Below are 55901 nucleotides of genomic sequence, written 5' to 3'. Positions count from 1 at the left end.
CCTCGACGAAAAAGCAGCAAGGAACACCGACTGATGAGCGTCGACCCCACGAAGCCCTACGATTCCGAGAATATCTTCGCCAAGATCCTGCGCGGTGAAATTCCGTGCAACAAGGTGTACGAAGACGAATGGTCGCTGGCCTTCCACGACATCAACCCGCAGGCCGATGTGCACATCCTGGTGATACCGAAGGGCGACTATGTCAGCTGGGACGATTTCTCGGCCAAGGCATCGGCAGAGGAAATCGCCGGTTTCGTACGCGCCGTGGGCCATGTTGCGCGTGAGCAGGGCCTGGTGGTGCGCGGTTATCGCCTGCTGGGAAATGTGGGGCGTAACGGCGGACAGGAAGTGCCTCACCTTCACGTCCACCTGTTCGGCGGCGGCCCGCTCGGCCCCATGCTCGCGCGGTAAACCTCCCTCGCCAGGTCGCACGCGCGACTCGTTTCGCCGCCAAGCACTAAATTTTCGGCGGCAGTCAGGCTGTAAGCCGCCGTTCATCGAAGGAGAGACAATTGCAGCCACCCTCCGGCCAAATCGAAGGGGCGACCCACTATTACCCGGTTCGGGTGTTTTTCGAGGATACGGACCTGTCCGGCATCGCCTACCACGCGAATTACCTGAAATGGTGCGAGCGCGCCCGCAGCGACCTGCTGCGCGTACTGGGTATCGACCAGCGCGCGGCGTTCGAGGCGGGCGAGGGTGTCTATGCCGTGTCCGAAGCGCAGATCAAATGGCGCCGCCCGGCCAGGTTCGACGATGAACTGGTGATAGAGACCCGCGCACTGGAACTGCGCGCGGCCAGTGCGCGTATGGAACAGAAGGTGATGCGCGGGGAGGAACTGCTGGCGCAAGTAGACATCGTTGCCGCATTCGTTACTCCCGCAGGCCGACCGCGGCGCCAGCCCGAAGAATGGCGCCGCGCATTCGAGAAATTTGCCACGAAAGATAATCAATGACCGTGCTGGACATGCTTGCCGTTTCCGCTCCCACCCGGCTCGATCCGATCGAACTGTTCCTCGATGCAGACATCGTGGTGCAGCTGGTGATCGTGGGCCTTATCCTCGCCTCGATCTGGACCTGGACCATCATCATCGGGTTTTCGATGCGGATGGGCCGCACCCGCAGGAACTGCGATGCTTTCGAAGAGGATTTCTGGACGCATGAAGATGTGGACAGCGTGCTCGACGCGCGCCGCCGCAAGGACAATCCGTCGGCCCGCGTCGCCGCCGCCGGGATCGCCGAATTTCGCCGCAGCCACAAGGCCGGCCTGAAGGACCCTGTCGCCGCCCGCAGCCGTGTGGCCCAGGCGCTGGAGGGGCAGGTCGCGCACGAGGCGGACCGCCAGGCCGACCGGCTGAACTTTCTCGCCACCACAGGATCTGTCGCGCCGTTCGTGGGCCTGTTCGGCACCGTCTGGGGCATCATGAACAGCTTCTTCCAGATCGGAATGCAGCAAAATTCCTCGCTCGCCGTCGTCGCGCCGGGTATTGCCGAGGCCCTATTTGCTACGGCCATCGGCCTGTTCGCCGCCATCCCGGCGGTGATCGCCTACAACCGTCTGTCGAACACTGTGAATGGGTTCGAGGCGCGCCTGCACCGCTTCGCAGACCGGGTGCACGCGCAGATCAGCCGCGAAATGGAGGTCTAGGCGATGGGCATGGGTGTCATGTCCTCCAGCCGCAGGGGCCGCTCCAGCCGCCGCGCCCCGATGGCGGAGATCAACGTCACGCCGTTCGTGGACGTGATGCTGGTGCTGCTGATCATCTTCATGGTCACCGCCCCGCTGCTGGCCAGCGGTGTGCCGGTGGAGCTGCCGGAAAGCCGCGCCAACCCGATGGACCAGGACCCGGAGCAGGTGACCATCGCGCTCGACCGTGAGGGTTTCATCTACATCGATGATGTCCTGGTGGAGCGCGGCGCGCTGGAGCAGGCGCTGGATGCTATTTCCGGCCCGCAGGGATCGCAGAAGCCGCTTATCGCGCTGCGGGCGGATACGGGCCTTGATTATGGCCGCGTCATGGCGGTGATGGGTGAGCTGAACCGTGCCGGTTTCAACTCGATCTCGCTGGTCACCACCAGTTCAGCCGAAGCGCCATAGCCTGAACGATTGATGGCAATGTTCGCCGACCTTTCCCGCGAAGAACGCATCGGACTTGGTGCCGCAGTCGTCGCGCACGCTGCGCTGGCCGTTGCGCTGGCTGTCCATGCGACCCGCGAGCCCCCGCCATACACGCCGACGGAACGCATTGACGTGAGCCTGGCGACCGAGGTCAGCCTGGAAAGCACGGCACCCGATCCCAGCGCCCAGCCTGCCGCGGCCCTCGCCCCCGAAGTGGCCGACCTGCCGCAAGAGGCGCAGGAAATGGTCGAAGCGCCGGCGCCGCAGCCGGTGGAGCGCCCCGTCACCACCCCGCCGCCGCGCCCCGCCACGCAGCCGCGCACGCCCGCCGCCACCCCTACACCGCAGCCCACGCGCCGCGCAGAGCCGCGCCCGACGCCTGCCCCCACGCCGCGCGCCACGGCGAGCCAGCGCGCGCAGGGTAGCCGATTGAGCGAAGATTTCCTTCAAGGCACCAGCAACGCGACCGGCGATCGCGGATCCCCTGCCGCAACGTTTGGCCCGACCGAGCGCGCCGCTCTCGCCTCTGCCATCACGCGCCAGTTACGCCCGCATTGGAGCGCCCCCTCCGGCGTTGATGTGGACCAGCTCACGACCGTTGTTTCGTGGGAGCTCAACCGCGATGGCAGCCTCAAGGGCCGCCCGCGTTGTACCGACCAGCGCGGCATCAACGATTCCAACCGCCCGCAAGCATCGCTTCACTGCGAACGCGCGATCCGCGCCGTCCAGCTTGCCGCACCTTTCAACTTGCCGGACCAGTTCTATAGTCGCTGGGACGACCTCGAATGGGATTTCGATCGGAGATTGTGATGAAAACCGCCAGCCTGTTCTCCGCCTTTGTGCTGCTGATCGCCGCGCCTGCCGCTGCGCAGAGCGACGATCTGCTGCCCGATCTCGATCCCGGCGCCGTGGGCGCGCAGGATGTCGAGCAAGTGGCCGTGGAAGGCGACGACGATGGCCCGCTGCGCGGCACCGTCACCGACGATTCCGCTTGGCAGGACCTGGGTATCGCCATCGCCAGCTTTGCCACCAACCGTGACCAGACCACGCCCGCCAACGCGCAGGGCACAGCCGCACTTGGCCTCGAACTGGCGCGCGTGGTTTACAGCGATCTGCGCTTCAACGGCCTGTTCCGCCCTGTCGGTCCCGATGCCCTGCCGCGCCCGAGCTATCCCGAAATCACCGATCCCGCATGGAACACTTGGCGCGGACGCAGCGCGGAAATGCTGGTGCACGGCTATGTGCGTGCCAACGACGATGGCCGCCTGACCGTCGGCTGCTACCTCTACGACGTTGCCCTGCAGAGCGAACTGGTGCGCGAGGGCTGGGTGGTGAACCCTAGCGAGTGGCGCCGTGCCGCGCACAAGTGCGCCGACCTCGTCTATTCCCGTCTTTCGGGCGAGGATCCCTTCTTCGACAGCCGCATCGCCTACATCGCGGAAACCGGCCCGAAGGATAACCGTATCAAGCGCCTCGCCATCATGGATAGCGATGGGGCCAACCACCGCTTCATCACCAATGGCCAGTCCACCGCGCTCACGCCGCGCTATTCGCCCGACTATTCGAAGATCGCTTACCTGTCCTATGTCGACGGTAATCCGCGCATCTACGTCTACGATATCGGCAGCGGGCGGCAGACGTTGGTGACGCAGAGCGCCAACCCCACTTTCGCCCCGCGCTGGAGCCCGGATGGCCGGTATATCCTCTATTCGATGGCCGTGGGCGGCAACACGGATATTTACCGCGTTTCCGCGGCGGGCGGAGGCACTCCGCAGCGGCTCACTAGCGGTCCGGCTATCGAAGTCGGCGGTTCGTACTCTCCCGATGGCAGCCAGATCGTGTTCGAAAGCGACCAGTCCGGCGCGCAGCAGTGCTACATCATGAATTCGGATGGCTCGAACCAGCGCCGCATCAGCTTCTTTGGCGGACGCTGCGCCAGCCCCGAATGGAGCCCGCGCGGCGACCAGATCGCTTTCACCCACATCGTGGGGGATTTCCATATCGCAGTGATGAACCCGCAGGGGCGCAATGTGCGCACGCTGACCAACGGCTGGCAGGACGAAGGTCCGACCTGGGCCCCGAACGGCCGCATCATCCAGTTTTTCCGTACCGAACGTAATTCCGGCGACACGTCGATCTGGCAGGTGGACCTGACCGGTGACAACGAACGTCGCCTGCGTACGCCGGTGGGGGCGTCAGACCCGGCATGGGGACCGGTTTTGCCGTAAGTGCGTTAGTTCCCCGCACGGCGCATGAAATTGCGCCGCAAGAAAAGCAAATGTTGTCACCAAGGTTCAAGGAGAGCCAGACATGAATCGCCTGATTATCGCCGTCACCCTTTCCAGCGCGTTGGCACTTGGTGCCTGCAAGAAGGAACCGCCCACGGTTACGCCCGATGCGCCGCAGGATACCGTGCGCGCCACGCCGACGCCCACGCCCACGCCGATGGCCACCGCTCCGCAGCCCGGCTCGCAGTCGCACTTCGCGGGTGCAATGGCCGGTGCGGACACCATCTATTTCGATACGGACCGCTATAACATCGACAGCGAGGACCAGACTGCCCTGCGTCGTCAGGCTCAGTACCTGCTGCAGTACACGGATGCGCGCGCAACGGTCGAAGGCCATGCCGACGAACGTGGCACCCGCGATTACAACCTGGCGCTTGGCGAACGCCGCGCCAATGCCTCGAAGAACTACCTCGTCAGCCTTGGTGTGCCGGAAAGCCGCCTGCGGACGGTCAGCTATGGTGAGGAACGCCCCGTGGCGATGGCTTCGAACGAGCAGGCCTGGGCAAGAAACCGCCGCGCGGTCACGGTGATGATCGAGCGGTAATCAGCCGAAAATAGGAAACAGGGCCGGGACTACCGGCTCAAGCGCGGGCGCGGCAGCATGGGCTGTCGCGCCCGTCTGCATGGAGCCGAAGCCGCCCACGGCATCGGGCGTCGCGAACAGTGCGAAAGCGGCCATCGTGAAAATGGAAAAAGCGGCGGAAATGGCGAGCTGCTTGCTCATGCTGGTCCTGCGGTTGAATCGATTACAAAATCTGTCGGCAGTATGTGGGCTGCACCGGCGATATTGCAACGCAGCAATTGCACCAAATTGTATCGACTGTGTGAAGCGCACTTTCGGCAGTGATGCGCAATACCATCGGTTCACGCGGGGCCATTTCCACCCTATATGCGGTTCCATGCTGTTTACCGTATTGCTTTCCTGATGGCCGGTTCGAGACGTTCGAACGACTGGGGCTTTCCGCGCTGGCGTGGCTACGAGGAGGGCCGCGAGGCCGTTGAAGTTCGCATTTGCGACCGGCACGGCTGCAACGAGCCGGGCAATTGCCCGGCTCCGAAAAGCCCCAACAGCCCCGAACGCTGGTACTTCTGCGAAAAGCACGCAGCCGAATACAACAAGGGCTGGGACTATTTTCAGGGTCTCGACAAGGAAGAAGCCGCGAATCGCGCCAAGGCCGAACAGGCTGAAAGCGCAGGTTACGCCGAGGCGCAGCACTATGGCTGGAGCGGCAGCGGCGATGGCTCACGCAGCGCCGACGAGATGCGCGCGCTGGAGGTGCTTGAACTGGAGGCCGATGCCGATTTCCAGACGATCAAGCGCGAATGGCGTGCGCGGGCGAAGAAGGTCCACCCCGATGTGAAGCCCGGCGACAAGGAAGCGGCCGAGGAATTCCAGAAGTTGCAACTTGCCTACGAGGTGCTGAAAGCCGCCGAGGAACGGCGCGAGTGGAAGGGCTGACCCTGCAGGGGCGGGGCGCGCAGGATCCGGCGGCGCTGGCGAAGCTCTGCGCTTGAGAGCTCCGCCACATCGCCGGTCGGTCTGATCTATCGCTTGCCGATGAAGCTGCCGACGAAGCGGCGATCATCGTCTGCATCCACCCTGTCGTCATTGTCGGCGTCGGTGCTGCCCGAGATCGAGAAGATGATGAAAAGCTCCTCGCGGTTGGGGCCGCTGATAGCCCCTGCAAAATTGCCCACGAAGTTATTGTCGGCATCTGTCAGGATACCCGCGAAGGTCTCCTGATCGTCCAAAACACCTCCGGTAACATTGCCGGCAGAATTGGTGGTGCGCTGGAAAACCAGAGTTGCCACGAGTTCGGGTGAACCGTTCACGTCGCGGAAGATCTCGATCGTGCCGTTTACGCTCCCGTCCGCTTCCTTGATGGTAAAGGTTACGTCGGGTGCGGAAATCACACCTGCCAGCGTGGTGCCCGGATCGCCGCCCACCACTTCGACACTGCCGGTGTAGGCAAGGTCGGATGCGATATCGGTGGTGACCGTGGGACGATTGAAGAAGATCGAGGTGCGTTCTCCGCGCAGCACGCCGTCAGTCGTGTCACGCGTGAAATCGGCCTGCGATTCGTAGCTGACGCGCAGCACATGATCGTATGGCAATTCCAGAACGAGCTTTTCCGAACCGCGCGCATAGCTGCGGACCGTTGCCGACGCTGATACCAGGTCGGTGGCATCGAAAGTCGCCGGATCGTCGAGATCGGGGAAAGCAAAGGTCACGACTTCGGGGCTGAGAGCAAGGCTGATCGAAGCGTTGCCATTCAGACGCGAAGCGCCGCTGAAGGTTTCGTCGCCGCCGGCATCAGGGGTGAAATAGGCGAAGGCGTAGTTCGCATTCGTGCTCTCGGTCGAGAAATCCTGCTGCAGGTCGAAATCGACCTGCCCCTGCGTCGGGGTAGGGGTCGGCGTGGCCGTACCGGTAGACGTGGGCGAAGGGGTGGGCGTGCCGGTGTCGTCGCCTCCGCAGGAGGTGACCAGGGCGCCAAGAGCGGCGACGCCGACGAAAAGGGCATATTTGCGAAGCACGTTGTTCCCGTCCGTTATGAAGATCTATCCCGCCATAGGCGGCTTGACCTTTCCCTTAGCTGTCCAATGCCTTGGGGGGCAAGCCGCCTTTGATCGGATTACACCGCTTCCAGTGCCTGTTCGAAGTCGGCGATCAGGTCGTCGGCGTCCTCGATACCGATGGATATGCGCACGAGGTTGTCGGAAATGCCCAGTTCCGCACGGCGGCCTTCTGCCACGGAAAGGTGCGTCATGCTGGCGGGATGGCTCGCCAGCGTTTCCGTGCCGCCCAGGCTGACGGCCAGCTTGGCGACCTTCAGCGCATCCAGGAACCGGAAGCATTCCGCTTCGCCGCCCTTGATGAAAACCGAGAAGGTGGAGCCGGCACCAAGGCAGTGACGGTCGTAGATGTCCTTCTGCCGTTCGTCCTCGATCATGCCGAGGTAGCCCAGTCCTTCCACCTTGGGATGCTTCTTCAGCATGGCGCAGACCTTGGCCGCGTTCTCGCCCGCGCGCTGCATGCGCAGCTCCACGGTTTCGAGGCTGCGCAGCAACATCCAGGCGGTGTTCGGATCGGCAATGCCGCCCATGGTGTTGCGCAGTGCGCGGATCGCATCGATCCATTTCTTGCCGCCCGCCACGCTACCGGCGACGAGATCGGAATGGCCGCCGACGTACTTGGTAAGCGAGTAGACCACCAGGTCCGCGCCGTGTTCCAGCGGGCGCTGCCAAAGGGGGCCAAGGAAGGTGTTATCGATTGCGATGGGGCACCGCTCCGGATCGAAATGCGCATCGCGCGCTTCCTTCACTGCTTCGATGTCGACCAATGCGTTGGTGGGGTTGCCCGGGCTTTCGAGGTAGATCAGCGGCACTTCGCCGCCCTGTTCCTCGGCCTTGGCCTTCGCCTCACGCATCACCTCGTCCAGCTTCTCGCGGCTCGCACCTGCCGGGAAGGCGATGTAGGTGACGCCGTACTTCGCCATCACCTTGGCCACGAAGCCTTCACTGGCGGCGTATAGCGGGCCGGAATGCACGATCACGTCGCCCGTGTTGCAGGCGGCCAGGATCAGCACGGCAATAGCGGTCATCCCGCTGGAAAAGCACAGCGCGTCCTCCGCATCGTCCCAGATGGCGAGCCGGTCTTCCAGGATTTCCTGGTTCGGCCCGTTGAATCGCGAATAGACGAGGCCTTCCGCCCCGCCTTCGCGCTTTCCGGTGATGCCTTCGAAGTGACGCTTGCCAGCAGAGGCGCTTTCGAACGCAAAGGTGCTGGTAAGGAAAATCGGTGCCTTCAGCGAACCTTCGGAAAGGGCGGGATCGTAGCCGTGGCCCATCATCAGGGTGGAAGGTTTCAGCGCGCGCCCGCCGATGGTCGTGACTTCGGGCTTTGGCTTGCGGCGCGGGGTCGGGGTGTCGACGGCACCAAGCGGATCGTTGCTGTTGTTGTCGTGGGGGTCGGCCATGGGAAAGGCTCCTTCCTGCTCTCACCCCTAGGAAGGCAGGGGCAGGTAAACGGTTCCGGGCAACCCGCTCCTAACCTCCGCAGGAACGCTTCTCCCGATAATCCGGTTTCAAATGCAATTATCTCTGCCGCGCCGGATTCGCAAGGGCTCAGGCGACCAACGGTGCCAGCGCGAACACTACGCCCACGATCAGGAACACCCCCGCCACATCGAGCGCGAACCCGGCTCTTATCAGCCGGGGCAGGGCGATGCGGCCGGTAGCCCAGGCAATGGAGTTCGGACCGGTCCCGGCGGGCAGGATGAACCCCCAACTCGCCGCCAGCGCCACGGGCATGGCGAGCAGCAGCGGGTCGCCGTTTAGCGCGACCGCGAGGGCAGCGACCACGGGCATGATGCCGCTGGCCGTCGCCACGTTGCTGGCGAATTCGGTAATCAGGATCACCATCGCCACCAGCGCCAGTGCGACGACGATCAGTGGCATGTCGGACAGGAAAAGAAGTGCCTCGCCCAGCCAGTCGGCCAGGCCGGTGCGCATCATGCCCCCTGCCAGCGCCAGCCCGCCCCCGAACATCAGCAACACGTCCCATGGTGCGCGGTTGGCCTCATGCCATTCCAGCAGGCGGCGGCCCGTGCCGTCCGGCAGCACGAACAGGGCCAGGCTGGCGGCGATGGCGACGGTGCCGTCGGTCAGCGAGCCTTCGGGGAAATAGGGCGCAACCCAACCTCTCAGCATCCACGCGATGAAGGTGACGGCGATCACAGGGACAAGCCGCCTTTCCGCTTCGGTCCATGGCCCCTGCGGAGCGATGGCATCGCGGGCAGCCTTGAGATCGAAGGGATGGCGGGCAACCTGCTGCACGCGCCCGATGATCCACGCGGCGATGGGAATGCCCAGCACCACCACGGGCACGCCGAAGGCCGCCCACATGGCAAAAGTGATTTCGACGCCTGAGATATCGCGCAGCAGGGCGACGCCGATGGCATTCGTGGGCGACCCGATGATCGTTCCCAGGCCGCCCACGCTGGCGGCAAAGGCGAGGCCCATCGGCAAGGCACCGTAAATGCCGTCCTGCGGAACAAAACCGCCCTTTTCCCGCTCTCCTGCTTCGCTGCCAGAAGTCGAACCTATCGCCAACTTGCCCCCGGCCAGCACCGCCAGAACCATCGGCATCATGATCAGCGTGGTGGACGTGTTGGAGATGATGTTGGAGAGGATCGCGGCGGCAATCATGAAGCCCAGCAGCAGCCCGAAGGTCCCGCCGCGCCCACCGATACGGTCGAGGATGAAGGTCGCCAGCCGCTTGTGCAGGCCGGTGCGCTCGATGGCCAGGGCAATGAAGGCACCGCCCAGCAGCAGGAAAATGATCGGCGAATAATAATCACCCGCCACCTCTCCCGCCGTTCCGCCGCCACTGAACGGCAGCACAACAAAGGGCAGCAGGCCTGTAACGGTCAGCGGCACCGCCTGGGTCATCCACCAGCTGGCCATCCAGCCGACAAGACCCGCCACGCGCCACGCTTCGCCCGCCATACCTTCGGGCGCGGGCAGCAGGACGGTAAGCGCGAACAGCGCCGGGCCAAGCCAGAAGCCGATCCCCTTGGCACTCATGTTGTGATACCCTCCGTACCCACGCGGCAATCGTGGCGCAGCCGCGCCTGCGACACAAGGAGGGACGGGATGGCAGAGGGCAAGGTTCTGGGGATAGGCGGCCTGTTCATCCGCTCCGCCGATCCGGCAAGGCTGGCAGCATGGTATCGCGATAACCTGGGTATCGCGGCCACGCAAAGCGGCCAACCCACACCGGATGGTGAATGGGTGTGGATGCAGGATGCAGGCTCCACGGTCTTTGCTGCGTTCGATGAAGCCAGCGATTACTGGCAGGCGGACCGCCAGATAATGCTGAACCTGCGGGTTGAAGGGCTGGAGGCGCTGCTCGCCAGGCTGGAGGCGGCAGGCGTCGCCATATCCCGCCGCGAGGCAATGGAAGGCGTTGGCGCATTCGCCCGGGTTCATGACTGCGACGGAAATCCGCTGGAACTTTGGGAGCCAGCGTGATCGTTGGCTCTGGCCATTGCGGCCACGTGTTGGCAAAAGCCGGGCCATGTCTGTGAAAACCGTAGCCATTCTGACCGCCGGCGGGCTGGCGCCCTGCCTCTCATCCGCCGTGGGCAGCTTGATAGAACGCTATACCGACATAGCGCCCGATGTGCGCCTGATTGCCTATCGCAACGGCTATGCCGGTTTGCTGCAAGGCGACTTCGCCGAGATCACGCGCGAGGTACGCAGCGGGGCTGACCGGCTGCATGCCTTTGGCGGCAGCCCGATCGGCAACAGCCGGGTCAAGCTGACCAATGTAGCCGACTGCGTAAAGCGCGGCCTGGTGGAGGAGGGGGACGATCCCCTCCGCGTCGCAGCTGAACAACTGAGGCGCGACGGGGTGGATGTGTTGCATACCATCGGGGGGGACGACACCAACACGGCCGCTGCCGATCTTGCCGCCTTCCTGCGCGTCAACGGCTATGACCTGACGGTGGTCGGCCTGCCCAAGACTATCGACAACGACATCGTTCCCATCCGCCAGTCGCTAGGCGCTTACACCGCTGCAGAACAAGGCGCCGTCTTTGCTCGCAATGTGATCGCCGAACACACCGCCAACCCGCGCATGCTGACCGTGCACGAGGTGATGGGGCGCCACTGCGGCTGGCTGACCGCAGCGACGGCCCTCGCCCATCATGATTGGGTGGGCCGCACGCAGTTCGTGGAATGGGAGGAAAATGCTGCCGCCCGCTGGGACGTGCACGGTGTCTACGTGCCCGAACGCGCTTTCGACCTGGCGAAAGAGGCAGATCGGCTGCGTGCAATCATGGACGACCACGATGGCGTGAACCTGTTCGTGTCCGAGGGGGCAGGCATGGATGACATCGTCTCCGCCATGGAAGCGGCGGGCGAGGACGTTCCGCGCGATGCCTTTGGCCATGTGAAACTGGACGCGATCAATCCGGGCGATTGGTTCGCCCGGCGCATTGCCGCCGACATCGGGGCGGAAAAAGTGCTGGTGCAAAAAAGCGGATACTTCTCCCGCTCGGCCCCCGCCAACGATGCCGATCGCGCGCTGATCCGCGCCTGCGCTCACCACGCCGTGGACGCAGGGCTGCGCGGTGAGAGCGGCGTCGTGGGGGAGGACGAGGAGCGCGGCGACGAATTGCGGGTGATCGAGTTCGACCGGATCAAGGGCGGCAAGCACTTCGATATCGGCGCGCAGTGGTTCGTGGAATTGCTGGAAAACCTCGGTCAGTCCTGAACGGCGCATCTCGCCTGAATTCAGCGTGTTGTCAGGTGGCGCAGGTTAAATCCAAGCCATGAAACGCCGCAATTTCCTGCTTTCCGGTCCTGCCTTCGGTGCCATGCTCGCCGTACCTTCCGCGCTGGGCGCGCGGGAACGAGGCTGGGTGCGGGAATGGGAGATCGGACCGCTGATCCGCGGGCGGAATTACTCCGTCAACATGCCCCCGCATCCGCTGGAAAGCGAGGAAGGCTGGTATTTCGATTTTCCCGGCCCGCGCCGCAGTGACGGGCACGTGCATTACGTGACGCGGGCGACCGCGCCGCTGGATCGGGCGCGAGGCATCCGCCTGCACTATCGCATCGATGCGCGGCCCGGCACGCGCTTTGTGTCGCAGGAATATCCGGACCGCGAGCCGCTGCTCTCGCTCTATATCCAGCGCGCGGGCGACGACTGGCGCGCTGCTGGCGCCACGCGTTACCACCGCTGGTATTCGCCTGACAGCCGGGTGGTGCCCCTGCAACCGGGCGAGCACGAAGTGACAATCCTGTTCGACGAGAACTGGATTTCGGTAATGGGGTCGGACCACGAGCGGTCTCCCCGCGAATTCACTGCCGCGCTGGCCGACGCTGCGCGCATCGGCTTCACGCTGGGCACGCAAGGCGGTCGCGGACACGGCGTCTATGCCACGGCCCCGGCGCGGTTCACGGTTCTGGGTTTTTCGGTAATCTAGTGGGTCCAGTCGAGCGATAGCTGCTCGATATGCCAGCGAAGCTGCTCTTCAGAGGCACCCGGCACGTCGTTCACCCGGCGCAGCACCACCTCGCCCTCATAGCGGACGGGGCGCCCGTCTTCGTCGTTCGCGGTAATCGTGACGGGCGCGGTGTAATAGGATGAACCCGCCGCACCCTCCATCCTGCCGTCCGGTGCTGCTACGGTTATATTCTGCAATCCCTCGAACAGCGCGGCAAATTCGGCGCGGCCCCATTTCGCCTGCGCGCTGTCGGGCAGCAGGTCCCAGGCCTGGTCGAATTCTTCGAGTTCAATGGCGCGTGTCCAGGTGAGCAGCATACTGCGGGCGCCGGTTTCACTGCGCTCGGCCTCGGGCGTCAATGTCGGTGGAACCAGTGTCGGGAACCCGTCATTGGGCTCATCGCGCGCGCCATCGGGTCGCGGCGGTGGATCTGGCACCGGATCACTTGGCTGGCCTTCAAGGTCGACGGTAGTCACTTGGCCAGCAGGATCACTGGAGCCAGGTTCATCGGGCGCAGCCTCGCCGCAGCCGGAAAGCAGCAGTGCGATGCAAACAGTGGAAAGGATCGGGCGGATCATGCCGGTCAAACGCCGCATGATCCGCACCCGTTCCCGCATTACTTGGGTGCGAGCACCATCAGCATCTGGCGCCCTTCGAGGCGCGGATAGGCTTCGACCTTGGCATCTTCCTGCATGTCGTCCTGCACGCGCTTGAGCAGGTCCATGCCCAGGTGCTGGTGCGCCATTTCGCGGCCACGGAAACGCAGGGTGACCTTCACCTTGTCGCCATTGTCGATGAACTTGTGCATCGCCTTCATCTTCACGTCGTAATCGTGATCGTCGATGTTGGGACGCATCTTGATTTCCTTGATGTCCTGCGTCTTCTGCGTCTTGCGCGCCGCATTGGCCTTTTTCTGGGCTTCGTAGCGGTACTTGCCGACATCGAGGAACTTGCACACCGGCGGGTTCGCATTGGGCGAAACCTCGACGAGATTGAGACCCGCGTCCTGGGCCTGCTCGATCGCTTCGTTGGTGTACATCACGCCAAGGTTTTCGCCCTCGCCATCGATGACGCGGACCTTCTCGGCCTGGATAAACTGGTCGTATTTCGGGCCGGACTTGACCGGCGGTGCCATGTTGCGGCGGGGTGGACGAGGTATGTTGTGCTCCTGATTCTGCTTTGGTTGGGCGCTCTATGTAATAACGAACGGCAAGAAACGCTAGGGGATTGCGCGGGCAGCCGCGCTATCCCCGCCAGAGCGGAAACCGGGCCAGCCGCTTGCCCGCTGGCACCACGGCATCAATGGCGCTTGCGGGTTGCAATGCCTTCAGGATGGCAGGGTCGGCCGCGTTCATGCCGCCAGTCAGCGCTCCGAATGCCGGCAGGATCATCCGCCCGCAGCTTTCGTCGCCGTTGTGGCTCACGACAGCGCAGGGGCGGCGGATGTGGCGATGGTGTATCTTCACCTGCACGCGCGGGTGGAAGTGGCCGGAAAGCTCGGGACGGGTTTCCCCTTTTTTAGCCATGTGGCGCAGCACCATGCCTGCAACTTCCAACTCCTCTGCGATGGTACCGCCCGATTTCGCTTCCATCGCAGGATCGTGGTTGCCGGTGATCCACACCCAGTCCGTGGCGCGGGTGAGGGCGGCCAGCATCCCCTCGGCATAGGGCTCCAACCGCCGCGAGCCATCCGAATCGTGGAAATTATCGCCCAGCGTATAGACGCGCCGCGCACCTGTCTCGCGCAGCGCGGTGGCCAGCCGCTCCAGCGTTTCACGGCTGTCGTAGGGCGGCAGCAACTGGCCGTGCCTGGCGAAGAAGCTTGCCTTCTCGAGGTGCAGGTCTGCCACCAGCAGCGCATTCTCGCGCGGCCAGAACAGCGCGCGGCTCTTCGTAAGGACGAATTCGTCCCCGCAGAAAGGGAATGCGAACGAAACGGGAACCATGGATGCCACTTGCCGCCTGCCGCGCGCTTTGGCAAGACCTGACCTTATGGAGTGGACACAACAGACCCAACAAGCCCGCGAGTGGTTCGAATCCTTGCGCGACCGTATCTGCGCGGAGTTCGAGGCGATCGAGCGCGAGGCCGGCTCCGATGCCAGCTTCGACTACCAGGCGTGGGACCGCGAAACGGATGACGGGTCCGATGGCGGCGGCGGCGTACGCGGACAGATGAAGGGCAAGGTGTTCGAGAAGGTGGGGGTGAACGTCTCCACCGTGTCGGGCGAATTCTCTCCCCAGTTCGCGGGGCAGGTGAACGGCGCGAGTGAGGAGCATCCCGAGTTCACTGCCACCGGCATCAGCCTGGTCGCCCACATGGCCAACCCGCATGTGCCTGCGGTGCACATGAACACCCGCTTCCTCACCACACAGGCCGCCTGGTTCGGGGGCGGTGCGGATCTGAATCCGCCCATCGAATATGCCGAGGATACCGACGCATTCCACGCTCGCCTGCGTGCAGCCTGCGCGGCGCACAATCCCACGTATTACGATCGCTTCAAGAAGTGGGCGGACGATTATTTCTTCATCCCCCACCGCAACAAGCACCGCGGGGTGGGCGGCATTTTCTACGATCATCTGGAATGTCCGGACGTGGCGGCGTTCGAGCGCAATTTCGCCTTCACCAGAGATGTGGGTGAGGCCTTTTTCGATTCCTTTCCTGCCATCGTGCGCAAACGCATGGGACAGGAGTGGAGCGAGGAAGACAAGGCTGCCCAGAAGGAGTGGCGGGGCCTCTATGTCGAATTCAATCTCGTCTACGATCGCGGCACGCTGTTCGGTCTGAAGACCGGCGGCAACATCGACGCCATCCTGATGAGCCTGCCGCCAGAGGTGACCTGGAGCTGACAGCCAGCGCGCCGAACGCGCTTCCTGAACCAGCGATTGTCCGGCTGGCGCCTACGTGCTAGCCTCGCGGGCGGTTTAGGGGGTTTGCATGCTGAATGTATCCGAAGGCCTCATGTCCGGTATGGAAGACAGGCTGGGCGCAACCTTTCCCGCGCGGTTTCACCGCTGGTGGAACGTGCACGTCTCGCGCGACACCCCCGCTGAAGTTACCGAGCGACTTATCTTCGCCCACCGTGACGAATTTCAGATGGCTGGCGTGCGCGAGGAGGAGGACCGGTTCCTATTCCTCTATGCCCGCGCGCTGATGCCGGAAATGGGTGATGCGGACTATCTGCAAACCATGGACGCGATCATGACCCGCGCTCCTCTGCCACAGCGGATGGAGCAACTGCGCAGGATCGCCTCCGAGTTCGGTCACCGTGGGTAGCCCGCTCGTCCAGCCGTGCCCGGCGGTCTGCGCGGAAATCTGCGCGGAAAAGGCGAAGGTGGAAATGTTCCAGGAGGAGCACGCCTTGGCCAAGGCGGCTTACGATGATTTTGATAGTGGCCCCGTGCGTGAAGGAGGAAAGCCCGACGGGAGAATCCTGTTCGAGGAAGTGACATCGGAAAAGGATTTAAAAGATCTCGGCATTTTGCCATCGCAGTTGAAGCCGACGGACAGCGACTTCCGGGCACGCGTCATGAAGCGCCCGGGTAGCGATGAGTATTTCGTCACTTTCAAGGGTACGACGTCGTGGTTCGGGCAGGATACTGTCGCCAATGTTGGCCAGGCTATAACTGGCGATGCTTCGTACTATACCAACGCGAAGAACATCGCGATTGGTATCAACGACAAGCTGAGGCTCAGCGGCGGAGGATCAGTCAAGTTCGTAGGGCATTCACTTGGTGGAGGATTGGCAAGCGCTGCAGCGCACGCCACCGGCGCCCCCGCGACAACTTTCAATGCCGCTGGTTTACATGACAAGAACCTGAGGCCGGAAGACGCGCTTTACAATATTCCCCCGATCGATGCGGTGCGCGTCGATGGGGAGATACTGACTTCGGCCCAAAATCTGCTCGGGTCGGCGAAGCTGATACCGGAAGCAGCCGGGACGCCCTTCCGCTTAAAGCCACCAGGCGGTGTCGGCGGTCTGTTCGACTACGCGAAGATCGCGGCGATGGCTCCATTCGTGCCTCCGGGTCTGCGGGTCGGTTTCGCTGCTGCTGCGTTGGCCAGGTCAGGCTATCTGCATACCGGCGATGCAATCGACGGTGCACTGGACGGGAAGTTCGGTGAGGTCGAGGATCGCCGCCTGAGGGGCGGCTGTGAGTGTTAGCGCGGGTCCCACTATGTCTCACGGCGGCTATCAGTATTCTAGGAAGTTGTACTGTGGAACATGATGATATGAGCTTGATCAAGGCTGTGGAAATGCAGGATCGCGAGCAGGTTGCCACTCTTGCTAGCACCGGGGCGGATCTGGAACAGCGCAATGATGTTGGGCAGACCCCGCTCGTCCTTGCTTCCAAGACAGATCAGTTCGTAATTGCGGAAATTCTGCTAGACGCCGGTGCGGATCCATTTGCAGCCGACATGTTCGGCTGGACCGCTGGCTACGCCGTACAAACTACAAGGCTGACTGGGGGAAAAGAATTCGAAGCAAGAGAGCGAGTGCGCGAGAAACTTAAGGCGCACGGCTACCGAATTCCTGGACCCAACAGCAATGAAATCATGGAATTGGTCGACATGGGAAATTGGCCACCGGCTAGGTGGAATGTGCCTTCACAAGCGGGAATGGGCGAGTAACCAAGCACATCCTCACTCCTCCGCCGCGTAAACCCGCACCCAGTCCACTTCCATCGCCAGTTCACCCGCCGCGATGCGATCTGCGGTTTCCTGGGGCATGCCGGTGTAAGGCTCGTCGATACCGTTGATCTTCTTGGGATAGATTCCGCCCACGGCGAAATTCAGCACCACGAACTGCGGGTTGTCGAAGACCCATTCGCCGAAAAATTCCACGTTGGTTTTGGGGATGCGGAAGGTCAGACGGTCGTCCACGAAGAATTCGATCGCGTCAGGCTGCCATTCGACGGCGTAGACATGCCAGTCTGTCACATCGGTGCCCGGCGCAAAGTATTGCCGGTCTGCGATGCCCATGTCGCCGGAATAGCCGGGGCCGTGCACGGCAACGCCGGTCCAGTCGGCCTGGCCGACGTATTCCATGATGTCGATCTCGCCCTCGCTCGGCCAAGGGGCATCGGCCAGCAGCCAGAAGGCGGGCCACACGCCCACCGCATCGGGCATGCGGATACGCGCTTCGGCGCGGCCATAGGTAAATTCGAAATTGCCCTTCGTATTCACGCGGCCCGAGAGGAAATCGGCATCGCGTTCTTCATTGGTATCCTGTCCCGGGCGATAGACCGGGCGCAGTACCAGCGCGCCGCCATCCGCGCCTTCCAGCCCTTGCACGAACTGGATGGTATCGGGAGAGTCGAGGTAGGCCTGTTCCTCTTCGTTTACCCAGAAATCCATGCCCACCACGTTCCACTTGGTGGGATCGAGGCTGTCGCTGGAAAACTCGTCGGAAAAGATCAGCTGGCGCGCCGCGGCCTCTCCGCCAGAGCCGTCGGCCTGGGCCTGTGCGGCATCGACATCGGCCTCTGTCGGCGGCCCGGTTTCAGCGGACTGGCCACATGCGGCAAGCGCAAGCAAAAACGGAAGAGCGACAGTTCGGGTGTATGACATGCGGCAGGACTAGCGGCCTGCCGCCCGGCTGTCACCTGCGCTCTATTGCTCCGCCTCGATCTCCATCTGGAGTTCGCGCTCCATGTTGCGGCGTACGTTGCGCAGCGCCAGGCGATAGGGCCGCGTTGCGGTGCTGTCGTACACCGCGCGAAGGTAGCCGCGGTCGAAAGCGGTAAGCCGGTCGGGCTGGCCAGGTTCGGCGTCGGGAGAGAAAAGCGTGAGCACCGTGTCCGAAACGTTTTCACGCTCGGGTGGCTCGGTATGGGCAAGCAGCCGCATGGTCGCGTAATCGGCCAATGCAAAGGCATCCACCTCGCCAATGGCGCTGCGCTGAATCAGCATGACGGACATCTCGAGGTCCAGGCGCACGGCGCTGTGCAAGCGCGACATTTGGGAGACAGGGTTGTTCGGCTCACCGACACTACCGCTGCGGGAAAGCGCCATCGTTGCCGCTACATCGGCACCCGATGCAATTGCCTGCCCCTCCCGGTTGCGGGTGGATGTGATGTTCCAGGCGCGAACCGGTCCTTCCTGTCGCTCCACCAGACGCTTGTCGAGATCGCTGAGGTCCTGCACCAGGAACTCGTTTTCCTCGCGAAGCTGGGCGTAGGTCGCCGCGGGATCATCCACCACGATCACCCAGATGTTGGCTCCGCAACCTTCCTCTTCATTGATGGCAATGCCGGCGCGTTCGGCATTGTCGTAGATTCTGTCGATCACCAGCTGGGCGTTGTCGGGCGCCAGTCCCCATACCCCCGGGCAGATCTCGCGCTGGAAACGCGGAACGGGTTCACTGTCGGAGCCAGGGCGCTGGGTGATGTCGCGGGTCGTGCGCAGCACTTCGCGCCGGTCGGTCCGCTCGCCTTCAACAACGATGTCGTTGCCCGGGTCGGTCTGTTGCGCGAGAACCGGAGCGGCCAAGCTGAGGCCGACAGCACCCAGCAGCGGGGCGGCGAACGAACGATAGGTGCGATAGGTCATTTTCAAGCTCCTCCGGCTCTTGCTTTCCAGCCCGCTTCTTACACTTCGAACGTGCTGGCCGGCATGAGCCCACCATGAGTATTTGCTGATATAACACATTTTTCGCCCATTAGACGACGAAATGCTGACTCCGCCCGACGATGTGGTATGGTTGCTTCAGAAACAACCGCCGGAACCATCCCGCTCCCCCGAAACTTCCTTGTGAAAACCGGAGATTTCATGCGCCTTCTTGCTGTCGCCCTGCCTTTCCTCATTGCCGCCTGCACGGCGGACGACCTGCCGGAGGAGGAGCGTACCGTGGCCCCGATCCTGACCAGCGCGGAAGCGCAGGACGAGTTCACCTATGCCCGCCCGCTGGAAGCGCGCGTTACCCACGTGGCTCTCGACCTCGATCTGGATTTCGAAGGCAAGCGCGTGGAAGGCACCGCCACGCTTGACGTGGACGCAGCCGATAACGCGACCGAGATCGTGCTCGATTCCAACGGACTGGTTATCGGTGGCATCACCGATGGCAACGGCAACGCGCTGGATTTCGAGATTGGCGAGGCCGACCCCGACAATGCCGACAAGGGTGAGCCGATCACCGTGCAACTGGGCGAACTGACCGGTCCGGACCTGCAACAGATCGTTATCAATTATGCCAGCGGCCCTGAGGCAGCAGCCCTGCAATGGCTGGATCCGGAGCAGACCGCAGGGGGCGAATATCCCTTCGTGTTCAGCCAGGGCCAGGCCATTCTCAACCGCACCTGGATCCCCACGCAGGACAGCCCCGGCATCCGCCAGACCTGGGAAGCGCGCATTACCGCGCCCAAGCCGCTGAACGTGGTGATGAGCGGCATCAGCCGCGGGGATCCCGAAGACGTGGGCGAAAACCGCCGCGCCTTCGAGTTCGTTATGGAAAACTCGATCCCGCCTTACCTTATCGCGATTGCCGCCGGAAACCTCGAATTCGCCGAACTGGGCCCGCGCTCGGGTGTCTGGGCAGAGCCGGAGATTATCGAGGAAGCCGCAGCGGAACTGACCGATACCGAGGCCATGATCGACGCGGCGGAAGATATCTACGGCGACTATCGCTGGGGCCGCTACGACATGATCGTGCTGCCGCCGTCCTTCCCCTACGGCGGTATGGAAAACCCGGTGCTGACCTTCCTTACGCCCACCTTCATCGCCGGTGACCGGTCGAACACCGGCCTGATCGCGCACGAGCTGGCGCACAGCTGGTCGGGCAACCTCGTCACCTATTCCAGCTGGCGCGACGGCTGGCTGAACGAAGGCGTGACCTCCTATTTCGAAAGCCGCATTTCCGAGGCCGTGTTCGGCGAAAAGCGCGCCAACCAGGAATATGCACTCAGCTACAACTCGCTGGTGGAAGCTATCGAAGAGAATGGCGCGGACAATCCCAACACCGCCATGCGCACGCCCGCCGGCATCAGCCCCTTCGACACCGTGGGAGAGGCGATCTACGACAAGGGCACCGTGTTCCTGCGCAGCATGGAAAACATCATCGGTCGCGAGCGCTTCGACGAATTCATGCGCGGCTGGTTCGACCGCCACGCTTTCCAGCCCGCAACCAGCGAGATGTTCCTTGCCGAACTGCGCGAATACGTGGTGCAGGACGATGCCGACCTGGAAGACGAGCTGATGCTGGACGAATGGGTCTATGGCACCGGTCTGCCGGACAACGCCGCGGCACCCGATCCGGCGGCCTTCGCTGACGTTGACAATGCTGCACAGGCCTATGGCACCAACGGGACCCTGCCGACGACACAGACCTGGACTGGCTGGACCGGCGCGGAACAGCAGCGTTTCCTGCAAGAATTGCCGGAAGAAATGTCCGCCAGCCAGCTGGGGGCGCTCAACGAACGGTTGGGCCTGTCCGAAACCGGCAACAACGAGGTGCTGTTCCTGTGGCTGGAAGCTGCCCTGCGCAACGAATATCAGCCTGCCGTGAGCCAGGCCGAGACCTTCCTTGCCGAGGTGGGCCGCAACAAGTTCGTCGAGCCGCTGTTCAAGGCGCTGTGGGAGACCGGCAGCTGGGGACAGCCGATTGCAACGCGTATCTACAACGAAACGCGCGGCGGCTATCACAGCTACACGCGCAACCAGGTCGATCCGATCGTTGGATGGGAAGGCTAGGCAGACAAGGTTTGTTAAGCGGGTAAGAGCGGCCCGGCGTTGCAATACCGGGCCGCTCCTTTAGCCTTGATCAGCGGCGCTCGAATTCCTCGATAAGCGCCAGCAGGTGCATCCGGTGCGCCTGCGTCTCGGTATCGGTTCCGGGGAGTTCAGCCACGGTCCTGATGCGGTTGATGCCCGCCAACGCTGCCGACCGGGACACGTGATCGTAGTTCGGCAACTGCTGCGGCCCGCCGGGAGTGATCTGCATTCCGCCACCCTGGCCCGAAGCGATGCCGATCAGTTGGCGCAGGTATTCGACCTGCAGGTTCTGCCGGTAGGTGTTCACCGGCCCAGTCTGGTCGGCATCGAACATCACGCCGGTCAGCTCTGCCAGATAGGTGCTGACCGGATAGTCGCCGCCATAGCGCCGCGTATCGGTAAGCCGGGTGAGCACGTTAGGGTGCAGCAGGTGTGCCAGCAGCGAGCGCTGGACGTTCAGTGCGCGGGCATGCGGCTGGGGATCAACATTGGTGCCGAACGAATTGAAACCGCGCCGTTCGACCTGCAGTCTGCTCAGCAGGTTTTCGCCCGCGCTGAACGCCTCGGGTCCGAAGGCGATCTTGTCGAGCACGCCCAGCGCCCGGCGCTGCATGGCTGCGGGCACCGGCACGAACGGCAGTTGGGCGCCCGGCTGGCCCACCGCCGCGCGGTTGTTGTAGACACCGGCAATCCACCGCGATGCGACGTTGGCGGCTACCGCGCGCCTGCCGGTCAGGATCATGTAGCTGTTGTATAGCGACTGGTAGCTATCGCCGCTCTCCAGCACCCTGTCCGGCAGCACGGTCAGGGTCTGGTCGATCAGCGCAGCCTGCGCCTCTGCCCAGCCGATGGGATCGTCGGAAAGGTCGTCGATCATCACGCGCGGATCGATGTGCGTGCCGGGCGAGCGCATGTCGTCGGCATCGTTGCCGAAGGCCAGCGCGGGTTCGGTCGATCGGGCGAGGATGGCATCCAGCGCATCGTCATCGGTGGTATATCCGAATTCGATAGCCCACAGGTCATAGGCGCCCGGACGGGTAATGGCGAACTGGCCCTGCGTCTCCCCCGGACGGGCGATGTTGATCGCCGGGTATTCCATCACCGAATTGGTCGGTGGGGTGGAACGCGAGGCTAGGGTCGATAGCGGCACCGAGTTGGACGAACGCATGTTGTGGTTGAGGCCCAGCGTGTGACCGACCTCGTGCAGGACGAGGTAGAACAGCTCTTCCTCGACCAGTCGACCATATTCCGCCTCACCGGCCCCTTGCGCCATCAGCATGGCGCGCGCGCTCATCATGTTGGCTTGCAGATGGCTGCCGAGCGTGCAGGTTGCATGGCTGCCACCCTGTCGCCATGGCAATGCAGCGGCACCGTCGTTGCCCTGCCAGCCAATCGGCAGGCCGGCAGTGTCGAAGATCTCTTCGGTGCGCAGGCGATTGGTCAGGTAGACGTATTCCAGCATGATATCCGCGCCGATGATCTCGCCGGTGCGCGGGTTGGTAAAGCTGGGACCGTAGCCGCCGAACGGCGGGTTGGGAGACGATGTCCAGCGCAGCACGTTGTAGCGCACGTCCCCTGCATCCCAATCCGCATCGTCAGGTTGCTGACGCACCACGATGGCGTTGGAGAAGCCCGCCTTCTCGAACGCCTCGTTCCACGCCAGCGTTGCGTTGCGGATGATGGGGCGAAGCTCCTCGGGGGTGGTGTTCTCTATCCAGAAGGTAATCGGTTCCACAGGATCGGAAATGCGCGCGCGCGGGTTCTTCTTCTCCAGCCGCCAGCGATTGATAACGTCGCGGTAGGGGGTGAACGAATGCGATGTCAGGTCGGTGGTCTGGTTGGTGAAGAAGCCAACCCGGTAATCGTCGAAGCGCGGCTCGAACCCGTCTTCCGGCATCTCCAGGAAGGAATGCTGCATGAGGATCGCGACCGAGCGCGGGTCGGTAATGTCGGCATCGCCATAGTTCACCGGGCTCGGATTATCGAACACGTATTCCACGCGAATGTCGGTGTTTTCCGGGAAAGTCCGGATATCGGTGATCTGAGTCTTGCTGCTGGAAAGCTCTCCCAGCGTGAATGCCGCGCCCGGCGGGGTATCGGGCGCGCGCCAAGGGCTTAGGCGGTGCAGCGCCTGGCTTTCGAGCACGGCGTCGGCAGAGATCAGGATACGCCGTTCATCCGCGCTCTTGGCCGCGATCTCCACGTTGGCGATGGGCGCGCGGGCGATATTGGCATCTGCGGCGCGTGACAGGGCGTTGTCGGGGTCGAAATAATACTGGGTGTTGACCGCCGCGATTTCCACGCGGTCGAACCGGCGATTGAAGGTGACGATCCTGTTATCGCGATAGTTGCCGCGGAAATGCCCTGCCTCGACCGGGCCGTTTTCGGTGTAGGCGAAATAAATAAATTCCCGGCCCAGCTGGTCGGCGGAAAGTTCCATGAACACTTCGCCGGTATCGGGCTTCCGGTACAGCGGGAAGAGGCCGTCCGAACGCTCCATGTCCTTGACGAATTCCTCGAGGCTCTCGGTTTCCTCTTCATCTTCGTCCTCTGCCTCGTCGCTGTCTTCCTCCGAGGCGGCGGTCGGCGTTTCTTCCTCTGCCGCGTCACTGTCCTGCGCCATGGCAGGCGACGTCGCGACCAGCGCCGCACCAAGATAAAGAACCCATTTCTTCATGAGATAACCCCCAAGTCTGTAATGTCCCGCAAGATCGGCAGTCTTGCTATCTGGAAACATTTTGCAAGCGGCATTTGCCAGCGGTCGCCTATCGCCTGTCGGATGGGTGCGTCCGCAATTTAACGCAGCAACGATAAGCCCTTGCCGAAAGCCGCGGTGCAACGCACATTCAGTGGTGATGCTGCGCCAGTACGAACTTGTAGAACGGGTCAAGGAATACGATCCCGACGCCGACGAGGCGCTGCTCAACCGCGCCTATGTCTACACCGTGCAGAAGCACGGCAGCCAGAAACGCGCGAGCGGTGATCCCTACTTCAGCCACCCGGTCGAGGTGGCCGGACTGATGACCGATCTTAAGCTCGACCAGCAGACCATCATCACTGCGCTGTTGCACGATACGGTGGAAGATACGCTCGCCACGATCGAGGATATCGAGGAACGCTTCGGTCCCGATGTTGCGCGGCTGGTGGATGGCGTCACCAAGTTATCCAAGATCGAGCAGATGCCCGAGGACGAGCGCGCGGCCGAAAACCTGCGCAAGTTCCTGCTGGCGATGAGCGAAGACCTGCGCGTGCTGCTGGTGAAGCTGGCGGACCGATTGCACAACATGCGCACGTTGCACCACATCAAGAACCCGGACAAACGCCGCCGGATTGCGCGTGAAACGATGGATATCTACGCCCCGCTGGCAGAGCGGGTGGGCATGTACGAATACATGCGCGAGATGCAGTTGCTGGCGTTCGAGCAACTTGAGCCCGAAGCCTACACCACTATCACCCGCAGATTGGACCAGTTGCGCCAGTCAGACGCCGGGCAGGTCGATCGCATAGCGCTCGATTTCAAGCAGGCGCTCGCTGCCGCGGGTCTGGAAGTGGAAGTCTGGGGGCGCGAGAAACATCCCTATTCGATCTGGCGCAAGATGGCAGAGCGCCACCTGCCGTTCGAGCAGGTTAGCGACATCATGGCCTTCCGCGTGCTGACCGAAAACGTGGCGGATTGCTATGCGGCGCTGGGCATCCTGCACCAGACCTTCCAGTTCGTTCCGGGGCGTTTCAAGGACTACATCTCCACGCCCAAGAACAATGGCTATCGCAGCCTTCACACGACCTTGTTCTATGACAAGTCGATGCGGGTGGAGGTGCAGATCCGCACCCGCGAGATGCACCGCACAAACGGCTTCGGCCTGGCTGCGCACTGGGCCTACAAGCAGGGTGGCAAGGTGGACGGCGAAGTGGGTTGGCTGCGCGACCTCATCGAGATCGTCGATGCCAGCCACGACAGCGAAGAACTGATGGAGCACACCAAGCTGGCGATCTACCAGGATCGCATCTTCGCTTTCACTCCCAAGGGCGCGCTGTTCCAGCTGCCCAAGGGCGCAACTGCGGTGGATTTCGCCTTCGCCGTGCACACCGATCTGGGCGCGCAAACCGTGGGCGCGAAGATCAACGGACGGCACATGCCGCTGCGCACCCCGCTGGGCAACGGCGACGTGGTGGAGATCATCAAGGGCAAGAATGCAGAGCCGCAACTGTCGTGGCTGGGTTTTGTCGTGACGGGCAAGGCGCGCGCGGCCATCCGCCGGGCAGTGCGCGCGAAGGAGCGCGCCGAAATAGCCGAGATCGGGGCCAAGCTGTACGACGAGATTGCCGAACGTCTGCCCGCCAAGGTGGGCAAGAAGGCGCTGAAGCAGGCGGTCGAACGGCTGGAAATGGGCGATGTGGAAGACCTGATGTATGCCATCGGTGCCGCCAAACTCTCTGACCGCGAGGTGATGGAAGCGCTGGTGCCGGGCAGTACGGCGGACATGCCGGAGGAGGCGCAGCAGGAGCGCGCCATCTCGATCAAGGGCCTGACTGCGGGTGTCGGCTTCGATCTCGCCGAGTGCTGCCATCCCGTGCCGGGCGATCGCATCGTCGGCCTGCGGCGACCGCACAATACCGTGGAGGTCCACGCCATCGATTGTCTGGAACTGGCCAACGGCGTCGATGCCGACTGGGTGGACCTGTCATGGGGCGAACGCTCGCACGGCGCGGTCGGACGGATCAACGTTGTGCTCTACAATCGTCCGGGCACGTTGGCGGAAATGGCGGGCGTCTTTGCGCGCAACAATGCCAATGTGATGAACCTCGAACTGACGCAGCGCGACGATCCGTTTCACACCTATGCCGTCGATCTAGAAGTCCAGGACCTGGCCCATCTGACCCGGATCATGAGCGCACTGCGGGCAACCGATGCAGTGGCCCAGGCGGACCGGCTTTAAGGCAGCCGACTTCTTTCAGGTCGAGCTCCGCTACGGGCCGTTTTACCGTCTTTTAGAATAACGATACCCCTGCTGGCCCGTCCTATTCACTATTGGCCCTGCGCACCGGCACCTGGACGCTGCACACGTCTACTCCACCGGCAGGCACAGTGTAAAACGCATCGCTTCGGTTGGCGCGTACCGTCAGGTAGAGGGCGAAACTCTCGCTGTTCGTGTCGAGATATTCGAAAGCCGGGGGATCGGCCATCTCACTGGCGAGGCGCACCGACAGGATCGGTGTGCGCAGGTCAGCCTCCGCATCGGTATAGAAACCCAGTTCGCCCGATCCGCGCGGCAGGCTGGAGAGGTGCTCCATTCCCTCGATCACCCGGCCCACCACGGCAAGATTGCGATCCATGTGCCGCTGCGGCTGGCCGATGATGGTGTAAAGCTCCGCCCCGGTGCCCGTATCGGGAGCGTAATCGCGGGCCACGCCGATGGCACCGTGGCAGTGCAGGGGCCAGAACTGGCTGCTGTCGGTTACCCGGTACGGCTCGTCGAACTGGTGTGGAGGCAGGCGGCGTCCCGGATCGGGCACGACATTGCCCTCTTCATCTTCCCAATGACCAAGCTCTTCGTTGCCGATAGGCCAGCCCCGCCAGAATTCGACCCACGGCGCAAAAGGATCGCGGTCATGCCAGCCCTGCTCGGTCAACCGCGTTTGCGTGGCCTTGATGGAAAGCATGGCGATTTCTTCGCTCGGGCTGAACCGGTTGTCTCTGGAAACCCCCATGGTGGCAAACAGTGTTTCTATGGCGCGGTAGCGTTCCTCATGGGTTGAGTCGGGGTCTTCGAAAGGGGCACGGATTTCGGGGGGAAGTTCGTCGTAGTCGACCATCGCCGAATTCGAGGAGACGGTAGCCTCTCCCAAGGTTTCGTTGTCCACTTCGTAACTGGCTAGCGGCGCGGCTACGCCTTCCGGCAAGGGCTTCTCTTCGGTCGCATCGCCCCATTGCGCAACGTAGTTATCCTGCACGCGGTAGACGCTTGTTCCGTCCCACCAGCGCGCCCCCGCCAGAGCCCTGACGTTTTCTACCCAGGGCTGACTGAAGGGAGCCGGCATCAGCTGAATGGTAACGGTGCGGGCATTCCCGCGCGCATCGGGGGCAAGCTCCATCACCAGCAGGTCGTCTCGAGCAATGGCTACCCATTCATCAGGGCTGGCATTGGCGACTACGGAGGAAGGGGTCACGGGCTCCGCCCCCTCCTGAGCCATGACCGGCACCGCGAGGAGGAGGGCTGAAATTGCAAGGGTTTGCTTCATAACCGCCATCCTGCCACCGCGCGGCCAATTGGCAAGCCCTACAAAACCTGGTCTTCCAGTGCGTGCATGTCGTCATCCGAAAGGCCGAAATGATGGCCGATCTCGTGCACCAGCACATGTCCCACCAAATGTTCGAAAGTCTCGTCCCCGCGCTCGCACCATTCCAGCAGGATGGGCAGGCGGAACAGGCGGATGCGGTCGGGCATGGTGCCGGAATGTTCGATGCTGCGCTCGGTCAGCGGTACGCCTTCGTACACCCCCGTCAGTTCGAACGGGCTTTCGATACCCATGTCGAGCAGCAGTTCATCCTCGGCGAAGTCCTGCACCTGGATTATCACCTCACCGAGATGTTCGGCGAAGGCTTGGGGGATACGGGAAAAAGCCGCGCGGGCAGCGGCTTCCATCTCTGCAATGCCGGGGGCAGGGCCGATCGTTCGGGTCATATGTGCCAAGTTAGGGTTTCCGCGACGGCTTGTCATCACGCCGCTTGTCTTTGGCGATCAGCTTCGCTACGTGCCCGCCTTCTGCCAGATCAGGCATGCGGAGCGGTGGCCGAGTGGTCGAAGGCGCACGCCTGGAAAGTGTGTATACGGTAACCCCGTATCGAGGGTTCGAATCCCTCCCGCTCCGCCACGCACCCCAGCGCTAGTCTCTTGTTACAGGGATCACGCGCAAGCCCGCGGAACAGGCGGCTTTGCGAGCCCACTTCCGTGACGGGGCTATCATTCGCCGCGTCTCCTGGCCACTATCGGGGGCAGTTTTTGTCGGCCAGTCTCTGGCGAGACCTGCATCGGTGCGGTTTCCCCGCTTAACAGGGAAAAACGCGCATTTGAGCCCGGAAACAGGCCAAAGTCGATAGTTTGAGAAGCTCCGCACGCCAAAATAACGCAATTTTTCAGAATCTTAGCGGCAGGACATCGGCGTTTCCCTGTTATTCACCATAACAGGCTCAATTATGGCGTAGAACAGACCACTTCTTCAGCAGAACAGGGGATTCGTCAGCGGTCCCATCCAAGCGCTGCACGCTGCTTTGACCAGGCGAGCGGGACATCGATCCTCTTGAACGCCTCGAGGTTGAATTCTGCGGGCTGTGTACCCTGCAAAATGTCGCACTGGATGCTGGGGGCGAGGAGCGCCAAGCGCAGGATCATGCACTCGTAGGCCGATACAGGAGCCAGGTGGATCCGTTTTCTTCGTCCGATTGTACGAAAGGCGCAGTTTGGCTCTCAGCCCAGCTTCTACCAATTGACTGAGCGCCTATATCGGCCAATCCAGATCTTAGTCGCCCACTTCAAAGGCTGACGTTCGGTCGGAAACTGCGTTAAAATTTATATGCGCTAGGTTTGAGTAGTAAAAGTTTGCCGTGCTGAGCTCAGCGCAACCTTCCAATCATCTAGCCAACATTCTTCGATAATCAGGTCAGCCTTATTTCTTTGTCAATCCGCCACCCAGAGCCACGAACAGGGTCGCGCGGTTTTGCAGCCAGGCGCGTTGGGTCGCGAGAAGCTGCTGGCGGGCGCTGAACAGGTTGCGTTCCGCATCGAGCACTTCGAGGTAGTCAGCGACCCCCTCGCGATAGCGCAGGCGCGCTATGCGGGCGATCCGCTCTTGCGCAGTAACGGCGCGCTCCAGCGTCTCGACCTGTTCGGCAAGCCAGCGCCGGCCAGCAAGCGCGTCCGAAACTTCGCGGAAGGCGCCTTGCACCGTGCGGTCGTAATTCGCGACCTGTTCGACTTCGAGGGCCTGCGCCAAATCGAGATCGGCTTCGCGTGCGCCCCAGTCGAAGATTGGCAGCGAAATGCTAGGGCCGAAGCTCCAGCCGAGCGCATCGCCCGAAAAAAGGCCGTCGAGACTATTTGAAGCGAGCCCCGCATTACCGGTGAGCGAGATCGTCGGAAAAAAGGCAGCCCGTGCCGCCCCGATATTGGCGCGAGCGGCGCGCAGCTGTTCCTCGGCGGTGATGATATCGGGCCGGACGAGCAATAGATCGGACGGCAGGCCTGCGGCCAAGCGGCGCCTGTCGCCCTGTGCTTCGAGCGAAAGGGGGGCGGGCAATGCCTCGGGCGCCGTTCCGCCAACCAGCACCGCCAGTTGGTTGCGCAGCCGTGCCAAGTCCAGGCGCTCCGCTGCCAACTGCTGCTCGGCCTGGGTGAGCAGCGTTTCCGCCTGCCGGTAGGGCAGCGCAGAGGTCACGCCGTTGTCGAGCCGCAATTTCGCGATCCTCAGACCCTCGCGGCGGCTTTCGGCAGTCTGCTCGGCGAGTGCGATCTGCTCCTGCGTCTCGACGATCTCGAAATAGGTGTTCGCGGTGTCGCCGATCAGCGAGAGATAGAAAGCGCGCTGCGCCGCGACGGTTGCGAGATATTCCGCGCGTGCTGCTTCGCTCAAACTGGCGACGCGGCCCCAGAAGTCGAGTTCGAACGCGCTGACCCCGACGCCTACGTCGAAGCGGTTGAACGTAACCGACGAAGGCGCACCCTCGACATCGCCGGTATCGAGCGCCGGGTTCGCGCCGAGCGACTGGCGGGTTCGAATGCCGCCTGCTTCGGCGACAACGGTCGGCAGGCGGCGGCTGTCTTCGATCCGATAGCGGGCGCGTGCCTGCTCGATGCGCGCAGTCGCAGCGAGAAGGTCGCGGTTGTTCTCAAGCGCGTTTTCGATCAGCGCGACGAGCCGTGGGTCGGCGAACCACTCGCGGTAGGACAGCTGCGAGGCGACGACCTCGCCGTCGGGACGGTAGTCGGGATTGAACGCCGGCGCGCTCGCTAGCGGAGGCATGGTGTGCTCGGGCGCCATGCTGGCGCATCCGGCAATCGCGGTCGTGGCGAACGCAAGTGCTACCACGCGGGAGGGAAATCGCATCATGTCTTAGCCCCCTGCTCGGCCGGTCCGTCCCGTTTGCCGGCCAGCGGCCCTTCGTGCTCGGGATTGCCCTTATGCCCGCCGGTCGCGGTGGGCTGCCTTCGGCTGATGTTGCGCCGCACGAGCAGGTACAGCACCGGAATGAGGAAAATGCCGAGCACCGTCGCCGCGATCATACCGCCCATCACGCCGGTGCCGACCGCGATCCGGCTCGCCGCACCCGCCCCGCTAGCCAGTACCAACGGGACCATGCCCATGGTGAAGGCGAGCGAAGTCATGATGATCGGGCGCAAACGCAGCCGCGCCGCCGCCTTGACCGCCTCGATGCGAGAGAGGCCGCGCTCTTCCTCTTCGATTGCGAACTCCACGATCAGGATCGCGTTCTTGGCCGCGAGCCCGATGATCGTGATGAGGCCGACGTTAAAGTAGATGTCTGCCGACAGCCCGCGCAGCATCGAGAACAGGACCGCGCCGAGCACGCCCATCGGCACGATCAGCAGCACGGCAAGCGGCACTGCCCAACTTTCGTAAAGCGCCGCCAGCACGAGGAACACGATGACCACCGAGAGGCCAAGCAGTAGTCCGACCTGCCCGCCCGCCTGCTTTTCCTCGTAGGAAATGCCGGTCCATTCGTAGCCGATGCCCGCTGGTAGCTGGCTTGCAAGCTGTTCCATTTCGGCGAGCGCCGCGCCCGACGATTCGCCCGGCGCGGCCATGCCGGACAACGTCATCGCGGGGTAGCCGTTGTAACGCGCGAGGCTTGCCGGAGCCGCCGACCATTCGGCGCTGGCAAAAGCGCTCATGGGCACAGGCTCGCCCTGCGCGTTGGGCACCCGGAGCGAAAGCACGTCTTCGGGCGTCATGCGGTATTGCGCATCGGCCTGCACTAGAACCTGCAGCACTCTGCCCTCGCGGTTGAAGTCGTTAGCGTAGGCCGAACCGAAAGTGATGGAGAGCGCTGCGTTGACGTCGGCCAGCGACAGGCCGAGGGCACGCGCTTGCACCCGGTCGATATCGACAGCCACCTGCGGGCTCGGGCCCTGATCCTCAGGCCTGAGATTGGAGATGAGCGAGCTTTGGGACGCCATGCCCAGCAGCTGGTCGCGCGCTGCCGTCAGCGCCTCGCGCCCGAGTCCGCCGCGGTCCTGCAGCTTGAGCGTAAAGCCGCTCGCTTGGCCGAGCGACTGGATTGCGGGCGGCTGGATGACGAAGGCGATCGCCTCGTCGACTTGCGCGAACCGGCCCATCGCCTGCTCGAGTATCTCGGCAGCCCCGCTTCCTTCCGCAGTCCGCTCGTCCCATGGCTTGAACGCGGCGAACATGATCGCGTTGTTCTGCCCTTGTCCGAAGAAACTGAAGCCGCGCACGACAACGAGGTTGTCGACCTCCTCGCGCGCCAGCCAGAAGTCGGTGATCGGCTCCAGCGCTTCGTTGGTACGCACCTGCGTTGCGCCCGGCGGGGCCTGTACCGCGGTAATGAGATAGCCCTGATCCTCGGTCGGCAGAAATCCCGACGGCAGCCGCGCGAACAGCAGGACGGTTACGACGACAAGCGCCGCGAACACGGCAAGCCCGCGCCACGGACGTGACAGGATTTTGTCGTTGGCGCGCCCGTATTTCTCCTGCATCCGCGCGAACCAGCGGTTGAACACGGCAAAGAAATTGGCAGCCCGGTAGCGAGCGCGCGCCAGAGCTCCGGGCCAGCCGGCCTGCGCTTCGGCTTCGACGTCGCGCACCGGGCCCACGGCATGGTCTTCGTCCTGCGCGATCGGCTTCAGGAACGTCGCGCACAGCGCCGGGGTGAGCGACAGCGCGAGGAATGCGGAGAAGAAGATCGCAATGGCCAGAGTCACGGAAAACTGCCGGTAGATGCCCCCGGTCGATCCGGGGAAGAACGCCATTGGTACGAACACCGCGATCAGTACCAGCGTAATGCCGATGATCGCGCCGGTGATCTGCCCCATTGCCTTGCGCGTCGCTTCAAGCGGGCGAAGGCCCTCCTCGCGCATGATCCGCTCGACGTTCTCAATGACGACGATGGCATCGTCGACCAGGATGCCGATCGCCAGCACCATTCCGAACAGCGAGAGGACGTTGATGGAAAAGCCGAACAGCCATAAGCCGAGGCACGCGCCCGCCAAAGCGATCGGCACGACCAGCGTCGGGATCAGCGTCGCGCGCCAGTTCTGGAGGAACAGGAACATGACGAGGAAGACGAGCACCATCGCCTCGACCAGCGTCTTGACGACTTCCTCCACCGACGTCTCGACGAATGGGGTCGTGTCGTAAGGAACCGACCAGGTCACGTCGCCCGGCAGACCCGGCGCGATCTCTTCCATTCGCTTCTTGACGCCTTCGGCCGCCGCCAGCGCGTTCGCGCCGGTCGCAAGCTGGATCGCCATGCCCGCCATCGGTTTTCCGTTGAGCTCGGTCGTAGTGGCGTAGCTTTGCGCGCCGATCTCGACCCGCGCGACTTCGGCGAGGCGTACGACCGCCGCCCCGCTGTCGGCCCGCAGAATGATGTTCTCAAACTCTTCTACTGTTGAGAAGCGCCCGTCGGTCGCGATGGTGGCGGTAATCTGCTGTCCGCCGTCGAGCGGCTGCGCCCCGATCGCGCCACCCGCGGTCTGCGCATTTTGCTCGCGGATAGCGGCGAGAACGGCGCTCGGTGACAGATTGTAAGACGCCAGCGCCTCGGGATCGAGCCAGATGCGCATCGCATATTGTGATCCGAACAGCGTCACATCGCCGACCCCGTTCACCCGACGCAGTTCGTCGACGACGCGGGTCGCGGCGATATTACCGAGGTCGGTCGTCGAGAACTGCTCGCTCGGCGAGGTCAGCGCGACGATCAGCAGGAACCCGGCATTCGCTTGCCGCACGACAATTCCCTGACGCCGCACCTCCTCGGGCAAACGCGCTTCGACCGTGCTGAGGCGGTTCTGCACCTCGGTCTGCGCAATATCAATGTCGGTCCCAGCCTCGAAGGTCAGCGTGATCGAAGCAGACCCGTTCGAACCGCTGGACGAGGACATGTAAAGAAACCCGTCGACCCCGTTCAGCTGCTGCTCGATCACCTGCGTCACGTTCTGTTCTAGCGTCTCGGCATCCGCGCCGGGATAGACGACGTTAATGGCGAGCGACGGCGGCGCTACCTCGGGATATTGCTCGATCGGCAAGGCGCGCAGGGCGATGAAGCCCGCGAGAAGAATGCCAAGCGAGACGACCCATGCGAAGATGGGACGGTCGATGAAGAACCTCGCCATGTCTTTAGTTCGCCTGTCCGGCTTTGGTCGGCGTGGGGGATGCGGCTGGCCGCTGTCCAGTTTGAGCGCGCATGATCTTGACCGGCGCACCGGGGCGGATCTTCTGCAGATTGCTCACGATCACGCGGTCGCCTGCGTTGAGCCCGCTTTCGACGATCCAGTTGCCGCTCACCATCGCGCCGAGCGTGACCTGGCGAACCGTCGCCTGCCCCTCGCTATTGACCACAAAGACCGTTCCGCCTTCTTCGGTCAGCGAGACCGCGCGTTGCGGGACGGTCAGGCCGTTCTGCACTTCGCCGGCGTAGATTTGCGCGCGGACGAATTCGCCGGGTAATAGCAGTCGTTCGGGGTTGGGAAATTCGGCGCGCAGTTCGACGGTCCCCGTCTCCTGATCGACCGAGAAGGCTAGGAAGTCGATGTAGCCGGGCACCGGATATGCGGTCCCGTCGCTGAACGTGAGGCGCACTTCGACCTGGTCGTTCTCGTCAAGGTCGATCTCGCCCGCCGCAATGGCGCGGCGCAGGCGCAGCACTTCGCTCGCGGCCTGCGCGAAGCTGACGTAAACTGGTGAGATTTGTTCGATGGTAGTCAGCAACGTGCCCTCGGCTTGGCTGACGAGCGCGCCCTGGCTAATCTGTGCTCGGCCCGCCCGCCCTGCGATCGGCGCGCGAACGGTGGTGTAGCCGAGTTGTAGTGAAGCTGCATCGAGCTGCGCCCTGATCTGCGCGACATTCGCTTCCGCTTCGCGGGCGGCGGCCACCGCAGCATCGTATTCCTGGCCGCTGATTGCGTCTTCCGCCACGAGCGGGCGGTAGCGCTCGACCACCGCGCGGGCATTCGCTGCGGTCGCCCGAGCACGCGTCAAGGCGGCCTCAGTCTGGTTGTAGCTTGCCCTGAGTTCGCGCGGGTCGATCCGGAACAACGGCTGCCCCTCCTGCACGTCCGTGCCTTCCTCGTAGAGCCGTTCCTGCACAATACCAGTGACGCGCGCCCGCACCTCCGCCGTGCGCACAGGCTCGACCCGACCCGGAAGTTCAATCACGTTTGGAACGGTCCGCGCGGCTACGGTCACTACCCGCACGGGAACTTCCTGCGGCGGCGCCTGCTCTTCGGGCTGTGAGCAACCAGCAAGCAGAAGGGCGACTACGAGAAATTGATACAGGAACTTCATCGATGGCCGCTTTCGGTCAGCTATTGTGCAGGTGCGAACGTGTAATAGGCATTACACCATTGCGTCGCAAGGCCGTTTCGTGGATTCTCGCAAAATGTTCTCTGCTGCCGAAAGTTGCCGACTGAACCGCCGTCGGCGTGCGCTGATCGCGGCCGCGAGGGAGCTGTTTGTCGAGCAAGGGTATGAGAAGACCGCGCTTAGCGAGATTGTCGAGCGGTCGGGTGGGTCGCTTGCGACGGTCTACAAGCTGTTTGGCAATAAGGAAGGCATCCTCGAGGCCGTGGTGTTCGAAAAGGCTTCTTCAGGCGCCGCGATGGTCGACGAGGCGGCGAGGCGGGGGGGAGCGCCTGCGGAAATCCTCTGGCGTTTGTCGGAAAGCTTTCGGAGCCACTTCCTCGATCCGGAAACGGTTGCGCTGGTCCGGATCGTTATTGCACGCAGCATCAACGACAGGGCCTTTGCGCGGCAGTTCTTCGAGCAGACGGCAACGCGCACGCTGGACGCGCTGACCGAACTCTTCCGCTCTTGGAAAGCGTCGGGTGCCGAAATGTCGGGTGAACCGGAAGTTCTCGCCGAACTGTTCCTCGGACTTTTCGTCAGCGACGTGCATACTGAAGCGATTAGCCACGGCATGGGAATCCTTAGAACATCTGAGCGCCTTCGTGCCCGGACAAATTTTTTTATTGCCGGCGCCGGACTTAATTAAACAAACCAGCACTTTGAAAATCACCGCAGGTCACCATGCGATCTTTCTTTTCTGAGTGAGTTTCTGCGTAAATGGAGGTGGGGCAGGCAAAATCTCCATCTAATCATGAAGTTATTCCGAAGAGGAATTTTTGATGTTAGGGGCATCATGCAGAAAGAATAGCTGATCCTCCGTCTCTGGATACCGCCGTGAAATTCGCGATAATCGTAATACCGTCATTTGCCAGGAAGCGGCTTTGCGCGCCAAAGCGCTTGAACATTGATCGGCTGCTTTCTGCCCCATAAGCCGCCGATCAATCTTGAAAAGACTATCACCGGTTTGAGGTCGTTGGCGGAATGTCAGCTTTGCTATGTTGCTCGGCCAGAAGCAGACTGTCCGCTCGCGGCCCAATTGCGGTTGTGTGATATTACGATCTGATTGAAATGCGGCCATGGCTTTGCGGAAGCCGGACTTGTGTTCGATGACTAACAGCACTCTTCAAGACCACTTTAGCTCGGCAGGTGTCGTGGCGGCCGGAGTGGCAGGCATTATCGGCGAAGCGCTAAGGGAATGCTCCCTTAATCAAATAGCAGTTGCAATTAAACCGACAGCAACCGTGGGGCGCTAGTTCAGCAGCTTTCCAGCATCTCTGCCACCGGCTCCAGATTGTTCGCGCGGTCATATTCGGAAAGTTCGCCGCTGGCCTCGTATCCTGCCAGTAACGCATGCGCTTCGGCGAGGCCGGAGCAGGCGGTCGCGCTTTGCTCGGCGGCCCGATAGGCAGGGGCGACGTCTTTCCAGCCTACCGCCAGAGCCAGATCTGCGCCCATGTTCGCACCGCTGATGCGGCGTAAATGGCGAAGCGCGGAGATGACTTCGTCAGCTGACCGAACCGCAGAAGCATGCGCTTCATTGCCGCTGTACAGCCCTGCAAGCGCGCGCTGAGTGAGCGAGATCATTACCGTCCAACCTGAATCGTCCGGGTTGCGGTCCGCCTCGTCTCGACTGATGGCAAGACCGCGCTCGCCCTGAACGAGCCCTTCTTCCCACCGTCCAAGCGAGCGGTTCATATCGGCAAGGTTCCAGAGCGCGATTACCAAATTGCGGCGCGTCCGTGAGCGATCCGGCGGCGCAGCTTCATTGGCGAGCGCCTCGTTCAGCGCGACCGCCTCCCTCATGAGTTCGAGCGCACGTTCGGGCTGGCCGGTGTAGCGGTAGACATCGCCCAACTGGCGCACCAGAGGTGGTTGCACAGTGCGGACCTCCGAAGATTCGCGCAGCGCGACGGGCATCGCGGAAATCGCCTGCAAACCGCGCGCGTAAACTTCGCCGGCCTTCTCGAGCTCGTCGCGCCATCCATGGGCGTCTCCGAGCGCGCGATCGGCATTGGCCAGCGCCGCAGCGGCGCGGACATCAGCAGGGGGTGCTTGCTCAAGCAAAGCCACGGTCCGAGTGGCGCGGGCGAAGCCTGTGTCGCTGTCTCCTTCAGAATAGAGACTGTCGAGCGCGAGGATCGCCAGGGCGCGCCCCAGTGCGACGCGGGCCACATCGTCGTCTGGCTGTTCGCTGTGCAACGCTTCGAGCACTGTCAACGCGCGATCGGCAAACTCGGATGCATCCTCGGCCAGTCCGAGAGATCCACCGCTCGATCCCCCGGTCACCTGGCTCACTCGCAGCCAGCCCTCGCCAACTTCCAGCCGCACATCGCGTGGAGCGCCAGGACTGCTAGCCAGACTTTCGAGGTAATTGATGGAGCTTCTGGCGAGCAAGGCGCGAGCACTGATCGACCCGGGGACTTCGGCCAGGGCATCGTAGACATCGAACATCATGGTATTGCTCAGAGTTCGGACATCGGCAAACCGTTGTTCGGCCTCGGTCTGCGCCCGCTCGGCGCGGGTCTGGCTCACCGCAGCCCAGGCGAGCGCAGCCACTAGCATCGTAAAAACCGCAAGCGTGGCGGTAACAAAAGGCCAGTGGCGGCTCGCGAACTTGCGCGCCGCATAGGTCCTGCCACCATTAAACGCATTGACCGGCAGCCCAGCACGATAAGCTTCAAGATCGGCCTGAAACACTTCTACCGCCGGGTAACGCGCATGCGGATCCTCTGCGGAAGCGCTCGCGATGATCGCCTCGAGTTCCGCATCGCGCTTGCCTGACGGCATCATGAGATCGAGCAGGCGACCGAGCGAGAAGACGTCGATCAGCGTGTTGGCCCCTTCGCGCCCCTCACGTTCGGGCGCTGCATAACCAGGCGTACCGGTGCGCGCTTCGGTCGACTGATCGTCGGGCAACGCAACCACCTCACCCGTCTCGAGGGCAAGTTTCGAGATACCGAAGTCGATCAGCTTAACCGCTCCATCACCGCGCACCAAGACGTTCCCCGGCGTGAGATCGCGATGAACGATTAGGTTGCGGTGCGCTTCTCCAACGGCATCGAGAATGAGTGCAAAAACATCCAGTCGCAATCCGACCTCCGGGTTTTCATTCTCCAGCCACTGGTCAAGCCGCTGGCCTTCCACATATTCCATCACGAAATAGGGTAGACCGTCCTCGGTCTCGCCGGCATCGAACAGTTGTGCGATTGATGGGTGATCGAGACGGGCCAATAGCTGTCGCTCGATCAGGAACCGTTCCTGCAGCGCCTCGGGCACTGCGCCGCGGCGGATAACCTTGATGCAGGCGCGGTGACTGAAATCGAGGCCTTCGCGCTCTACGAGATAGACCTCGCCCATGCCGCCGCGCCCCAACTTTTGCAGGACCCGGTAACCACCAATTCACTTGGCGGGCTGGCATCGCTAGGGTCGCTCATCAGTGCCGCGGCACCGCCGGTACACAGTGGACCATCATCGCTCAGCGAATCGCAATAAATTTTCCAAGCTTCGCCGCGAACGGATTCCGTTTCGCGAGATTCTTCCAGGATTTGCTGCTGCATACCATCGTCGGCTTCGAGCATCCGTTCCGCCAGCGTCAGAGCCGCGATTGTCTCATGAGTTACCCGCACTTCAGCCCCCTGATCGCACAACTTCCATCCGTTCAATTAGCAGGTAATTATTGCTTTGCGCCCCAATTCTGGTTTTGCGAGACATTCAGACCGCGGTTCAAATCTGCCGTTTGTCTGAGGAATAGCTGATCTCCGTTCCGGAGCTGAAGCATACCCTCGAACCGCGCTACATCGCCGTTGCAGACGTCATCGCCAGTGCGAGGGCGGGTGAAGCACATGCCTGATTGAGAAGCGGCGACACCAGCCGGCCAGATTAGAACGGGGGCACTTGTGACGCGCTCTTAAGAGAAAATAACCGCGCGGCGTCTGGTGGAAGAACCTCCCCCGGAAGTTTCACTCCCGACCAATACGCTGTGAAAAAATCTTCCGCGAATAGTTCGCTCAGCAGAGCGAGGGCGGGGTGATGACCTCGTGGCGAAATATCGCTGAAACTCAAAGAAGCTTTCGCACCACAACAACTAACCAGGTCGCCGATTAGGCATTGAGCAGACCGCCCGTCTCAGCATGATTGCGAATAAGGGCTATCATCGAAGCATCACTATCGAAATTGCCGTACCAGCCCTGCGGCTCGTGCGGCGGGTCGCCCATATAGGCGAGGTCGCCGTCGCGGAACTTGGCGTCGGGATGCGCGGCGCGCGCTTCGCCGTTCCAGGCCCAGAAATTGCTGCCCTGCAGCGGGCCGCCCGTGCGCCAGCTTTGCTCCACCGCAGAATAAATCGTGCGATAATATTTTTCGCGGAACTCAGTGGTGGCAGACGGCGCGTATTTCTCTTCGTCCCGCGGGAAGCCGAATTCCTCGATGAGTAGCGGCTTGCCCATTTGCTCCGCAAGCCGCGTGTGGACCTCGAGATAGCTTTCGACCTTCTGCTTGCCCGAAGGCCAGGTTCCGGAAAGGTCGTCGCCTGCCACCCACCCCCAGTTAAGGGGCCAGATGTGTGCCGTGAGATAGTCGACATTTTCATGCGCGGCGACGACGAGCTCTTCGCTGCCATTGGTCGCCTGCGTGCCCTCTTGCCCGAGCGAAATAAGATGGGTCGCATCGAGCGAACGGATTAGCGCGGCGGTTGAGCCAATCCAGTCAAGATAGGCGCTTCTATGCCGGGCAATCGCTTCATCGCTGCCCCCAGGACGCGGCTCATTGGCGTGCTGCCAACTCATGATTGCCGGATCCGCGGCATAGGGAATGCCGTTGATCGAATTTATCCGCCCGACCACCTTTGCGACGTGCGCGCGGTAGCGTTCCACGGCGGCTTCGTTCGAATAGAAGGCGGCAGTCGAATCGGCGAAGGCGGGCCAGGGGTGTGCCGGGTCGCCCATGTCGATATACTGGCCGGTAGCGCGGTAAAGCAGGGTCTGCAAACCGCCCGACCATTCCCAGAAGTTCGACAAGACCAGCACCGCCGTCATCCCGCGTTTGCCGATTTCGGCCATGGCAAAATCGAGCCCCTCCAGGAGAGCGAGATTGTCGCTGCCATCGTGCCGGGTGAAGCCGGGCTGTATGGAATTTTGAAGCGGCCCCTCCTCGGCTGCCGCCATGATGCGCAGGTTGTTGAGGCCGAGCGCATGCAAACGGTCGAGTTCGCGGATCAGCCGCGAGCGATTGCCATACTCGGCATCCGCTCCGAGCCACGCCGCGTACCACATGTTTGCGCCGACGATGCGATAGGGCAAGCCGCCACGAAGCAGCGCGGGCCCTTCGCGCGTCACGAAGCCGGTTCGGGCCGCGCCGATACGGCCCTGAGTGCAGGCGCCAAGTGCGAGCAAGGCGGCGCCCGCAGCTGTTCCAGAGAGCATTGTACGGCGGTCGAGGATCATCATTCTATCTCCAGTTCGAGACCGTGGACGGGACGTACCGGCGCATCGGCATTTCGAACATCTGGCGCCCCCCGCCTCGTAATACCGGACGATCTCTTCCTCCGGCAAATTCTTCGTCGCGTGGCTGCATTTACAGTACGACGGTCGCGCGCCCGATAGCCGTTTCATGATATCGCGCCCCACAGGATGCGTGCCCGTGCCGGTCTTGTCCACGATGTCCCTGCGTGCCTTTGTCCCCATGCAGCCGTGGCAAATAGGGCCGCAGGGGATCAGGATGCCAGCGCGAGACAAGGGGGGCCGGACCATCGCTGACGAAGGCGCAATTCTAGGGGGTATAGCGGCAGGCGGTACCAAATTCGTGCTGGGTGGAGGCTAATGAATACCCATGGCCTGCTCGAACGCGTCCGCGACAGGTTCGAACAACTCGACAATGGTTACCTGCCCGGCAGGGTCGAGCGTTCGATAGAAGCGCCCGCGCTCGGTGAGCATTCGGGCATCACCGGCGCGTTGGTGCTGGCCGAAATAGCTATATCGCAGCAGACCGCCTGATTGCTGCCACCGACATATTGCCCTCGCCATTCGCGCGCTCGCGATTTCGTCGCTCAAGCATTCTGTTGCCCAGCGCTAATCGTTCTCCCTCGCGTTTGAGCCGACACGATCATTCTCGGCTTCTTGTGTCTCACAGAAGGTCGGCGATGCGGCCTCTACCCGAAGTCTGCTTAGCAACACGATCTTGCCGAAATCAGACATTCCGCTTCGGGCCCAAAATCGGTCAGTCAGCAGTGCGCCGTGAAATCCGAACCTCCGCGCTCTCCCGGCGAATGCCGGAAAGCGGACCGACGGCTTTGCCTTGCCAGTTAGTACAGCGTGCGTCCGACATGAGGGTGGAGAGCTAAGATTGCGACCAATTCGTAGTGCGGCTGCGGAGGGCGGTGACCGAAAGTCCCGCGATGGCAATCGAAGCTTGAGAAGCGAGCGCCTTGTGAACGATTTTATTTAAAGGCGAATGCTGGCATCTGCTCCGGCAATCACTTCCTTAAATCAGCGACGGGATTGTCGGAGCCACCTAAAGCTCAAGTCGCCTTCGATTGATCGTCCCAACCGCTCACGGCGTGTCCACCATGAACCATTCGCCGGGTATTGCGGGAGGTCAGTAATGCGCTGAACCCCGGCGTTGGCGCGCTTGCTTCGTTAAGCCGCGCAAGCTGATCCGCGGTCAGTTCGAGTTCGGTAGCCGCCACATTGCTCTCGATCTGCGAAAACTTGCTCGCCCCGATCAGCGATTTGATCCAAGAAATGGGCATCAACGCCCCGAGCCTTTACGCAGCGTTCGGGGACAAGAAAAATCTCTTCCTCGAAGCGGTGCGTCTTTATGCCGGCGATACGAACGCGGTTCGCCAAGCTATCGAGGCCGCGCCCAGCTCTTACGATGCAGCACGATCGGTTCTGACGAACTCCGTCGAAACCTTTACCGGCGTAGACACGCCGCCCGGCTGCCTTCTTGCGAGCTCGACTGCCAGCGGTTCTGCCGCTTCGGAAGATGTGCGCACCGCCGTTGCGGAATATCGACGGGAATTGCGCGATAACCTGCAGGCTCGCATCGAACGAGATATCCAGAAAGGTTCGATACGGGCTGACACTCAAGCTTCCGCTCTGGCGGGTCTCGTAGTCGCTTTGACCCAAGGGCTGTCTGTCATGGCCCGCGATGGTGCGGATCGAGCTTCGCTTTTGAGTGTCGTTGAAGCAGCCCTGAAAGCTTGGCCCGATAGCACGTAAGCTGCGGGCGCGTGGTCCAAGGACTGAGTTAAAGGCGAGGAGCTTACATTACACCAATGTCCGCAATGGGGTCACTAGCCGAACGTTTGCTGTCAGTCCGTGTTCTCGCCAGATGCGGACATTCTGTTAACGACCCGATTGCGGCCATTCAGCCTCTCTCAGGTATTTCTAGGGAAAGTGACTTGCAGATCAACTCGCAAGGGGGCCATTTTCTTCATGGAAGTTCCGTTTCCCCGCACAAACGACTAGCTTTGTCATCCTGAGAGGGAATTAGGCATGAGAAAGGGATGGTCGCTCGGAGTTTTGGCACTCTTGGCTTCGATGGTTTCCGCAAATACGCCAAGCTCCCGGATCGATGAGTTCATAATGGCGGAGCTTTCACAAAGTGTTGCACCTGCGCTCGCCTATGCACGAGTGGAAAACGGCGAAATAACGGCAAAGGGTTTCGGCGAACGAACCAAGGGAGGCGGCGACGACGTAACCTCGAATACGCCCTTTCCGATTGGCTCGGTCACCAAGAGTTTCACGGCGCTCGCCATCATGCAGCTGGTCGAAGCCAACAAGCTCAAGCTCAATGATCCTGTCTCGCAGCACTTGCCTGCTTTTGCCGAGGGCCCTGCGCGCGATGTGACGGTGCACCAGCTTCTCAATCATACCAGCGGGTTTTCGACCGTTCAGGGCAATAGCTACCATAGCAGCGCAGACGCGTCGCAGATTGGACTTCTCGAATACGCAGAGGAACTGGCGCAAGTTGTCCCAACCAACGCGCCGGGTACCGATTGGGAATATTCCAACGCGAACTATCAGATCCTGGGTGCAGTAATTGAGCAAAAGAGCGGCCAGAACTACCCGGACTACATTGAAGAACAGATTTTCAAGCCCCTCGGAATGACACACAGCGCGGTGCTCATCGAACCCAATCTCGCTGGCATGGCCACCGGTCATCATCCATGGTTCGGCAGTGTCCGCGCTATTGCTGGCAACGAGGCCTATCCGATCAATGCTCCGGCTGGCGGGATCGCTGCGAGTGCGGAAGACATGGGGCGCTATCTTGCCATGTGGCTAAATGGGGAAGACGACATCGTCTCGGCTACAACCAAAGCGGCAATGATGACGGCTTCTGGTCCGACCTCGCCCTTGTATGGACTGGGATGGTCGGTCGATGCTGAGAACGGGGCAGTCTATCACACCGGATTGGTGCCCGGAGCCGAAGCGCTTGCCTCCATGATGCCCGCCGAGAAAAAGGGCGTGGTGGTACTGGTCAATGCCAATGGTGGCCTCGGATTTGCCGACACCTGGTATCTAATCGGCGGCGTCGCGGCACGTGCCCTCAACCAGACCCATGACGATGACGGGTCGCGCTGGGGGGCAAAGGTTGCTTATCTCTCAATTGCGATCCTGCCGCCCCTGTTCGTAGCTCTTGCATTCGTCTCCTGGAGGCAAAGATCGGCTTTGATGGCAAAGCGGGGGAGTATGAGCGGGAAGCTCAGCCTATGGTTCCCGCTGGTGGCGATGTGCGGTCTTGCATGGGCTCTGATCTGGCCGCTGCCCAACATATTCGGGGGGTCGATCGCAACACTCCAACTTTACCAGCCCGATTTCGCGTTGTGCTTGATCGCGACGGCATTTCTCGCTCCCGCTTGGGCGGTGCTTCGATTGGCACTGGCATACCTCAGTGGCAAAGACTCGGTCTCGACCGGGAAGTCTTAAGGACCCCAGACTGGCATCCTGTCCGCTTTCCACCCCATAGACAGCCGTTCGATGGCGGGGGTGATCCGCCCATGAGCTGACCGTCTGCTTCGTTGCACTACCAGTCGGAAGCCGCCTTTCAGCTAAGGCCTGTTTGCGGAAATGCTCATCGCACTTCCGAAAGTGCGATTTTGTGACCGCGGTCACATCCTGGTCCCACAGCTGAAATCATTGAGTCATACAGTTCACACGAGCGTCACGCCGTAGACGCGAAGCGGTCATCAAGGTCCAATACCAGCGCCTTCGACACCAGTTCGGAGGGAAACAATGACCAACGCTCGTTTGCTTGGCTCTGCCAGTATCGCCACTATTGCGCTTTGCGCCATGCCCGCCCTGGCTGGCGACGTGACAGGTGTCGTGATCGACGCCAGCGACACCGTGGCCTTGCAATCTGCCGTCGTACGCATCCCGGAACTCAACCGGCAGGTAACAACCCAGCGCGACGGGTCATTCCGGTTCACGGACCTGCCGGCCGGCACCTGGACAATTGAGGCGCGTTACGTAGGCGTGCCGACCGAAACGCAGGTGGTCGAGGTTCCTGAAGAGGGCGTCGTCACGACCAACTTCCTACTTGGTAGTCAGGACGCAAATATCCTCGTTTATGGTCAGCGCGCCAACCAGGCCAACGCGCTTAGCCGTGAATATGCCAGCGACACCGTGGTTGACGTGCTGACGCGCGATGCCATCGGCCAATTTCCTGATCAGAACGTTGCGGAAAGCCTGCGCCGCCTGCCCGGTATCAACGTGCTGAACGACCAGGGCGAAGGCCGCTTCGTGGCCGTTCGCGGTCTTGATCCGAACCTCAATGCCACCTCCGTAAACGGTGTGCGCCTGCCATCCCCGGAAGGCGATATCCGCGCCGTGGCGCTGGATGTGATCGGCAGCGACATTATCGAGAGCATCGAGGTCAGGAAATCGCTGACACCGGACATGGACGCCGACACTATCGGCGCCAGCATCGAAATTAACACCGTTTCCGCTTTCGACCGTCGTGGCAACTTCGTCACCATATCGGGCGAAGGCAGTTACAATGAGTACTCTGAAGAGCTGAACCCCAAGGGCAGCGTCAACTTCGCTTACCGCCTGACGGACAACTTCGGCGTCTCCGGCGGCCTGTCGTACTACAACCGCTTCTTCGAGACCGACAATATCGAGGCCGACGATTGGGAAGAGGACGACGGCCTGATCTATTCCGAGGAAATCCAGTACCGCGATTACGACGTGGAGCGCGAGCGCATCTCTGCCTCGCTCGGCTTTGATCTGCGCCCGTCCGACACGACGACGCTCTACGCACGCGGCCTCTACAGCCGGTTCGACGACCAGGAATACCGCCGCCGCACAGTGTTCGATTTTGGCGATGCCGCCGTATCGGGCAGCGGCAACACCGTTACCTTCTCGACCCCCGACCAGGCCGACGCGGACGAAGACCCGTTCGAGGCAACGGTGGAGCGCGACATCAAGGACCGTTTCGAACGGCAGGAAATCTATTCACTCAGCTTCGGTGGCGAGACGCAGACCGGCCCCTGGACCATCGAGTACATGGGCAGCTGGGCGCAATCGAGCGAGAAGGAGAACGACAGCGTCGACCCCGCCGTTTTCGCGCAGGACTTCTTCGGAGAGCACCCGGACGATCCCGGCGAGCGCAACCCGCTGTCCGTTACCGTCGACTACTCCAACCCGCGTGTGCCACTGTATTCAACCGGTACCGCGAATTTCTTCGATGCGAACGAATACGAACTCGACGAAATCGAACTGACCAACCTCTCCGATTCCGAGGACACGGAATACTCCGCCCGCATCGACGTCGGTCGCGAATTCGCAGGTGATGCCGGCGTTTTCACCGTGCAGGCCGGTCTCAAGGGCCGCTGGCGCGAGAAGAGCTTCAACGGCGAAATACGCTTTTACGAGATTGACGATCTGACTCTGGCCGACGTGATCGGCGAACAGACCTATCGCATCGCCGATATCTCCCCGGTCGCCAGCTATACCGGTGCGAGCGACTTCTTCTTCGCCAACCGCGGCGACTTCGAATTGCAGGAAGCGGACAGCCTGTTCGATAGCGCGGCCGAAGACTACAGCATCGAGGAAGATATCTACGCCGGATACCTGCTGGGCCGCTGGGAAAGCGACAGCCTGACGGTGATCGGCGGCGTCCGCCACGAATATACGCAGACCGACATCGTGGGCAATTTCACCCTGCTGGTGGAAGAGGACGGTAGCCTGCCCGATGGCTCCATCGCGACCGACGACACCGTGATCGTCACCCCGCAGACGACGCCTGCCAATTACGGCTTCTGGCTGCCGAGCCTGAATATCCGTTTCGAGCCGGTGGACGACCTGGTCTTCCGCGCGGCGGGCTATCGCAGCCTCGTGCGGCCCGGATTTTCACAACTCGCCCCGCGCTTCATCACGGAACGTAACGACGATGACGAGGTGGAGGGCGAATTCGGCAATTCGAACCTCGATCCCTACGAGGCATGGAACTTCGATGCCGGTGTCGAATACTACTTCGGCGGCAACGGCGCGGTGAGTGCCGGGTTCTTCTACAAGGACATCGCCAACTACATCGTCACTGTCGATTACGAAGCGGAAGACCTCAACGGGGATGACGAGATCGGCGCCGACGAACTGCTGGTTTTCAACGGCATCGCCTTCAACGAGGCGGCCATCCCCGTGAACGGCGACAGTGCCAAGGTGTGGGGCATCGAACTGGGCTTTGCCATGCAGTGGGACATGCTGCCCGCACCTTTCGACGGGATACTGACCCAGGCGAACTACACCTACACCGATGCCACCGCCACGATCTCCGACGGGTCGCTGGACCTGTTCGGACAGGGCTTTGGCGACGGTATAAACACCATCCCGTTGCCTGCCTCCAGCAAGCATACATTGAACGGCGTGCTTGGTTACGAGAAGGGCGCGGTATCGCTGCGCCTGGCTGGCACATACCGCGACGATTACCTCGATGAATTGGGCGGCGATCCGGAGGAATACCGTTTCGTGGACAGCCACTTCCAGCTGGACGCCAGCGCCCGTTTCACCGTGCTCGAAGGCGTGCAGGTGTTCGTGGAAGCCATCAACCTGACCGACGCCGAATACTTCGCCTACAACACCGTGGGCGGGCGGCAGAACAACTACCAGTATGAAATCTATGGCCGTACTTTCAAAGGCGGCGTGAGGGTAACTTTCTGATGCGTATTGCAACAATCACGATCGCCGCGACACTGCTTGCAGGCTGCGCAACGAAGCCCACCGGCCTGCCCCCGGTTCCGGTTTTCGCCGCAGGACAGACCGTTCCGGTTGGTACGGCAAATGACGACGCGGCAGACGATCCCGCGATCTGGCACAACGCTGCCGACCCGGCGCAAAGCCTGATCGTGGCGACCGACAAGAAAGCCGGGCTTTATGTCTATGGCTTGGACGGGCAGATCCGCAGCTTCCTGGATGCAGGTGCGGTCAACAATGTGGACCTCGTCACGCTGGAAGATGGCACGGTTCTCGTGGCCGCCAGCGACCGGATCGATATCGCCAACTCGCACATCGCCACGTTCGTGCTGGACACGGGCAGCGGCGAACTGACCCCGCTGGGCCGCTTCGCCAGCGGGCCGGGCGAGGGATACGGTTTTTGCATGAGCCAGCACGGCTCTCTCGCCGCGCTGATGGTGACCAAGGAAGGCGCCCTGCGAGAATACGAGATTACGCGGGTAACGCCCGGCGAAGTGCCGCAGGCGACACTGGTTCGCGAAATGTCTGTGCCCAGCCAGCCAGAAGGCTGCATCTATGATGAGCGTGACGGCACGCTATACGTGGGCGAGGAAGTGTCCGGCATCTGGCGCTTCGCCGATGGCGCGACGACTGGCGAACTCGTATTCCCCATCGACAACCAGTACCTCGTCGCCGACGTGGAAGGTCTGGCCATTGCCCCGGAAGGCGAGGATGGCGGATACCTGATCGCCTCTAGCCAGGGTGACAACGCCTATGCCGTTTTCGCCCTGCCGGGCATGACGCCGATGGGGCGTTTCTCTATTGCCGAGGGCACATTGGGCGGTGCCGAGGAAACCGATGGTATAGAGCTGGACACCCGCAGCTTCGGCCCGGACTATCCGCAAGGCCTTTTCGTGGCGCAGGACGGCATGAACCCGCCCGATGCACAAAACTTCAAACTCGTGAGTTGGGAAGCGATCCGCGCCGCACTTGGTATCTAGATTGCGCTGAGAGCTGGTCAGGGTGTAGCCGGAATGCCTGTTCGCTTCCCACCCCATGTTGGCCGTCCGATTTCGCGAGGTAGATGTTCCAAAGCGGTCGACCGAAGATCGCGACCGACCGCTCGATAAGTCAGATTTCGGTGCGCTCTGCCAAAAGCAAAGCGTCTTCGACATCGACACCGAGATAACGGACCGTAGCCTCGATTTTGGTGTGACCAAGCAAAATCTGGATCGCACGAATGTTGCCAGCGGCCCGATAGATCATCGCGGCTTTCGTTCGTCTAAGCGAGTGCGTGCCGTATTCGGAGTTCCGAAGCCCAATCGCACTCACCCATTCATCGACGAGGCGGGCATACTGCCGCGTGCTCATGTGTCCTGTATGATCGATCCTTTTGGGGGAGAGATAGTCGCCCCTTGAACCGCCCCCTCGTTCCGGCCAAGCCAGTAGCGTCGCTCGCACGTCGGCGGGAAGCTCGAATTGCACCGGTCTGTTGGTTTTCTGCTGAATAACGGTCGCACGATTGCGAATGTCAGGGCCTGCAACCACGTCGCCAATTTTGATCTTCACAAAATCGCAGCCTCGCTCTCCTTGGCCGAATTTGGAGCGCAAAGCGGACGTAAGTCTGAGACAAGTTGCGGCACGACTGCGCCCTCCGCACTAATAAGCATTCCGTCACGCTCGAACTGGACCAAGCTGAGCAGCGTGTCGAGTGTGAGCCGTCCCGTGGAATTGGTCGCGTCGAACGACTTGGTGACCGAGACTAAGCTGACCTTGACCTTGTTCATGATCTCGACCGGCTTGGTGAAGTCGAGTGGCGAGCGGGTGAATGGGTCGACCTCGTAAACGACCACGATGCCGATTTTTCCCGCGCTGATATTTGCGAGCAGTTGCTGCAAGGCAGGGCGTTCTAGCGTGCCCGAGATGCCATCGTCATCGAGGTCGCCGGGCAGCAAAGACCACTGCGCCGCCTGCCAGAATACCGAATTCAGGCGAGATGCGCCGTCTCGGTCTCACGGCAGAACCTTTGCCAGCCACTGATGAAGGGGTTCAGCGATATTCAACTATTTTGCCGTAATTCTTGGATCTTAGGCTACATGTGTCGTCGTATGTCCCCGTTCCGTCCTGTCTCTTCCGGTCTACGCCGATTCCTTCTCACCTTGGCGTTCTTTCTCGTGCCTCTCTCGCTTTTGGGGGTGCACTTCCTCCTGCTGGGCGAGTTCGAGGAAGTGCGTGATTACCGTGTTACGTCCGAACGGACCGTCGAAACGCGTTCGCTGCTTTCGCAATTCCTGACCTTGCACCTCGATGTGGAAACAGCGGTCCGCGGCTACGTACTGTCGGGTGACCCGAATTTCCTCGAACCTTACAGTGCCGCAATTCCCCGGCGAGACTCCCTCTTTGCAAGGCTGCGGGCAGATGCCGACGCTGCCCGACTTGCCCAGCTGGATGAATTGCTGGCGCTGTCGGACACCAAGCTGGAGATAGCTGCCCGGAACGTAGAGGACGTGCGCAGCGGCAATGTCGAAGAAGCGCGTCAGTTGATTGCAAGCGGACGAGGGCGTCTGACGATGGACGAGATCCGTTCGCTCGTCGCCAGAATTGATGCCGAGGAGGCGAGTGCTCTCGCGGAATCGACCGAGGCGGGCTCTATCCTGCGCCGCGACGTCGAAAGAACTGTCACCCTGCTGCTCGTCGGCATTGCCGTCCTTCTGGCGATTGCCTCGCTGCTAATCTTCTCGTCTTCTCGCGAACGCCGAAAGGCCATGACGCAGGTGGAGCGATTGGCGAAGCGGCAGAAGGCAATGTTCGATGGCGGGGTGGATGGCATGTTGTGGCTCAATGCCCAGGGAAACATCCTGCGGATGAACCCGAGCATCAGCCGCATGTTCGGCTATGCCGAGAAGGACCTGCTCGGTCGCAACAACCTTGTTCTCATGGACGTCGACTACTCCCCATCTGAATCGCAAGCGTGGCTTTCCACGGTTGGCACTGCCGGGGAGAACGGTGCCGGACGCAAACAGGAATTCATTGGGCGTCATGCGGATGGAGCGACATTCGAGACCGAAGTCGCCATCAGCCGCGTGGCCCGCGGTCTGGAGGAAGAGGGGGAACCGCAATACGTTGCCTCAATCCGCGATATTTCTCATCGCAAGAGAGCCGAGCGAATGAAGGACGAGTTCGTCTCCACCGTGAGCCATGAACTGCGCACGCCGCTGACCTCCATCGCCGGATCGCTCGGTCTGGTGATGGGCGGCGCTGCGGGCCCGCTGGAAGAAAAGACGCGCAGATTGATCGGCATCGCCCATGCCAATTGTGAACGTCTGATCCGCCTTATCAACGACATTCTCGACATCGAGAAAATCGAATCCGGCAAGATGGAGTTCGATATCCGGCGGATGCAGGTGGCCCCGCTGCTGCGCCGCACCCGGGACGCAATGGCTGCCTTCGCACAGAAGCACGATGTGGACCTAGAGCTAATCGTGCCGCCCTGGCCGCAATGCATCATGGGCGATCCTGACCGTCTCGAGCAGCTGGTCACAAACCTTGTTTCCAATGCCATCAAACATTCGCCCCCTGGCGAAAAGGTGGAAATTGTCGGCAATATGCACAGTCGCTACGCGCGCATCGAAGTCCGAGACAAGGGAGCCGGTGTTCCGGTGGATTTCCGAGACCGCATCTTCGGCAAGTTCGCCATGGCAGACGCCTCCAATTCGCGAGTGAAGGGAGGCACTGGCCTTGGCCTTTCGATTACGCGCGAGATCGCGCGGCATCATGGAGGGGAGGTAGGCTTCGCTGACCGCGATAGCGGTGGCAGTGTCTTCTATGTCGATATCCCTCTCGCCCAAGAGCAGCACGTGGGCGCCGCGCCAGAGACCGATGAAAACCTGCCAATTGTGCTGCATCTGGATGATGACGACGATACGCTGACCGTCGTGGCCAGCACATTTGCTGGCAAGGCACGGGTCATCTCCGTTGATAATGTTGCCGACGCCCGCGCTGCCATTGCCACCAGCGATCTGGCGGCGGCGATTATCGATGTCTCTCTGGGCGAAGAGAGCGGCGCCGATTTCGCCAGAGAACTGCGTGATAGGTTACCCGAATTGCCCTTGCTGTTCTTCACGGCGTTCGATGATAGCGCGCAAACCGGCGTTGCTGACCGGGCATTGATCAAGAGTAGGGCGTCGGTTGACGACCTCGTCAATGCAACGCTCGATCTCGTCATGAGGCGCCGGCAGGAGACCCAGCGATGAACATCCTTTACGTCGACGATGAACCCGACATCCGCGAAATCGCCGAGATGGCGCTGGAGCTCGATCCGCAATTCCATGTGCGAACCGCGGCGTCGGGTTCGGCAGCGCTGGCCTTGATCGAGGACTGGATGCCCGATGTGGCGCTGCTTGACGTGATGATGCCGGAGATGGACGGGCCGACCTTGCTGACGCATCTCAGGCAGGACGCTCGCTTTGCCAACCTGCCGGTAATCTTTGTAACCGCGCGGGCCCAGCGTAGCGAATTGCAGAACTTTTCCACCATGGATGCCATAGGCGTCATCGCCAAGCCATTCGACCCGATGACGCTCTCGTCCAAGGTCCGCGAGCTTATCGGATGAGCGCGGAATTGGAAATGAAGATGGCGCAAATGGCTGCGCGCTTTGCGGCTCGTGCCGGCGAACACGAGGCTGCGTTGCGAGCCGCAATTGCCGCCGAGGACCGGGAAGCAATGGCCAGCCAGGCGCACAGGCTGGCAGGTATTGCGGGAATGTTCGGGCAGCCACAGATTGGCGAAGCGGCAGCGCATCTCGAAGACCTTGCCGAGGCCGGTGAAGACTACCTCGGCGCGGCGGAGCTGCTGTCTGCCTTGCTCCGCGATCTCGAAACCTAATTTGTCGCGAAGCCCTTGCGGGTCATCGTTCCCCAGCTTTGCTGCTTGCGAATGAATTGCCACCAGCCCTGGAGACGCCAGAGGTTCGAGAGCTGGCGGTAGCCGAAGTTCTCCAGCACTGCGATTACCGCCAGCACGGCCAGTTCGCGTACCTTGGGAAAGCGGCGCAGCTGTATCTCTTCCAGCACGAGTGTTGCGATCGAGAGAGATACGCCGAACATGAACGTGACGGCCAGAAAGGCAAGCAACCAGGGCAGCGCAAGCGGTCCCAGGGCCCAGAGCAGTGGCACGAGAATATAGCCCAGCACTTCCAGCAATGGCCCGAGAACATCGACCAGAAGGATATGACCGAAGCCGACGATTCCGATCCGGCCATAACGCGGATTGAACAGCATGTCCTTGTGCTTGACGAAGCATTCCAGCGCACCACGCTGCCACCGGGCGCGTTGACGGCCCAGCACCGACAGCGTGTCGGGACATTCGGTCCAGCAAACCGGCTCGGCAATGAAATCGATGCGGTAATCCTGTTTGGCTTCCCGCATCAGGCGATGAAGCTTGAGGACCAGTTCCATGTCCTCGCCCACCGTGCCGTGGCTGTAGCCTCCTACCTCGACAACCTGCCGTCGGCGGAACAGGCCAAAAGCGCCGGAAATGACCGTGAGCGCCTGCATCTTGCCTAGGCCGACCCGCGCCATCAGGAACGCGCGCAGGTATTCGACGATCTGCACAAGGGCGAGAAAGTTGCGGGGAAGCTTGATATCGCTGATACGCCCGGAATCGACCTTGCAACCGTTGGCAATACGGATCGTGCCCCCTGCGGCTATGGTGAGGTCAGGCTCGTCGATGAAAGGCCGGACGACCCGTAGCAAGGCGTCGGATTCCAGTATGGAGTCTGCGTCGATGGCGCAGAAGAGCGCGGTGCGGCTGCAATTTATCCCTGCATTCAGGGCATCGGCTTTGCCGCCGTTTTCCTTGTCCACAACCAGCAGGCGGGGAAGACGCGGCGACGCGTAGAAACCGCGGATCGGGGCATGCTCTACGCTGCGATCGACGAAGCGGTCCACCTGTTCCAACCCGAATTCAGAGACGAGACGCGCAAGCGTGCCGTCCTTCGACCCATCGTTGATCACGATCACCTCGAAATCGGGATATTGCAGCGCCAGCAGGCTGCGCGTGCTTTCCACGATAGTGAGTTCTTCGTTGAAGGCAGGGGCCAGCACGGAAATCGCCGGAGCCTGATCGGAGTAACGCCGCCATAGAGTTGCACTGCGCGGCACCGGCGGCCGCGTTCCGAGCGCAGCGCCTGCATAAAGCAGCAGCACAAAATAGAAGACGATCTGCAGCAGTCCCGCAACGATCACCACCAGAGCAATCGCCTCGGCCGAGGCAACCATCCACTCTGCAGGGTCGGGAATGGCGAATTCGAGAGTCATGCGCGGCCCTCTGCGAGCATCTTCAAAGCAGCCGAACGGACGACCGGGTCCTCGCTCCGGCTGGCTTCTCGAAGGACGGAAACGCCGCGCGTTCCTATGCGCAGCAAGGCCTCACTTGCACGGTAGCGCACCCAATAGTGGGGATCATTGAGCAGTGTGGACAGCCGATCCGCGGCCGCAACAAGACGTGTTTTGCCAACCGCTTCGGCTGCGGCGGCGCGCACTGTCCAGTTATCGCTGGCCATCCCCTCCATGATGGCGTCCGCCCCCGCAGGGTGACCGGTGCGGCCCAGAGCCCTGAATATCCGGGGTTGCAGTTCTGGTTCATTGCCAGAATCGCGTGCCATGTAGGCAAGCAAGGGCGCATATTCGCCGCCGCGCTGCGAAAGGGCATCCATCGCCGCAACCTTGACGCGGTGTGACAGGTCTTGTTCGAACAACAAGCCAGCGACAGCTTCCGAATTGGTTTCGGCAAGATCGACCATCAGCGAAACCAGGAGCAGCGAATTTTCCTCCGCACCTACATTCAGCTTGTTCACGATATCGATCGGTGCAGGTGCATTTGCGTGCTGGGCCAAAGCGAGGGCTGCACCCAGCCTGACGTCCGGATTGCGGTCGTCCAGTGCGCCGATCACATAGTCATGCGAACCCTCGAACAGCGACAGTGCCTCAACTGCGTCGAGACGTGACTGCGCTTTTCGCGAACGCAGCCGGGCGATCAACAGATCGGTAACGCCAAGCGCTGTTGCGCGCGCGAGCAAGGCCTCGCGTTCGCTGCCCCTCGTCATCTCCGCGATCTCAACCGTCAGGTCGGCAGCCGCCTGGATTTCGCCCTTCCTCAGCGGCTCCAGTTCGGTGGGATCGCCATCCAGCAGAAGCGGTAAAAGTCGCTGTCGCGCCGCGCTGGTGCGGTCGAATAACCGCGCAGATAGCACCCGCGCCAGCAGCAGGAGCAGCAGCGCGAGCATGGCCAGCAGGCACAGCGCGAGAGAAACCTCCCAAAGAGCACGCAGTGTCGTCACAGCGAAAGCTTGACCCCGATGCGCCCCTCGGTGCGGTCAAATCCATTCTCTCGCCACTCTTGCGCGACACTGCCAGTGAGAGAGAGATCCTGCGTGAGCGGCAATTCTCCACCTGCGAAGATGCTGGTGGTATCACGGACTACCCCGAGATCGGTGTCCGGTCCGGTCGCTGTACCGATAAACAGGCGGGTACTGGCGGTTGGCAAATAGTCTGCGCGCAAAGCGCCACCGATCTGCACATCCTCACCCGCCGCCGCGACGATGTGGCTATGCAGAGACGCAGCGAAGCGACCGCCACCGAAATACTGTGTGATGCCGGGCCTCACGGTCCATACGTCTTGCACGGGATAGCTTTGCCAACTGCTATCAAGACTGGCGACGGTGCTCGGAGCAATCCTGAAATCAAAGCCTGTCGATATGCCAGTGGCCGGGCGGAAATCCGCATTCGGCGTAACCGAAGCTCCGGCCCTCAGCCACAGGTTTTCCGTCGCCCTGTAGGTGGCACGTCCGCCAAGCTCCACGTCTTCAGCACCAAAGCGCCGATGCCAGGTTCCGCCAAGGTCGAGGGTGGTGCGGGTGCCGACCGGAAGGGAGGCGAGTACGCCAAGTTCCTGCCAATCATCCTGCCCACCGCCGGTATTGCTCAAGGCTCCTTCGACGAGAATAAAGCCGCTCCGCACCGCTTGCTCGGTCTCTCGGCGCTCCGCGACGAGCGCCAGGCCTTGCGCAGCGTCGGCGTATTCCGGAGCCTTTCGGAGAACTTTCTGGAAAGCGAATTCCGCTTCTTCGAGCCTGCCTAGCGCCAGCAGGGCGTAGCCGTATTGGACGAGCGCATCGACATCGTCAGGGTGCTCCGCAAGCCAGTCCTCGAGAAGCGATGCCGCGAGCGCCGGATCGTCCGCCAGTCGCGCAGTAACAGCGCGGTCGTAGAGGCTGTCCTGTGCGAATGCCGAGGCGTTCGTGAGGGCAACGAAAAGCATTCCTGCCACGAGTATGCGCAAAGTCACTTATCCTTTAGCAGGCGCGCGAGACGGGCGAGCAATTCTTCGGGCATGAAAGGCTTCACGAGATAGTCGTTGGCACCGATCTCCAGCGCTTCGACAATGTCCTTCTCGCCCCGCCGGGCGGTCAGCATGATTACCGGCGTATGAGCATGCTGCGATGAAGCGCGCATGCGCCTAAGCACCTCGAACCCGTCGTGCACGGGCATCATGGCATCGAGGACCACCGCATCGGGTGACGAATCCTCAAGCCGGGCAAGCGCTTCGCGACCGTCAGCAGCAGTAACCGGGTGATAATCGCGCTGGGCCAGGCGGAATTCGAGTAGCTCCCTCATCAGGGGTTCGTCGTCGGCAACTAGTATCGTGTTCATGGCAGCCCAGATAGAAAAATCCATCGGATTGGATACCGCCGACATGGTTAATTTTCACTTAAAGCGATGAGCTGGTAGAGAGTTACGACGGAGCCTCGTTTTTATGGGATGATCCACGACACCCCAATCCCCCCTGCGCGAAATCGGGTCGTTAGCAGTCGGTCTGCTCTATCGTCGTGCATTTCTTTCTTTCGCCGCCAATCTGGTTCTCGGATGATTGCCAAAGTCGTCTTACCCGCTTGTTGACGAGACCAAGGCGATGGACATGGAGTTGACGGGCCGCATTATG

51 protein-coding genes, 1 tRNA gene and 1 pseudogene (1 of these 53 only partly in view) are annotated in these 55901 nt (G+C 61.8%); 28 read left to right on the top strand and 25 right to left on the bottom strand.

Features of this window, described 5'->3' with window-relative positions:
• From D2V07_RS10265 to pal, 8 genes are all read left to right on the top strand, one after another.
• A protein-coding gene (locus D2V07_RS10265) for a phosphoribosyl-ATP diphosphatase (protein WP_119586904.1) crosses the window boundary here: on the top strand, window positions 1-34 show its end. The gene continues 284 nt to the left of window position 1, outside the view; 34 of the gene's 318 nt are visible here — the last part of the coding sequence; the start codon falls outside the window, past its left edge; it ends in the stop codon at window positions 32-34.
• Window positions 34-411 carry a histidine triad nucleotide-binding protein gene (locus D2V07_RS10260; protein ID WP_119586903.1) on the top strand — a complete coding sequence of 126 codons (378 nt, stop codon included), beginning with the start codon at window positions 34-36 and terminating at the stop codon, window positions 409-411. Before D2V07_RS10265 ends, D2V07_RS10260 begins: the two co-directional genes overlap by 1 nt.
• Window positions 412-512: 101 nt before the next feature.
• Window positions 513-956 (top strand): YbgC/FadM family acyl-CoA thioesterase, encoded by a 444-nt coding sequence (locus D2V07_RS10255; protein WP_119586902.1) that lies wholly within the window; start codon window positions 513-515, stop codon window positions 954-956.
• Window positions 953-1648, top strand: a complete 696-nt coding sequence (tolQ, locus tag D2V07_RS10250; RefSeq protein ID WP_119586901.1) for a protein TolQ — start codon at window positions 953-955, stop codon at window positions 1646-1648. The genes D2V07_RS10255 and tolQ overlap by 4 nt, the downstream gene beginning before the upstream one ends.
• A gap of 3 nt (window positions 1649-1651) precedes the next feature.
• Window positions 1652-2098, top strand: coding sequence for an ExbD/TolR family protein (locus tag D2V07_RS10245; RefSeq protein WP_119586900.1), 447 nt, complete (start codon window positions 1652-1654; stop codon window positions 2096-2098).
• Between the two features lie 12 nt (window positions 2099-2110).
• Complete coding sequence (locus D2V07_RS10240) at window positions 2111-2929, top strand: energy transducer TonB (RefSeq protein ID WP_233548346.1); 819 nt, start codon at window positions 2111-2113, stop codon at window positions 2927-2929.
• A complete protein-coding gene (gene tolB / locus D2V07_RS10235; protein WP_119586898.1) occupies window positions 2929-4347 on the top strand; it encodes a Tol-Pal system beta propeller repeat protein TolB in 1419 nt (472 codons plus the stop codon). Before D2V07_RS10240 ends, tolB begins: the two co-directional genes overlap by 1 nt.
• Before the next feature lie 82 nt (window positions 4348-4429).
• Window positions 4430-4951 (top strand): peptidoglycan-associated lipoprotein Pal, encoded by a 522-nt coding sequence (gene pal, locus D2V07_RS10230; RefSeq protein ID WP_119586897.1) that lies wholly within the window; start codon window positions 4430-4432, stop codon window positions 4949-4951.
• Here the strand turns inward: pal and D2V07_RS10225 are convergent, their stop codons facing one another.
• Complete coding sequence (locus tag D2V07_RS10225; RefSeq protein ID WP_119586896.1) at window positions 4952-5131, bottom strand: hypothetical protein; 180 nt, start codon at window positions 5129-5131, stop codon at window positions 4952-4954.
• 201 nt (window positions 5132-5332) lie between these two features.
• On the opposite strand from D2V07_RS10225, the gene D2V07_RS10220 reads away from it, so the two are divergent.
• Entirely contained in the window at window positions 5333-5866 is a 534-nt protein-coding gene (locus tag D2V07_RS10220; RefSeq protein WP_119587178.1) for a J domain-containing protein, read from the top strand.
• A gap of 86 nt (window positions 5867-5952) precedes the next feature.
• Here the strand turns inward: D2V07_RS10220 and D2V07_RS10215 are convergent, their stop codons facing one another.
• The 3 genes from D2V07_RS10215 to D2V07_RS10205 all read right to left on the bottom strand — a co-directional run bounded on the left by D2V07_RS10215 (window position 5953) and on the right by D2V07_RS10205 (window position 9996).
• Window positions 5953-6945, bottom strand: coding sequence for a hypothetical protein (locus D2V07_RS10215; RefSeq protein WP_119586895.1), 993 nt, complete (start codon window positions 6943-6945; stop codon window positions 5953-5955).
• Window positions 6946-7043: 98 nt separating this feature from the next.
• Complete coding sequence (locus D2V07_RS10210) at window positions 7044-8387, bottom strand: cystathionine gamma-synthase family protein (RefSeq protein WP_119586894.1); 1344 nt, start codon at window positions 8385-8387, stop codon at window positions 7044-7046.
• A gap of 148 nt (window positions 8388-8535) precedes the next feature.
• Window positions 8536-9996, bottom strand: coding sequence for an SLC13 family permease (locus tag D2V07_RS10205; protein ID WP_119586893.1), 1461 nt, complete (start codon window positions 9994-9996; stop codon window positions 8536-8538).
• Window positions 9997-10065: 69 nt separating this feature from the next.
• Between D2V07_RS10205 and D2V07_RS10200 the strand changes: the two genes are divergently transcribed.
• From D2V07_RS10200 to D2V07_RS10190, 3 genes are read left to right on the top strand one after another with little or no spacing between them, the layout of a single operon-like run.
• On the top strand, window positions 10066-10443 hold the full coding sequence (locus D2V07_RS10200) for a VOC family protein (RefSeq protein ID WP_119586892.1): 378 nt from the start codon (window positions 10066-10068) through the stop codon (window positions 10441-10443).
• Between the two features lie 46 nt (window positions 10444-10489).
• Window positions 10490-11689 carry a pyrophosphate--fructose-6-phosphate 1-phosphotransferase gene (locus D2V07_RS10195; RefSeq protein ID WP_119586891.1) on the top strand — a complete coding sequence of 400 codons (1200 nt, stop codon included), beginning with the start codon at window positions 10490-10492 and terminating at the stop codon, window positions 11687-11689.
• A gap of 58 nt (window positions 11690-11747) precedes the next feature.
• A complete protein-coding gene (locus D2V07_RS10190; protein WP_119586890.1) occupies window positions 11748-12404 on the top strand; it encodes a hypothetical protein in 657 nt (218 codons plus the stop codon).
• Here the strand turns inward: D2V07_RS10190 and D2V07_RS10185 are convergent.
• The 3 genes from D2V07_RS10185 to pdeM form a co-directional block, all read right to left on the bottom strand.
• Window positions 12401-13021 (bottom strand): hypothetical protein, encoded by a 621-nt coding sequence (locus D2V07_RS10185; protein WP_147366936.1) that lies wholly within the window; start codon window positions 13019-13021, stop codon window positions 12401-12403. The two genes, D2V07_RS10190 and D2V07_RS10185, sit on opposite strands and share 4 nt — an antisense overlap.
• 20 nt (window positions 13022-13041) lie before the next feature.
• Entirely contained in the window at window positions 13042-13560 is a 519-nt protein-coding gene (gene infC, locus D2V07_RS10180; protein ID WP_119586888.1) for a translation initiation factor IF-3, read from the bottom strand.
• A gap of 109 nt (window positions 13561-13669) precedes the next feature.
• Window positions 13670-14371 carry a ligase-associated DNA damage response endonuclease PdeM gene (pdeM, locus tag D2V07_RS10175; RefSeq protein WP_119586887.1) on the bottom strand — a complete coding sequence of 234 codons (702 nt, stop codon included), beginning with the start codon at window positions 14369-14371 and terminating at the stop codon, window positions 13670-13672.
• Window positions 14372-14417: 46 nt separating this feature from the next.
• On the opposite strand from pdeM, the gene hemF reads away from it, so the two are divergent.
• From hemF to D2V07_RS10155, 4 genes are all read left to right on the top strand, one after another.
• Window positions 14418-15272: an oxygen-dependent coproporphyrinogen oxidase gene (hemF, locus tag D2V07_RS10170; RefSeq protein WP_233548345.1), complete on the top strand. Its 855-nt coding sequence runs from the start codon at window positions 14418-14420 to the stop codon at window positions 15270-15272.
• An 88-nt stretch (window positions 15273-15360) separates the two neighbouring features.
• Window positions 15361-15699, top strand: coding sequence for a hypothetical protein (locus D2V07_RS10165; RefSeq protein WP_119586885.1), 339 nt, complete (start codon window positions 15361-15363; stop codon window positions 15697-15699).
• A 64-nt stretch (window positions 15700-15763) separates the two neighbouring features.
• On the top strand, window positions 15764-16588 hold the full coding sequence (locus D2V07_RS10160) for a hypothetical protein (protein WP_147366935.1): 825 nt from the start codon (window positions 15764-15766) through the stop codon (window positions 16586-16588).
• Window positions 16589-16641: 53 nt separating this feature from the next.
• Complete coding sequence (locus D2V07_RS10155) at window positions 16642-17055, top strand: ankyrin repeat domain-containing protein (RefSeq protein ID WP_147366934.1); 414 nt, start codon at window positions 16642-16644, stop codon at window positions 17053-17055.
• Window positions 17056-17067: 12 nt separating this feature from the next.
• On the opposite strand, the gene D2V07_RS10150 is transcribed toward D2V07_RS10155, so the two are convergent.
• Window positions 17068-17994 carry a glycoside hydrolase family 16 protein gene (locus tag D2V07_RS10150; RefSeq protein ID WP_119586882.1) on the bottom strand — a complete coding sequence of 309 codons (927 nt, stop codon included), beginning with the start codon at window positions 17992-17994 and terminating at the stop codon, window positions 17068-17070.
• Window positions 17995-18036: 42 nt separating this feature from the next.
• Complete coding sequence (locus D2V07_RS10145; protein WP_119586881.1) at window positions 18037-18975, bottom strand: hypothetical protein; 939 nt, start codon at window positions 18973-18975, stop codon at window positions 18037-18039.
• 219 nt (window positions 18976-19194) lie between these two features.
• Between D2V07_RS10145 and D2V07_RS10140 the strand changes: the two genes are divergently transcribed.
• On the top strand, window positions 19195-21111 hold the full coding sequence (locus tag D2V07_RS10140; protein ID WP_119587177.1) for a M1 family metallopeptidase: 1917 nt from the start codon (window positions 19195-19197) through the stop codon (window positions 21109-21111).
• A 70-nt stretch (window positions 21112-21181) separates the two neighbouring features.
• On the opposite strand, the gene D2V07_RS10135 is transcribed toward D2V07_RS10140, so the two are convergent.
• Complete coding sequence (locus D2V07_RS10135) at window positions 21182-23809, bottom strand: zinc-dependent metalloprotease (RefSeq protein ID WP_158586806.1); 2628 nt, start codon at window positions 23807-23809, stop codon at window positions 21182-21184.
• 178 nt (window positions 23810-23987) lie between these two features.
• Between D2V07_RS10135 and D2V07_RS10130 the strand changes: the two genes are divergently transcribed.
• Window positions 23988-26069, top strand: a complete 2082-nt coding sequence (locus tag D2V07_RS10130) for a RelA/SpoT family protein (protein WP_119586879.1) — start codon at window positions 23988-23990, stop codon at window positions 26067-26069.
• 82 nt (window positions 26070-26151) lie between these two features.
• Here D2V07_RS10130 and D2V07_RS10125 read toward each other — a convergent pair whose 3' ends face one another.
• Together D2V07_RS10125 and D2V07_RS10120 are read right to left on the bottom strand one after the other, a co-directional pair.
• A complete protein-coding gene (locus D2V07_RS10125) occupies window positions 26152-27372 on the bottom strand; it encodes a peptidylprolyl isomerase (protein ID WP_119586878.1) in 1221 nt (406 codons plus the stop codon).
• A gap of 38 nt (window positions 27373-27410) precedes the next feature.
• Window positions 27411-27815 carry a metallopeptidase family protein gene (locus tag D2V07_RS10120; protein WP_119586877.1) on the bottom strand — a complete coding sequence of 135 codons (405 nt, stop codon included), beginning with the start codon at window positions 27813-27815 and terminating at the stop codon, window positions 27411-27413.
• A 99-nt stretch (window positions 27816-27914) separates the two neighbouring features.
• On the opposite strand from D2V07_RS10120, the gene D2V07_RS10115 reads away from it, so the two are divergent.
• Window positions 27915-28005 (top strand) — tRNA-Ser (locus tag D2V07_RS10115).
• 792 nt (window positions 28006-28797) lie between these two features.
• Here D2V07_RS10115 and D2V07_RS10110 read toward each other — a convergent pair.
• Genes D2V07_RS10110 through D2V07_RS10100 form a run of 3 tightly spaced genes read right to left on the bottom strand, consistent with a single transcriptional unit; the run spans window position 28798 to window position 34671 of the window.
• On the bottom strand, window positions 28798-30237 hold the full coding sequence (locus tag D2V07_RS10110) for an efflux transporter outer membrane subunit (protein ID WP_233548344.1): 1440 nt from the start codon (window positions 30235-30237) through the stop codon (window positions 28798-28800).
• Window positions 30234-33500 (bottom strand): efflux RND transporter permease subunit, encoded by a 3267-nt coding sequence (locus D2V07_RS10105; RefSeq protein ID WP_119586875.1) that lies wholly within the window; start codon window positions 33498-33500, stop codon window positions 30234-30236. The genes D2V07_RS10110 and D2V07_RS10105 overlap by 4 nt, the downstream gene beginning before the upstream one ends.
• A 4-nt stretch (window positions 33501-33504) precedes the next feature.
• Window positions 33505-34671 carry an efflux RND transporter periplasmic adaptor subunit gene (locus D2V07_RS10100; protein ID WP_119586874.1) on the bottom strand — a complete coding sequence of 389 codons (1167 nt, stop codon included), beginning with the start codon at window positions 34669-34671 and terminating at the stop codon, window positions 33505-33507.
• Between the two features lie 94 nt (window positions 34672-34765).
• Between D2V07_RS10100 and D2V07_RS10095 the strand changes: the two genes are divergently transcribed.
• Window positions 34766-35377 (top strand): TetR/AcrR family transcriptional regulator, encoded by a 612-nt coding sequence (locus tag D2V07_RS10095; protein WP_119586873.1) that lies wholly within the window; start codon window positions 34766-34768, stop codon window positions 35375-35377.
• A gap of 608 nt (window positions 35378-35985) precedes the next feature.
• On the opposite strand, the gene D2V07_RS10090 is transcribed toward D2V07_RS10095, so the two are convergent.
• The 3 genes from D2V07_RS10090 to D2V07_RS10080 all read right to left on the bottom strand — a co-directional run bounded on the left by D2V07_RS10090 (window position 35986) and on the right by D2V07_RS10080 (window position 40175).
• The gene (locus D2V07_RS10090; RefSeq protein ID WP_147366933.1) at window positions 35986-38088 is read right to left on the bottom strand and encodes a serine/threonine-protein kinase; all 2103 of its coding nucleotides are present in this window, start codon (window positions 38086-38088) and stop codon (window positions 35986-35988) included.
• Window positions 38067-38309, bottom strand: a complete 243-nt coding sequence (locus D2V07_RS10085) for a hypothetical protein (protein ID WP_119586871.1) — start codon at window positions 38307-38309, stop codon at window positions 38067-38069. Before D2V07_RS10085 ends, D2V07_RS10090 begins: the two co-directional genes overlap by 22 nt.
• Window positions 38310-38831: 522 nt before the next feature.
• Window positions 38832-40175, bottom strand: a complete 1344-nt coding sequence (locus tag D2V07_RS10080; protein ID WP_119586870.1) for a glycoside hydrolase 5 family protein — start codon at window positions 40173-40175, stop codon at window positions 38832-38834.
• 372 nt (window positions 40176-40547) lie between these two features.
• On the opposite strand from D2V07_RS10080, the gene D2V07_RS18570 reads away from it, so the two are divergent.
• Window positions 40548-40721: a hypothetical protein gene (locus D2V07_RS18570; protein WP_158586805.1), complete on the top strand. Its 174-nt coding sequence runs from the start codon at window positions 40548-40550 to the stop codon at window positions 40719-40721.
• 524 nt (window positions 40722-41245) lie between these two features.
• On the opposite strand, the gene D2V07_RS18685 is transcribed toward D2V07_RS18570, so the two are convergent.
• The gene (locus D2V07_RS18685) at window positions 41246-41476 is read right to left on the bottom strand and encodes a hypothetical protein (protein ID WP_199698775.1); all 231 of its coding nucleotides are present in this window, start codon (window positions 41474-41476) and stop codon (window positions 41246-41248) included.
• Here D2V07_RS18685 and D2V07_RS10065 point away from each other — a divergent pair.
• The 4 genes from D2V07_RS10065 to D2V07_RS10050 all read left to right on the top strand — a co-directional run bounded on the left by D2V07_RS10065 (window position 41469) and on the right by D2V07_RS10050 (window position 47902).
• Window positions 41469-41948: a TetR/AcrR family transcriptional regulator gene (locus D2V07_RS10065; protein WP_119586868.1), complete on the top strand. Its 480-nt coding sequence runs from the start codon at window positions 41469-41471 to the stop codon at window positions 41946-41948. The genes D2V07_RS18685 and D2V07_RS10065 overlap by 8 nt on opposite strands.
• A 276-nt stretch (window positions 41949-42224) precedes the next feature.
• Window positions 42225-43658 (top strand): serine hydrolase domain-containing protein, encoded by a 1434-nt coding sequence (locus D2V07_RS10060; protein WP_199698774.1) that lies wholly within the window; start codon window positions 42225-42227, stop codon window positions 43656-43658.
• A 306-nt stretch (window positions 43659-43964) separates the two neighbouring features.
• The gene (locus D2V07_RS10055) at window positions 43965-46889 is read left to right on the top strand and encodes a TonB-dependent receptor (protein WP_233548343.1); all 2925 of its coding nucleotides are present in this window, start codon (window positions 43965-43967) and stop codon (window positions 46887-46889) included.
• Window positions 46889-47902 (top strand): phytase, encoded by a 1014-nt coding sequence (locus D2V07_RS10050; protein WP_119586866.1) that lies wholly within the window; start codon window positions 46889-46891, stop codon window positions 47900-47902. The genes D2V07_RS10055 and D2V07_RS10050 overlap by 1 nt, the downstream gene beginning before the upstream one ends.
• Before the next feature lie 130 nt (window positions 47903-48032).
• Here D2V07_RS10050 and D2V07_RS10045 read toward each other — a convergent pair.
• Both D2V07_RS10045 and D2V07_RS10040 read right to left on the bottom strand, forming a co-directional pair.
• Window positions 48033-48485 (bottom strand): annotated as a pseudogene (locus D2V07_RS10045) (tyrosine-type recombinase/integrase); the annotation flags it as partial.
• A complete protein-coding gene (locus tag D2V07_RS10040; RefSeq protein WP_233548342.1) occupies window positions 48467-48856 on the bottom strand; it encodes a recombinase family protein in 390 nt (129 codons plus the stop codon). The gene D2V07_RS10040 and the pseudogene D2V07_RS10045, both read right to left, overlap by 19 nt.
• Before the next feature lie 240 nt (window positions 48857-49096).
• Between D2V07_RS10040 and D2V07_RS10035 the strand changes: the two genes are divergently transcribed.
• Genes D2V07_RS10035 through D2V07_RS10025 form a run of 3 tightly spaced genes read left to right on the top strand, consistent with a single transcriptional unit; the run spans window position 49097 to window position 51785 of the window.
• On the top strand, window positions 49097-51154 hold the full coding sequence (locus tag D2V07_RS10035; protein ID WP_158586804.1) for a CHASE3 domain-containing protein: 2058 nt from the start codon (window positions 49097-49099) through the stop codon (window positions 51152-51154).
• Window positions 51151-51513 (top strand): response regulator, encoded by a 363-nt coding sequence (locus D2V07_RS10030; protein WP_119586862.1) that lies wholly within the window; start codon window positions 51151-51153, stop codon window positions 51511-51513. The genes D2V07_RS10035 and D2V07_RS10030 overlap by 4 nt, the downstream gene beginning before the upstream one ends.
• A 14-nt stretch (window positions 51514-51527) precedes the next feature.
• Complete coding sequence (locus tag D2V07_RS10025; RefSeq protein WP_158586803.1) at window positions 51528-51785, top strand: Hpt domain-containing protein; 258 nt, start codon at window positions 51528-51530, stop codon at window positions 51783-51785.
• Here the strand turns inward: D2V07_RS10025 and D2V07_RS10020 are convergent.
• The 4 genes from D2V07_RS10020 to D2V07_RS10005 are packed head-to-tail and all read right to left on the bottom strand — an operon-like array spanning window position 51782 to window position 55612.
• A complete protein-coding gene (locus tag D2V07_RS10020; RefSeq protein ID WP_199698773.1) occupies window positions 51782-53218 on the bottom strand; it encodes a glycosyltransferase family 2 protein in 1437 nt (478 codons plus the stop codon). The two genes, D2V07_RS10025 and D2V07_RS10020, sit on opposite strands and share 4 nt — an antisense overlap.
• The gene (locus tag D2V07_RS10015; protein WP_119586860.1) at window positions 53215-54240 is read right to left on the bottom strand and encodes a HEAT repeat domain-containing protein; all 1026 of its coding nucleotides are present in this window, start codon (window positions 54238-54240) and stop codon (window positions 53215-53217) included. Before D2V07_RS10015 ends, D2V07_RS10020 begins: the two co-directional genes overlap by 4 nt.
• Complete coding sequence (locus tag D2V07_RS10010) at window positions 54237-55247, bottom strand: YaiO family outer membrane beta-barrel protein (RefSeq protein ID WP_147366932.1); 1011 nt, start codon at window positions 55245-55247, stop codon at window positions 54237-54239. Before D2V07_RS10010 ends, D2V07_RS10015 begins: the two co-directional genes overlap by 4 nt.
• Window positions 55244-55612: a response regulator transcription factor gene (locus D2V07_RS10005; protein ID WP_119587174.1), complete on the bottom strand. Its 369-nt coding sequence runs from the start codon at window positions 55610-55612 to the stop codon at window positions 55244-55246. Before D2V07_RS10005 ends, D2V07_RS10010 begins: the two co-directional genes overlap by 4 nt.
• Window positions 55613-55901 lie beyond the last annotated feature (289 nt).

The organism is Aurantiacibacter zhengii, from assembly GCF_003584125.1.
Taxonomy (GTDB): Bacteria; Pseudomonadota; Alphaproteobacteria; order Sphingomonadales; family Sphingomonadaceae; genus Alteraurantiacibacter; species Alteraurantiacibacter zhengii.
This window is presented reverse-complemented; position numbering and strand designations above follow the sequence as displayed.

Excerpts from the sequence above, each read along its gene's own strand:
- D2V07_RS10055 (WP_233548343.1), top strand. The coding sequence starts at position 43,965 with ATGACCAACGCTCGTTTGCTTGGCTCTGCCAGTATCGCCACTATTGCG.
- D2V07_RS10085 (WP_119586871.1), bottom strand. The coding sequence starts at position 38,309 with ATGCTCGAAGCCGACGATGGTATGCAGCAGCAAATCCTGGAAGAATCT.
- D2V07_RS10060 (WP_199698774.1), top strand. The coding sequence starts at position 42,225 with ATGAGAAAGGGATGGTCGCTCGGAGTTTTGGCACTCTTGGCTTCGATG.
- D2V07_RS10195 (WP_119586891.1), top strand. The coding sequence starts at position 10,490 with ATGTCTGTGAAAACCGTAGCCATTCTGACCGCCGGCGGGCTGGCGCCC.
- pal (WP_119586897.1), top strand. The coding sequence starts at position 4,430 with ATGAATCGCCTGATTATCGCCGTCACCCTTTCCAGCGCGTTGGCACTT.
- D2V07_RS10090 (WP_147366933.1), bottom strand. The coding sequence starts at position 38,088 with ATGGGCGAGGTCTATCTCGTAGAGCGCGAAGGCCTCGATTTCAGTCAC.
- D2V07_RS10220 (WP_119587178.1), top strand. The coding sequence starts at position 5,333 with ATGGCCGGTTCGAGACGTTCGAACGACTGGGGCTTTCCGCGCTGGCGT.
- D2V07_RS10100 (WP_119586874.1), bottom strand. The coding sequence starts at position 34,671 with ATGAAGTTCCTGTATCAATTTCTCGTAGTCGCCCTTCTGCTTGCTGGT.
- D2V07_RS10025 (WP_158586803.1), top strand. The coding sequence starts at position 51,528 with ATGAAGATGGCGCAAATGGCTGCGCGCTTTGCGGCTCGTGCCGGCGAA.
- D2V07_RS10005 (WP_119587174.1), bottom strand. The coding sequence starts at position 55,612 with ATGAACACGATACTAGTTGCCGACGACGAACCCCTGATGAGGGAGCTA.
- D2V07_RS10240 (WP_233548346.1), top strand. The coding sequence starts at position 2,111 with ATGGCAATGTTCGCCGACCTTTCCCGCGAAGAACGCATCGGACTTGGT.
- hemF (WP_233548345.1), top strand. The coding sequence starts at position 14,418 with ATGGAGTGGACACAACAGACCCAACAAGCCCGCGAGTGGTTCGAATCC.
- D2V07_RS18685 (WP_199698775.1), bottom strand. The coding sequence starts at position 41,476 with ATGCCCATTTCTTGGATCAAATCGCTGATCGGGGCGAGCAAGTTTTCG.
- D2V07_RS10065 (WP_119586868.1), top strand. The coding sequence starts at position 41,469 with ATGGGCATCAACGCCCCGAGCCTTTACGCAGCGTTCGGGGACAAGAAA.
- D2V07_RS10210 (WP_119586894.1), bottom strand. The coding sequence starts at position 8,387 with ATGGCCGACCCCCACGACAACAACAGCAACGATCCGCTTGGTGCCGTC.
- D2V07_RS10205 (WP_119586893.1), bottom strand. The coding sequence starts at position 9,996 with ATGAGTGCCAAGGGGATCGGCTTCTGGCTTGGCCCGGCGCTGTTCGCG.
- D2V07_RS10020 (WP_199698773.1), bottom strand. The coding sequence starts at position 53,218 with ATGACTCTCGAATTCGCCATTCCCGACCCTGCAGAGTGGATGGTTGCC.
- D2V07_RS10125 (WP_119586878.1), bottom strand. The coding sequence starts at position 27,372 with ATGAAGCAAACCCTTGCAATTTCAGCCCTCCTCCTCGCGGTGCCGGTC.
- D2V07_RS10200 (WP_119586892.1), top strand. The coding sequence starts at position 10,066 with ATGGCAGAGGGCAAGGTTCTGGGGATAGGCGGCCTGTTCATCCGCTCC.
- D2V07_RS10225 (WP_119586896.1), bottom strand. The coding sequence starts at position 5,131 with ATGAGCAAGCAGCTCGCCATTTCCGCCGCTTTTTCCATTTTCACGATG.
- D2V07_RS10130 (WP_119586879.1), top strand. The coding sequence starts at position 23,988 with ATGCTGCGCCAGTACGAACTTGTAGAACGGGTCAAGGAATACGATCCC.
- D2V07_RS10030 (WP_119586862.1), top strand. The coding sequence starts at position 51,151 with ATGAACATCCTTTACGTCGACGATGAACCCGACATCCGCGAAATCGCC.
- tolQ (WP_119586901.1), top strand. The coding sequence starts at position 953 with ATGACCGTGCTGGACATGCTTGCCGTTTCCGCTCCCACCCGGCTCGAT.
- D2V07_RS10150 (WP_119586882.1), bottom strand. The coding sequence starts at position 17,994 with ATGTCATACACCCGAACTGTCGCTCTTCCGTTTTTGCTTGCGCTTGCC.
- D2V07_RS10260 (WP_119586903.1), top strand. The coding sequence starts at position 34 with ATGAGCGTCGACCCCACGAAGCCCTACGATTCCGAGAATATCTTCGCC.
- infC (WP_119586888.1), bottom strand. The coding sequence starts at position 13,560 with ATGGCACCGCCGGTCAAGTCCGGCCCGAAATACGACCAGTTTATCCAG.
- D2V07_RS10245 (WP_119586900.1), top strand. The coding sequence starts at position 1,652 with ATGGGCATGGGTGTCATGTCCTCCAGCCGCAGGGGCCGCTCCAGCCGC.
- D2V07_RS10080 (WP_119586870.1), bottom strand. The coding sequence starts at position 40,175 with ATGATGATCCTCGACCGCCGTACAATGCTCTCTGGAACAGCTGCGGGC.
- D2V07_RS10145 (WP_119586881.1), bottom strand. The coding sequence starts at position 18,975 with ATGACCTATCGCACCTATCGTTCGTTCGCCGCCCCGCTGCTGGGTGCT.
- D2V07_RS10165 (WP_119586885.1), top strand. The coding sequence starts at position 15,361 with ATGCTGAATGTATCCGAAGGCCTCATGTCCGGTATGGAAGACAGGCTG.
- tolB (WP_119586898.1), top strand. The coding sequence starts at position 2,929 with ATGAAAACCGCCAGCCTGTTCTCCGCCTTTGTGCTGCTGATCGCCGCG.
- pdeM (WP_119586887.1), bottom strand. The coding sequence starts at position 14,371 with ATGGTTCCCGTTTCGTTCGCATTCCCTTTCTGCGGGGACGAATTCGTC.
- D2V07_RS10120 (WP_119586877.1), bottom strand. The coding sequence starts at position 27,815 with ATGACCCGAACGATCGGCCCTGCCCCCGGCATTGCAGAGATGGAAGCC.
- D2V07_RS18570 (WP_158586805.1), top strand. The coding sequence starts at position 40,548 with ATGAATACCCATGGCCTGCTCGAACGCGTCCGCGACAGGTTCGAACAA.
- D2V07_RS10050 (WP_119586866.1), top strand. The coding sequence starts at position 46,889 with ATGCGTATTGCAACAATCACGATCGCCGCGACACTGCTTGCAGGCTGC.
- D2V07_RS10135 (WP_158586806.1), bottom strand. The coding sequence starts at position 23,809 with ATGAAGAAATGGGTTCTTTATCTTGGTGCGGCGCTGGTCGCGACGTCG.
- D2V07_RS10160 (WP_147366935.1), top strand. The coding sequence starts at position 15,764 with ATGTTCCAGGAGGAGCACGCCTTGGCCAAGGCGGCTTACGATGATTTT.
- D2V07_RS10110 (WP_233548344.1), bottom strand. The coding sequence starts at position 30,237 with ATGATGCGATTTCCCTCCCGCGTGGTAGCACTTGCGTTCGCCACGACC.
- D2V07_RS10105 (WP_119586875.1), bottom strand. The coding sequence starts at position 33,500 with ATGGCGAGGTTCTTCATCGACCGTCCCATCTTCGCATGGGTCGTCTCG.
- D2V07_RS10190 (WP_119586890.1), top strand. The coding sequence starts at position 11,748 with ATGAAACGCCGCAATTTCCTGCTTTCCGGTCCTGCCTTCGGTGCCATG.
- D2V07_RS10140 (WP_119587177.1), top strand. The coding sequence starts at position 19,195 with ATGCGCCTTCTTGCTGTCGCCCTGCCTTTCCTCATTGCCGCCTGCACG.
- D2V07_RS10095 (WP_119586873.1), top strand. The coding sequence starts at position 34,766 with ATGTTCTCTGCTGCCGAAAGTTGCCGACTGAACCGCCGTCGGCGTGCG.
- D2V07_RS10185 (WP_147366936.1), bottom strand. The coding sequence starts at position 13,021 with ATGCGGCGTTTGACCGGCATGATCCGCCCGATCCTTTCCACTGTTTGC.